This window comes from Janthinobacterium sp. PAMC25594 (genome assembly GCF_019443505.1).
GTDB lineage: Bacteria > Pseudomonadota > Gammaproteobacteria > Burkholderiales > Burkholderiaceae_D > Janthinobacterium.
This window is the reverse complement of record NZ_CP080377.1, coordinates 4,293,364-4,351,034: the sequence shown is the minus strand read 5'-3', so window position 1 is coordinate 4,351,034 and position 57,671 is coordinate 4,293,364. Positions and strand designations below refer to the sequence as shown.

The window sequence follows — 57,671 nt, the reverse complement described above, 5'->3', positions numbered from 1 at the left end:
CGCCAGCGCCCCATTATGCCGCCACCGCCGTGCGCTTGACGGCGCGCTCGTCGATGGGCAGGTTGATCAGCGCGGCCAGCAAGCCCAGGCCGATGGTGATCATCCACACGATGTGGTAACTGCCCTGGTGCTCGTACAGATAGCCGCCCAGCCACGCGCCCAGGAAACTGCCCACCTGGTGCGAGAAGAACACCATCCCGGCCAGCATCGACAGGTGCTTGACGCCGAAAATACCGGCGATGATGCCGTTCGTCAGCGGCACGGTCGACAGCCACAGCACGCCCATGCCGGCGGCAAACAGATACACGGACCACGCCGACAATGGCGCCAGCAGGAACACGGTGATGACCACGGCGCGCGTCACGTAGATGGCCGACAGCAGGTAGCGCTTGGCGATCTTGCCACCGAGTTTGCCCGCGTAGTAAGAGCCGACGATGTTGAACAGGCCGATCAGCGCCAGCGCCGTGACGGCGATGTTCGGATTCATCAGTCCCTGGTCCTTCAGGTAGGCCGGCAGATGCACGCCGATGAAGACCAGCTGGAAACCGCAGACAAAATACCCTGCCAGCAGCAGCCAGAACGAGCGGCTGGCGATGGCTTCGCTGAAGGCGGCGCCGACGCTTTGCTGCGGGCCGCCGGCGTGCGAGACGGGTGGCTCGCGCAAATAAAAAGCCATCGGGATCATGGCCAGCAGTACCAGTGCGGCCAGCACATAAAAGGCGTTTTGCCAGCCCACGGCGGAAATCAGCTGCTGCTCCACCGGCATCATCAGGAACTGGCCGAACGAGCCGGCCGCCGACGAGATGCCGAAGGCCCACGAGCGCTGCTCGGGCGGCGCGCTGCGGCCGATGATGCCGCTGATGGCGCCGAAGGCCGTGCAGGCCAGCGCCAGGCCGATGAAGATACCGGAACCGGCGATGAACAGGACGGGTTGCGTCACGAGCGCCATCCACACCAGGCCCGCCATGTAGCTGATGGCGCCGACGATGACGACGCGCATGGTGCCGAAACGGTCGGCCGCCATGCCGGCGAACGGACCGAAGACGCCCCACATCAGGTTTTGCATGGCCAGCGCCAGCGAATACGTTTCGCGCGTCCAGCCATTCGCTTGCGAGATCGGCTGCATCCAGAAGCCCAGCCCATGGCGCACGCCCATCGCCAGGGTCAGCACGACGCCGCTGGCGATGAGGACGGTTTTCAGGCTGGGACGGGAAGAGTGCAATGTCATGGGGTTCCTGTTCACGCCCGGTCGGCTTGGTAGACGAGGCCGATCTGGCCACGCATGGTGTCAAGGTTGTGCATCAGCGCCACGCTGTCCGCGTGCGGCATGACGGGACTTTCCAGCAGGCCGGCGCGGATGCAGCGCATCGCTTCGATGGCCTCGTGCGCGTAGCCATTGCCCAGGTGCGGCACGGCGACGACGCGGCGCGCGCCATCCATCGCTTCGACGATCAGGTGATCGGGCTTGTAAAAACGGTTGGGCAGGCGGATGCGTCCCAGGCTGCCGGAAATGGTCATTTCCGTGGGCGTCTGCGCGCGCAGGCTGCAGGCGCAGGACGAGGTGCCGCCACCCGCGTGCAGCAAGGAAAACACCACCTGCTCATCGACGCCGGTGGCACCCATTTCAGCGAGCGCCTGCACTTGCGATACGGGACCGAGGAAGAAGGCCGCCATCGACAGCGGATAGATGCCCACGTCGAGCAGCGCGCCGCCGCCCAGCTCAGGATTGAACATGCGGTGTTCGGGCGGGAAATTGGCGACAAAGCCGATATCGGCCTGCACTTGCCGCAGCACGCCGATTTCGCCGCTGGCGATGATGCGCCGCGCTTCCTGCACGGCGGGCAGGAAGCGGCTCCACATGGCTTCCATCAAAAACAGCTTTTTGTCGCGTGCCATATCGACCACGGCCTGCGCTTCGCGCGCGTTCATGGTGAACGGCTTTTCGCACACGACATGCTTGCCGGCGGCCAGGCACAGCAAGGCGTTTTCCGCATGCAGCGTGTGCGGCGTGGCGATGTAGATCACGTCCACGCCAGGATCGTCAGCCAGCGCCTGGTAGGAGCCGTGGCAGCGTTCGATGCCGAATTCGGCGCCAAAGGCCTGCGCGCCGGCGGCGCTGCGCGAAGCGACCGCCACCAGTTGCGCAGCGGGCGCGTCACGCAAGCCATGGGCCATCGCGCGGGCGATCTTGCCGGTACCGAGGATGCCCCAGCGGACGGTGTTTTCCATGCTATTGATCTCTTTCTGCGCCAGCTGCCTTGCGCTTGGGGCGGAACACCGCCGCGTCATTGTAAAAATCGTCGTCCTGGCCCTCGCACCAGCCGGGTAAACCCAGCACGGGTAGCGGTGTGAAATCGGCTGTCGTCAAGCCATCGCTGGCCAGGTCTTGCGCCACCCGCTCGTCGAGCCAGGCGCGGCGTGCCGCATCATCGAGTGCGAAGTAGGCGTCGCCGGCAAAAATCACGCGCGTGTGCGCCGTGATGGCCTTGCGCGGCGCCACCAGTTTTTCCATCAGCGCGTGGCCGAACAGCCAGACTTCGGCGTCGCCACCCGCGCCAAATTTCTCGCGTTGCGCAATGAACGCGCTGCGCCAGTCGTGCCCGCGCAGCGCCGTTTCCAGCGCGCGTCCGGCATCGCTGTCGCGCAGCACCAGCAAGGCGGAATTCTCATCGAAAATCGTCGCGCCGTCGCGCGCCGGACCGCGCGATTTGCCGACGCCGGACAGGGCGATCTGCGCCGCCTGCAGCGCGTTCAATTGCCGCTTGATACGTGGGAAAGTGAGCCACACGAGCGCGTTGAAAAAATCGTGCAGATTGTCGCGCGTGGGCACGCCGCCCGTCGCGCCGATGAACTCCTCGTAGGCCACGCCTTCGGGCAAGTCCGCTTGCGGCACGAAGGCCAGCGGCAAGCCGGTGGGATTGCGCAAGTCCAGCGCCCGCGCCCGGCCGTTCAGCGCGACGATTACCGTGTTGCGCTGCAGGTCCAGCTGCCGTCGTGCCGGCAGCACCGTGGCAAACCAGGGACGGGTCCAGTCTATCGATGGCAGCATGAACGCTTAGACCATTTTCCAGTTGATCTGCTCGCCCGCGTTGAGCGGAATCACATGGCTGTCGCCCAGTGGCAGCGAGGCTGGCAAGGTCCAGCTTTCGCGCTTCAAGGTGATGCTGTCCGTGTTGCGCGGCACGCCGTAGAAGGCCGGGCCATGGAAGCTGGCGAACGCTTCCAGTTTATCGAGCGCGCCAGCCCGTTCGAACGCTTCCGCATACATTTCCATCGCGTGCAGGGCCGTATAGCAACCGGCGCAGCCGCAAGCCATTTCCTTGGCGCCTTGCGCATGCGGCGCCGAATCGGTGCCGAGGAAGAAGCGCTCGTCGCCGCTGGCGGCCGCCGTCATCAGCGCCAGGCGGTGCTCTTCGCGCTTGAGGATGGGCAGGCAGTAGTAATGGGGACGGATGCCGCCCTTGAAAATCTCGTTGCGGTTGTACAGCAAATGATGCGCCGTGATGGTGGCGGCGATCGGGCCTTCCGCTTCGGCCACGTACTGCGCCGCATCCTTGGTGGTGATGTGCTCGAACACCACGGACAGGGCCGGGAAGGCGCTGCGCAGCGGGCGCATCACGCGCTCGATGAAGACGGCTTCGCGGTCGAAAATGTCGATCTCCGGGTCCGTCACTTCACCGTGCACAAGGAAGGGCATGCCCACTACCTGCATCACTTCGAGCACCTTGTAGCAATTCTTCAGATCCGTCACGCCCAGGTCGGAATTCGTCGTGGCGCCGGCCGGATACAGCTTCACAGCCTGCACGATGCCGCTGTCCTGCGCGCGGCGGATTTCGTCGGGCGAGGTGTTGTTCGTCAGGTACAGCACCATCAGCGGATCGAAGTTCACACCCTCCGGCACGGCGGCCAGGATGCGCTCGCGGTAGGCGCTGGCATCGGCCGTGGTGGTGACGGGCGGTTTCAGGTTCGGCATGACGATGGCGCGGCCGAACTGGCGCGCGCTGTGCGGCAGCACGCTGGCCATGACGGCGCCGTCGCGCAGGTGCAGATGCCAGTCATCCGGACGGGTGATGGTGATGGAGGATGGAACGGCGGCTGGGGTGTGATCGAGTGTGGACATGGCGGCTGCTCTCAGGCGGTCATTGCGAATAACGCCATTTTACCAGCCGCGGGACCGTCCCGCCGGGCGGGAGAGCCGGTGCATGCTGGCCGGGAGACGGCAAAACGGCCGGTATCACCCGGCCGTTTTTACTAAAAGAACGAAGAAAATCAGGACTTGGCCGGCGCCGCTTCCTGCTGCGCCACCCAGGCGCGCAGTTCGGCCAGCATCCGGTCCAGCGCGGCGCGGTCGTACACATGGCCACGGCTGACCACCAGGCGGATCCGGCGCGTGGCTTTGATGTCCTGCAGCGGGTTCGCGTCGAGCACCAGCAAATCGGCCGCCTTGCCGGCCGCCACGCTGCCGTAGCGGTCCAGCTTGCCAAGGAAGCGGGGGCCGTTGATGACGGCCGACTGCAAGGCTTGCTGCGGCGTCAGGCCGTACTGCACGTACAGGCCGATTTCATCGTGCAGGGCCTGGCCCGGATAGTCGAAGGAATTCAAAAAGCCCGCATCGGTGCCGGCGATGATGCTCACGCCCTGCTGCTGCAAAATCGGCAGCAGCTTGGCCGATTGCTCGAACTGCGCATGGCGCTGCGCGATCGCTTCCGGGCCATCCTTGGCGGCGCGCTGCACGCGCCAGTCGTAGGTGGCGCGCAAGCCCTTGCCGATGTATTGCAGGGCCGGATCGTGCGTGTGGTCTTCGCGGTCCAGGTAAGCCGTCACGCGCGAACCCCACAGGGTCGGCACGATGGCCGTGCCGCGCGCGGCCAGGTAGCTGAAGGCCTTGCGCGCCGTCGGTTCGTCGTAGCTTTGCACGCTGGCGTGCATGGCTTCCTTGCCCGTCATCGCGCCGGCGGCCACCTTGTCCGTCAGCTCCTGCTCGCGCGGCGTGGTGGCGCGCAGCAGGTACGATTGATGTTCGATCGTGCCCAGGCCCGCATCGGCCATCTGCTCCAGCGTCAGCTGCACGGGGATATGGCCCGAAGTGCGCATGCCCCGTTCGCGCGCCTGGCGCAGCGCTTCCAGGTACAGCTCCGGTTTCAGGGTGTTTTCCGTGATCTTCACGAAGTCGACCTGCTGCGCCTGCAGGCCGTCCAGCGCGCGCGTGACCTCCTGCGGCGTGCCCACTTCGATGGTGCCCTTCCACAGCGGCTTGAGGCCTTCGAGCTTGGCGCCAGAGGTAAAGATCGTCGGGCCTTGCAGCTGGCCCGCGTTGATCTGCCGGCGCCATGCCAGCACCGTGTCGGGCAAGTCGCCCGAGCAGTCGCGCACCGTGGTGATGCCGTGCGCCAGGTACAAGGGCAGCAGCTGCTTGTTCTCGTCGATCAGCTCGGGGCCGCCGCCGAAATGCACGTGCGTATCCCACAGGCCCGGCATCAGGTATTTGCCGGGCAGGCGGATGGTCCGCTTCGGCGCGTAGCGGCGCAGCTGCGCGTCATCGACGACGGCGACGATGCTGTCGCCCTTGAGCAGCACGGTCTTGCCCTTGACGACGCTACCGGCGGCAACGTCGATCACGGTGGCGTCGCGCAGGGCGATGTCGACGGCGATCCTGTCGGCCGCGTGGGCATGCGCGAGCAGGCCAAGCGCCAGCATGGCGCCGGCGATGTGTTTCATGTCAGGCATCCGTACTCAACTTCAAAAAATGAAAAATTAATGGATGATCTTGGCGAGGAAATCGCGCGCGCGGTCCGAGCGCGTGGTGTTGAAGAAGTCATCCTTGCTGCAATCCTCGATGATCTTGCCCTGGTCCATGAAGACGATGCGGTTGGCCACGCGCCTGGCAAAACCCATTTCATGGGTGACGACCATCATCGTCATGCCTTCCTGCGCCAGGCCCACCATCACGTCGAGCACCTCGTTGATCATTTCCGGATCGAGCGCCGACGTGGGCTCGTCGAACAGCATGGCGATCGGGTCCATCGACAGCGCGCGGGCGATCGCCACGCGCTGCTGCTGGCCGCCCGACAGCTGGCCCGGAAACTTGTCCTGCTGCGACAGCAGGCCCACGCGGTCCAGGTATTTCAAGCCCTTGGCATTGGCTTCGTCGGCGCTGCGACCGAGCACCTTGATCTGGCCGATGGTCAGGTTTTCGCGGATCGACAGATGCGGGAACAGCTCGAAATTCTGGAACACCATGCCGATGCGCGCGCGCAGTTTCGACAAATTCGTTTTCGGATCGTTGACGCTGATGCCGTCGACGATAATCTGCCCCTGCTGTATCGGTTCGAGGCCGTTGACGGTCTTGATCAGGGTCGACTTGCCGGAGCCGGAAGGGCCGCAAATGACCATCACGTCGCCCTTGGCGACCTCGGTGGTGCAATCGGTCAGTACCTGGAACTGGCCATACCATTTGCTGACGTTATTGAGTTCAATCATCTTGTTCTTTCTTTTACGGTTAGCGAATGATGGCGACGCGTTTCTGCAGGCGTTTTACCAGGAACGACAAGGCATAGCACAGCACGAAATACACGACGGCGACAAACACGTACATTTCCACCAGGCGGCCGTCGCGCTGCGCGATTTTCGAGGCGGCGCCGACGAAATCGGGGATCGACAACACGTACACGAGCGACACGTCCTGGAACAGCACGATGGTCTGCGTCAGCAGCACGGGGATCATGTTGCGGAAGGCCTGCGGCAGCACGATGCTGCCCATGGTCTGCGCGTAGTTCATGCCCAGCGCCTGGCCGGCCCATACCTGGCCGCGGGGAATCGACTGTATGCCGCTGCGCATGATCTCGCAATAGTAGGCCGCCTCGAACATGATGAAGGTGATCAGCGCGGAAGAAAATGCGCCCACTTTCACGGGTTCGTTCGCGCCGATGACCCAGGCGGCGATGTACGGTACCAGGAAGTAGAACCAGAAAATCACCAGCACCAGCGGGATCGAGCGTATCAGGTTGACGTAGCTCGATGCCACGCCCGAGATGAGGCGGTTGCTGGACAGGCGCATCAGCGCCAGCAGTGTGCCCAGCACGATGCCGCCCACCATGGCCAGCGCCGTCAGTTTCAGGGTGAAGACCATGCCGGTCTGGAACAGGTAAACCCACGAACGGGAGATGACATCGAAATCGAAGTTACCTAACATGTCAGTGTCCTCCCGTCTTGGCGCCGGCGACGATGAAGCCCGGGATGGCGACCTTTTTCTCGATCAGGTGCATCAGCACCACCACCAGCAGGTTGACGACGACGTAGATGATGGTGGCAGCCGAAAACGCCTCGAACACCTGGAAGGAAAACTCCTGGATGGCGCGCGCGCTGGCCGTCAGTTCGATCAGGCCGATCGTCAATGCCACGGAACTGTTCTTGATGATGTTCAAAAATTCGCTGGTCAGCGGCGGCATGATGACGCGCGCGGCCATCGGCAGCAAGATGAAACGGTAGGTTTGCGGCAGGGTCAGGCCCAGCGCCGTGCCGGCCAGTTTCTGCCCGCGCGGCAGCGCCTCGATGCCCGTCGTCACCTGCACGGCCACGCGCGAGGAGGTGAAAAAGCCCAGGCACAGCACGGCCGTGACGAACGGTGCGTTCGGCAGCGACTTGACCCAGGCGCCCAGGTCCGGTGGCAGCAATTCCGGCATGACGAAATACCACAGGAACATCTGCACCAGCAGCGGCACATTGCGGAACAATTCCACATACGCATTGGCCAGGCCCACCAGCCATTTGTTCGGCAGGGTACGGACGGTGCCGATCACCAGGCCCAGGATCAAGGCCATGATCCAGGCCGCACCGGCCGTGGCCAGGGTCCACACCAGGCCGGACCACAGGGTATCCATATACGTGCCCACGCCATCAGGGGACATCTCCCAGAAGATGCGCCAATTCCAGTTGTAATTCATGATCATCCTTCCATGCAGCTCAAGGAAAGCGGCCAGCCGCCTACCCCGCAAATGAAACCGGGAGGCTTGCGCCCCCCGATTTGTTACGCACTCTTGTTACTTCTTCCGTTTGTCCGATGTCTTCTGCGCTTCGGGCACGGCCGCATACGCGGCCGGGTCGCCCGAATCGGTCGGATTCGCAAACACGGCCTTCAATTGCGGCGGCATGGGGAATTTCAGGTTGATGTTTTTCGGAGGAATTGGCGAGGTAAACCATTTCGCATAAATGCGGTTGATGTCGTCGCTCTTGTACAGGCGGATCAGCGCATCGTCGACCACTTTCTTGAAGGCCGGGTCGCCCTTGCGCAGCATGATGCCGTACGGCTCGACCGACAGCGCTTCCTTGGTGATTTCGTAGTCGTTCGGGTTTTTCGAGTTGGCCACTTGCGACGCCAGCAGGATGTCGTCGTTGGCCTCGGCCACCGCGCGGCCCGTTTCCAGCATCAGGAACGACTCAGGATGATCCTTGCCGACGGCAATCGTCATGCCCAGGTTCTTTTCCTTGTTCAAAATCGTCATCTGCTTGATGGTCGACGTGCCGGCCGTGGCCACCAGGGTCTTGCCGCGCAAGTCTTCCAGCGTCTTGATGTTCGAGGTTTTTTTCGACAGCACGCGGTTGCCGATGACGAACATGGTGGGGGCGAACGCCACCTGCTGCTGGCGCTCCAGATTGTTCGTGGTCGAGCCGCATTCGAGGTCGATGGTGCCGTTGGCCATCAGCGGGATGCGGTTGGCCGACGTGACGGGGCTCATCACCACTTTCAGTTCGGTCAGGCCCAGGTGCTTTTGCAGGGCCGTGACGACTTTCATGCACAGGTCGATCGAATAACCCTGGTATTGCTGCTTGTCATCAAGATAGGAGAAGGGCACGGAGCCGTCGCGCACGCCGAGGGTGACGGAACCGGCTTTCTTGATCTTGGCCAAGGTGCCGGTCAATTCCTGAGCCTGGACTGGCGACATGCTGCTGATGACGCCGACGCTGAGCAGCGTGGCGATGATTTTGGTCAATTTCATAAATTCTCCTGGACGGACAAACCGGATACAAAGCCGGACGAAACAACTGTGGTGCAAACGCCACCAATAGCATTAATTTTATTTCATTTTCAGCGCCGAACCAGCCGTTTTCTGCGATTGCCGTCAAATAGGCGCTATACGCGCGCCGGAATCAGCGCGGCTGTAGCATTTTTCCTACTGATTGTCCGCCGCCGATTTATTTTGCCCGCGCCAGCCCCGCCAGCGCATCGTCCTCTTGCGCCTCATCGTCCCGATTCGCCTGCTGGCGTTGCCACATCTGCGCATACAAGCCGTCAAGCGCCAGCAATTGCGGATGCGTGCCCCGCTCGACGATGCGGCCATGGTCAAGCACCAGGATTTGCTGGGCGTCGGCCACCGTCGACAGGCGGTGCGCAATGACCAGGGTGGTGCGGTTTTTGGCGATTTCCTTCAGTTGCGACTGGATCGCCTGCTCGGCCTTGGAGTCGAGCGCCGATGTCGCTTCATCGAAAATCAGGATGGCCGGGTCCTTCAGCAAGGTGCGGGCAATCGCCACGCGCTGCTTTTCGCCGCCCGACAGTTTCAAGCCCCGCTCGCCCACCATGGAATTGTAGCCATCTGGCAAGCTTTCAATAAAATCATGGATCGATGCCGCTTTCGCGGCCGCCACGATGGCGTCCTTGCTGGCGCCCGGCTTGCCATAGGCGATGTTGTATTCGATGGTGTCGTTGAACAGCACCGTGTCCTGCGGCACGATGCCGATGGCCGCGCGCAGGGAATCCTGCGTGATATTGCGCAAGTCCTGGCCATCGATGGTGATGCCGCCGCCATCGACTTCGTAGAAGCGGAACAGCAAACGCGACAGGGTCGACTTGCCCGAGCCGCTGTGGCCCACCACGGCCGTCGTGGTGCCGGCGGGAATCTGGAAATCCACGTCGAACAGGATTTGCCGCTTGGCTTCATAGCTGAAATTCACATGCGCAAAGCGCACGGCCGCGCCCCGCGTGACGAGCGGCTTGGCGTCCGGCGTGTCGGCGATTTCGCGGTTTTCGTTCAGCAGGGAAAACAGGCGCTCCATGTCGGCCAGGCTTTGCTTGATTTCGCGGTAAATGACGCCCAGGAAATTGAGCGGAATATACAGCTGGATCATGAAGGCGTTCACCAGCACCAGGTCGCCCAGGGTCATGCTGCCGTTGATCACGCCCACCGTGGCGCGCCACAGGATCAGGGTGACGGCCGTGGCGATGATCAGCGACTGGCCCGTATTGAGCAGGGACAAGGAAGTCTGCGATTTGACGGCCGCCGATTCATAGCGCTGCAAGCCTTCGTCGTAGCGCTTCGCCTCATAATCCTCGTTGCCGAAATATTTCACGGTTTCATAGTTGATCAGCGAATCGATGGCCTTGGTATTCGCCTTCGAGTCGAGGTCATTCATGGTGCGGCGGAAATGCGTGCGCCAGTTCGTCACCAAGACGGTAAACGCGATGTAGGACACCAGCGCCACCGTCGTGATCACGCTGAACCAGATGTCGTAATGCAAAACCAGATAGCCGAGCACGAGGGTGATTTCCACCAAGGTCGGCAGGATATTGAACAAGGTATAGGAAATGAGCGAGCCGACACTGCGCGTGCCCCGTTCGATATCGCGCGTCATGCCGCCCGTCTGGCGGTTCAAATGAAAACGCAACGACAAGGCATGCAGGTGGCGGAACACTTGCAGCGCGATGGTGCGCACGGCCCGCTGCGTGACGCGCGCGAACAGGAATTCGCGCAGCTCGGTAAACAGGGTGGTCGACAGGCGCAGCAAGCCGTAGGCCACCAGCAAGCCGACCGGCAGCACCAGCAGCGCTTGCGGATGCGCCGCCGTGATCGTCATGGCGTCGACGAGTTTTTTCAGGATCAGGGGCACGCCCACGTTGGCCAGCTTGGCGCCCACCAGGCATAGCAGCGCCAGCAATACTCTCCATTTGTAGACCCATAGATACGGCAGCAAGGTCTTGATGGTGGCGAAATCGCTGTGGCTGGCGGAGGCTGGCGAGCGGGGCGGAGGGGGAGTCTGGGAACGGCGCATGGCGAAGGTCGGCTTTTTATGGTTCAATCGGGGCAATTGTAGCCTTTCATGAGAATAAAAGATGAGCACCTCCCCCGACCGTCCTGATAACTGCCTCGCCTCCGGCCTGCCCGCCGGAAAAATGCCGGAATTGCGCATGATGCCCGCGCCGTCCGACGCCAATGTGTACGGCGACGTGTTCGGCGGCTGGATCATGGCGCAAGTCGATATCGCCGGCTCCCTGCCGGCCACGCGGCGCGCCAACGGCCGTGTCGCCACCATCGCCGTCAATTCCTTCATCTTCAAAAATCCCGTCTTCGTCGGCGATCTGCTGTCCTTCTACGCCGAAATCGTCAAGGTGGGCAATACTTCGATCACCGTCAATGTCGAGGTGTATGCCGAGCGCAACCGCCTGCAGGCGTGCATCGTGAAAGTCACGGAAGCGACCCTGATCTACGTGGCGACGGACTCCGACCGCAAGCCGCGCAAGGTACCGCCGATCGAGACCTTATTGTCGTCTTGACTGTCGCAATAATTCCACACCATGGATAGCCAGCGCCGCATCTTTCTGCAGAGCGCTGCGCGCATCACGGCGCTGGCCGCCGCCGGCAGTGTGCTGTCCGGCTCCAGCGCGAGCGCCGCCACGCGCCTGAACGGCACCGGCTATCCGTTTGCGCTCGGCGTCGCTTCCGGCTCGCCCTTGCCGGACGCCGTCGTGCTGTGGACGCGCATTTGCTACGACCCGCTGCAGGCAGCCGCCACGCCCGCCATCGCCCTGAACGTGCGCTGGGAAGTGGCCGAAGACGAGGCTTTCCGGCGCATCACCGCCAAAGGGCAAGCCACGGCCATGCCAACCCTCGCGCACAGCGTGCATGTGGATGTGGGCGGCCTGGCGCCAGGACGCTGGTACTGGTACCGTTTTATCTTTGGCGACGCCGTCAGCCCCGTGGGCCGCACGCGCACGGCGCCCGAGCCCGGCTCCATGCCTGCCTCGCTGAAACTGGCAGTCGCCTCGTGCCAGCACTGGGAATTCGGCGCGTATGCGGCGCACCGGCACATCGCGGCGGCGGCGCCGGACCTGGTGGCCTTTCTCGGCGATTACATTTATGAATGGGGGCCATACCAGCTGCAACACCCGAGCCGGGCCATGCGCACGCACGAAAGCTTTACCCTGGACGACTACCGCGCCCGCTATGCGCAATACAAGAGCGACCAGGACTTGCAGGGCGCGCACCTGGCCGCGCCATGGATCGTCACCTGGGATGACCATGAAGTGGCCAACGATTACGGCAACGACCGCGACGAATTGCTCACGCCCACCTTTTTGCAGCGCCGCGCGGCCGCCTACCAGGCGTTTTATGAACACATGCCGCTACGCCTGCTGCCGCTGGGGCGACGCGGCTTTGTCGACATGCGCATCTACCAGCGCTATGACTGGGGCCGCCTGGCGCGCTTCCACGTGCTGGATGACCGGCAATACCGCGCATACCACGCCTGCGCCAAGCCGGGCCGCGGCGGCTCCAATTCCGTCACCACGCGCCACTGTCCCGACTTGCGCAAACCCGGCCGCACCATGCTGGGCGAGGAGCAGCAGCGCTGGCTGCAAACCGGTCTCGATGATTCTCCCGCGCGCTGGAACATTTTGGCCCAGCAAACCCTGATGGCGCAAGCTAGCCAGGTGCCCATCGTGCGGCCCGGCGACGAGCGCATCTGGACCGATGGCTGGGACGGTTATCCGATGGCGCGCCAGCACCTGCTCGACGCGCTGCGCAGCAGCCAGGCCAGCAACCCGCTGGTGCTGTCGGGCGACGTGCATACCTTTTATGCGACGGAACTGAGCCGCAACGCCATGCGCCCCACCGGCAAGGATAATCCCGTGCTGGCGACCGAGTTTTGCGGTACCTCCATCACGTCCAGCTCGCGCCCGCAGGCGCGCACCGAGCAGTATGTGGCGATGAACCCGCACATCCGCTACGGACGCAGCGACAAGCGCGGCTATATGTTGATGGAAATCACGCCAGAGAAAACGACGACCCTGTTCCAGGGCCTGGAGAATGTGCGCGATAGTGCATCCGGCATCACGACACTGGCCCGCTTTACCGTCCAGGACGGCAAGGCGGGCTTGCAGAGTTAAAGCCTAGGCAACCTTCTTTTCGTCGCGCAATTGACGGCGCAAGATCTTGCCGACGTTGGTTTTCGGCAATTCATCGCGGAACTCGATATATTTCGGTTTCTTGTAGGCCGTCAATTCATGCTTGCAATGCTCGCGGATCTGTTCCACCGTCAGGTTCGGATCCTTGCGCACGACAAACACTTTCACGGCTTCGCCCGCGTTGGCGTCCGGCACGCCGATGCACGCGCATTCGAGCACGCCCGGGCACGATGACACAACGTCTTCCACTTCATTCGGATACACGTTGAAGCCGGAGACGATAATCATGTCTTTCTTGCGGTCCACGATTTTTACATAGCCGCGCTCGTCCATGACGCCCACGTCGCCCGTCTTGAAGTAGCCGTCCGCCGTCATCGACTTGGCCGTCTCGTCCGGACGCTGCCAGTAGCCGGCCATCACTTGCGGGCCGCGCACGGCGATTTCGCCCGGTTCGCCCAGCGGCACTTCCACGCCGTCGTCGTTCAGGATCGCCACTTCCGTCGACGGGAAAGGCAAGCCGATGGTGCCGGTGAATTCCGTGATATCGACACGGTTGCCCGTCACCACGGGCGATGTTTCCGACATGCCATAGCCTTCGATCAGAGGGCAGCCCGTCAGTTTCAGCCAGCGTTCGGCTACGTTGCGCTGCAGGGCTATGCCGCCGCCATTGCACACCTTGTAGCAGGAGAAATCGAGCTTGGCAAAGTCGGCATTGTTCAGCAGCGCGTTATATAAAGTGTTGACGGCCGGGAAAACGACGATCTTGTGCTTGGACAATTCCTTGACGAAACCGGGAATGTCGCGCGGATTCGGAATCAGCACGCACATGCCGCCCAGGCGCATGCCCATCAGGGCGCTGACCGTCAGCGAATAGATGTGATACAGGGGCAAGGCGCACATGAAGCCCATCGAGGTGGCGCGCATTTCAGGCGTCATCACGGGCGACATCCACGCCTCGTTCTGCAGCACGTTGGCGATCACGTTACGGTGCAACAGCATCGCGCCCTTCGACACGCCCGTCGTGCCTCCCGTGTATTGCAGGAAGACGATATCGTCATGCCCCTGCTGCACGGGCTGCAAGGTCAGGCGCGCACCTTCGGCCAGCATCTTGTTGAAACTGATGGCGCCCGGCAAGGAAAACGCGGGCACCATTTTCTTGATCTTGCGCACGACGAAATTGACGATCGTGCCTTTTAAACCGCCCAGCAAATCGCCCATGGTGGCAACGATCACGTGCTTGACCTGGGTATGCGGCAACACCTGCTCCACCGTGGTGGCGAAGTTTTCCAGCACGATGATCGCTTCGCTGCCCGAGTCGATCAGCTGGTGCTGCAATTCACGCGGCGTGTACAGCGGGTTGACGTTCACCACCGTGTAGCCGGCGCGCAAAATCGCCGCCATGGCCACCGGATACTGCAGCACGTTCGGCAGCATGATCGCCACGCGCGCGCCCGTCTTCAGGCCCTTGCTTTGCAGCCAGGCGCCCATCTGCTGCGACAGCTGATCGAGCTCGCGGTAGGTGAGGAATTTATCCATGCACACGAAAGCATTGCGGTCCGCATATTTCTGGAACGACTCTTCCAACAAATGCGTCACGGAACGGTATTGCGTGCAATCAATCTCTGCGGGAACGCCGTCCGGGTACGACTTCAACCAAATCTTGTCCATCTCGCCTCATCTTTATCTGTAAAAGGGATGCGCCTCCTGGCGCATCCACATTGTTTATGCTGCTATCTTTTTTTCGTCACGCAGGGCGCGACGCAAAATCTTGCCGACGTTGGTCTTCGGCAGTTCATCGCGGAACTCGATGTATTTCGGCCGCTTGTAGCCCGTGAATTGTTCCTTGCAATACGCGGCCAGCACTGCCTGCGTCAGGTTCGGGTCCTTGCGCACGACAAACACTTTCACGGCTTCACCCGAATGCTCATCGGGCACGCCCACACAGGCGCACTCGAGCACGCCCGGATGGGCTGCGATAACGGCTTCGACTTCGTTCGGATACACGTTGAAGCCGGAGACGAGAATCATGTCTTTCTTGCGGTCGACGATCTTCACGTAGCCGCGTTCATCCATGATGCCCACGTCGCCCGATTTGAAGTAGCCATCCGGCGTCATGACCTTGGCCGTTTCATCGGGACGGTTCCAGTAGCCGCTCATCACTTGCGGACCACGGATGGCGATCTCGCCCGTCTGGCCCAGCGGCACTTCCTTGCCGTCATCGTCGAGAATCGCAATCTCGGTCGACGGAATCGGCAAGCCGATGGTGCCGGAAAACACCGTGCTGTCGGCGCGGTTGCAGGTGGCGACGGGCGACGTTTCCGACAAGCCATAGCCTTCGATGATGGACACGCCCGTCGCTTGCAGCCATTTGTCATTGACGGCTTGCTGCACCGCCATGCCGCCGCCATTGGCGATCTTCAAGCCCGAGAAATCGAGCCTGGCGAAATCGGGGTGGTTCACCAGCGCGTTATACAGCGTATTGACCGCCGGCAACAGGTTGAACTTGTACTTGCCCAGTTCCTTGATCAGGCCCGGGATATCGCGCGGATTGGGGATCAGGATATTCAGGGCGCCCACGCGCGTGCCCCACATGGCGCACGCCGTCAGGGCAAAGATATGGTACAGCGGCAAGGCGCAGACGATGATCAGCTGCTCGCGGCTGTTCGGATCGAGCGCCGCGCCCGACCACGCTTCGCTCTGCAGCACATTGGCGATCACATTGCGGTGGCTCAAGGTCGCACCTTTTGACACGCCCGTCGTGCCACCCGTGTATTGCAAGAAAGCAGCGTCGTGGATGCTCAGCTCGACGGGCGTGAGTTTCATGCGGCTGCCCAACGCCAGCGCCTGCTTGAAACGCATGGCGTTCGGCAAGGAATACGCGGGCACCATCTTCTTGACGTTGCGCACGACAAAATTGACGAGCATGCCCTTCAAACCACCGAGCATCTCGCCCATGCTGGCGACGACGATGTGCTTGATGGCCGTCTTGCTCAACACTTGTTCGAGTGTATGGGCGAAGTTTTCCAGCACGATGATCGCTTCGCTGCCCGAATCGTTGAGCTGGTGCTCGAGTTCGCGCGGCGTGTACAGCGGGTTGACGTTGACCACCGTGTAACCGGCGCGCAGCACGGCGGCAATGGCCACCGGATACTGCAGCACGTTCGGCATCATCAGGGCGACTCTGGCCCCCTTTTTCAAGCCACGGCTTTGCAGCCAGCCACCCAGCTGGCGCGAATAGGTGTCGAGTTCGGCATAGGTGAGAAATTTGTCCATGCAGACATAGGCATTGCGGTCCGCATATTTTTGAAACGCTTCTTCCAGCAAATGCACCAGCGAACGATATTGATCAGGATCGATGTCGGCGGGAACGCCGGGAGGATACGACTTCAGCCAAATTTTTTCCATCCTGTGCCTCTTGTCTCGAATAATCGTGGGGGAGCCGGCGCAGCCTGCCGGCGCGGATCATCGCTGCGGATTCTGTCGTCCTGCAGTCAGTTTGAGCATTCTGACGAGCAATTGCTCTATGCTACTAATGCGATGCTATCGGGCGCCGCGCTTCCATGCAAGCGCTTTCAACAGTATTCGAGCAGCAACTCTAGGGCCTTTTTATGCTGCATTGCAGCATGATAAATACACTGTTACCGAATCGCTTGCCTCGCCGTACGGGACAATCTTTACGGGTCAGGGGCTGGACAATTGTTCCAGCGCATGCCTGCGCTCAGGCTTCTTGATCTGGGCCATTGTGTGCACTGCAGCATAAAAAGCACGAAAGTTCTTTTTTTCTTCCAGCAATTTTTTGAAGGCAGGCAAAAATTCATTGTAGGTCGACACGGAAGCGAGGTGCGCATTGCTCAATGGCTGCTCGAACCAGCGGTCGTAACCGGCAAAACCACCCCAGTTTTGCTTGAGCACCTGATACGCGGCTTGCAATGCCGCAAATACCTGCGCCTTGCGCGCGCGCTTGTCCGCCTCGCTGGCGTCGCTCGCATACACGGCCTCCAGCTTCCCCCGGTATGTCAGCAGCAAGGCCAGGAAGTCCTGGCGCCGCCTCGCATACTGGGCGTATGACGCGCGCATGGCGTCATTGCCCTCGCGCGCCAGCCAGCGCTGCACGCCCGCCTCTTCCACAGCACCGGCAAACGATTCGTTGAAGGCCGAATCGCCGGGCACGTAGACCACCTGGTGCGCCAGTTCATGGAAGATCAGGCGCGCCAGTTCCGCATCGTTGTAATTGATAAAGGTCGACAGCAAGGGATCGTCGAACCAGCCCAAGGTGGAATACGCGGGCACGCCGCCCACCTGCACGTCGTAATGCTGCGCGCGCAACTCGTCGGCATACGCGAGCGCCTCTTCCTTGCTGTAATAGCCACGATAGCTGACACAGCCGGCGACGGGAAAACACCATTGCAGCGGCTGCAGCGACAGTTCCGGCGTGGCCACCACGTTCCACAACACGAACGGGCGCCGCAGGGCCGCGTAGTTCTTGTAGCTGCCATTGTCGGGCAAGTCCAGCTCGCTGACGGCAAAGCGGCGGATCTGCTGCGCCCTGGCCAGGCGTACTTTCAGGCGCGGTTCGGTGGCCGGGTCATCGAGCCAGTCGCCGATGGGCCGCGCGCCGGACCACAAGGCATATTGCCCCTGCGCCGCCTGCGTGTAGTAGCGCAGCTGCGTGCAGCCGCCCAGCGACAGGCACAGCATGCCGACAAGCAAGCGGGCTGGCCAGCGCAGCATGTCAGGCAACCTTTTCCACTTCGACCAGCGTATCGTAGAAGGTCGGCGCGCGGCCCATGTCCGTCAGGCGCTGGCTCGTCACTTCATTGGCGTTCTTGCCATCGCTGGCGAGTTTCTTCCACCACACGGACAAGCCCACCACCAGGCCTTTTCTCGCCTTGTCCGTCACCCTGGCCTTGGCCACAAAGCTGCCACGGTCATTGAAGATGCGCACCATGTCGCCGGCCGCGATGCCGCGCGCGGCGCCATCCTCGGGATGGATATCGAGGTGCGGCTCGCCCTCTGCCGCGCGCAGGCTTTTCACGTTGACAAAGGTGGAATTGAGGAAATTGCGCGCCGGCGGCGAAATCATGGCCAGCGGGTAGCGCGCCGCCAGCGCGGGATTGCTGGCCGGTGATTCGTGCGGTGCGATATACGTCGGCAAGGGATCGAGTCCCGCCTGCGCCATGGCTTCCGAATACAACTCGCACTTGCCCGATGGCGTGGGGAAACCGCCCTCGGCAAAGGGTGCCTCGGGCATGGCCAGCTTTTGCCAGCCCTTGCGTTTCAGCGATTCCCAGTCGAAATGCACGGCGCGCGCATCCGTCGCATCGAAGGCCTTGGCCGCCAGCGCATCGTCGCTTTCCTGGAAGCACGGATCATCAAAGCCCATGTATTGGGCCAGCAGGCGGAAGATTTCCGTATTCGCCTTCGCTTCGCCCAGCGGCGCCACGGCCGCATTGTTCGCCATCATGTACAAATGGCCGTAGGTGGAGTGCGCATCGACGTGCTCCAGCTGCGTGGTGGCGGGCAGCACGATGTCGGCGTAGTCGACGGTGTCCGTCTGGAAATGTTCGAGCACGACCGTAAACAAGTCTTCGCGGGCAAAGCCCTGCGCCACTTTCGAGGAATCGGGCGCCACCGCCAGCGGGTTCGAGTTGTAGACGATGACGGCTTCCACTTGCGGGCCGAACTCGGGCGAGTTGGTTTTCAGCAAATCGTCGCCGATGGTGCTCATGTTGATGGTGCGCGGCGTGCCTTTGAGCAAATCAGGGCGCTGCAGGGCCTTGCGGTTGACGGGAAAGGAACCCGAGCTCGACAGCTGCATGCCGCCCGCTGGATGGCGCCAGGCGCCCGTCAGGGCCGGTAGGCAGGCGATATTGCGCACCGCCATGCCGCCGCCATGCACGCGCTGCACGCCGTAGTTGGTACGGATGGCGGCGCCCTCGCCAGAACGGCACGCCCGGCCGTACAGGCGCGCCAAGTCCACCACTTCCGTGGCCGTGATGCCGCACACCTCGGCCACACGCTCGGGTGGCCACTCCAGGGCCCGCTGTTTGAGTTCCGCATAGCCCACGGTGTAGCGGTCGATATAGTCCTGGTCAACCAGGTTTTCCGTGATCAAGACATGCATCAAGCCCAGCGCGAGGGCTGCATCGGTACCCGGCAGCAAGGCGATATGCTGGTGGCATTTTTCGGCCGTCAGCGAGCGATACGGGTCGATGGCGATCAGGGTGGCGCCATTGCGCTTGGCTTCCTGGGCGCGCATCCAGAAGTGCAGGTTCGAGGCGATCGGGTTGCCACCCCAGATGATGATCAATTTCGCATTCTGGAACTGTTCCAGGTCCGTGCCGATGCTGGCACCCACCGTGTAGCGGTAGCCCGTGGCGCCGGCCGAGGCGCAGATGGTGCGGTCCAGCAGGGAGGCACCGAGCTGGTTGAAAAAGCGCGACGACATCGACTCGCCCTGCACCAGGCCCATGGTGCCGCAGTAGCTGTACGGCAAGATCGCCTGCGGATCGCGCGCGGCGATCGGTTTCAAGCGCGCCGCGATGGTCTGCAATGCTTCTTCCCAGCTGATGCGCTCGAACTTTCCCTCCCCCTTCTTGCCCACGCGGCGCAGCGGATGCAGCAGCCGGTCCGCATGGTAGGTGCGTTCCGTGAAGCGCGACACCTTGGTGCACAGCACGCCAGCCGTGGTCGGGTGGTCTGGATCGCCCTTGACGGCTGTTGCCACCCCATCGGTCACCGTGACCAAGAGGGCGCAGGTATCGGGGCAGTCGAGCGGGCAGGCGGCGCGCACTTGGGTGGTGGTCATGGTGCAATCCAAAAACGTTGGGGGAAGGCGATACTGTAAACCATTCCGCCCGCTTGCTGTTGGCGCCATGGCAAGCTGGTCCGTGCGCTGGATTTACCCTGCAAACAAGGGCTACAATGCACTATTAGCCGCGCCTGTTTTTGATCAAACAGCCGCGGTCCGGCACGCCATACATTGCCGCGTGCCAGCATCCACAGGAGAGTTCCATGAAACTAGTTGATCCGATCTTGGCGTTTCAATCCGAGCTGCAAGGTATCCGCCGCGACCTGCATGCGCACCCCGAGCTGTGCTACGAAGAACAGCGCACCTCGGACGTGGTCGCCGCCAAACTGACGCAATGGGGCATTCCCGTGGTACGCGGCCTGGGCCGCACTGGCGTGGTCGGCATCATTCAGCATGGCACCTCGACACGCGCCATCGGCTTGCGCGCCGACATGGATGCCTTGCCGATGCAGGAAATGAATACCTTCGAGCATGCTTCGCGCCACCCGGGCAAGATGCACGCCTGCGGCCACGACGGCCACACGGCCATGTTGCTCGGTGCCGCCCATTACCTGGCGCAACACCGCCATTTCGACGGCACCGTCTACCTGATCTTCCAGCCGGCCGAAGAGGGCGGCGCCGGCGCGCGCGAAATGATAGCAGACGGCTTGTTTAGCAAGTTTCCCATGGATGCCATTTACGGCATGCACAACTGGCCCGGCGCGGAAACGGGCACCCTGAGCGTGGTGGAAGGGCCGATGATGGCGTCGAGCAATGAATTCCACGTCACCGTCAAGGGCAAGGGCGCGCACGCGGCCCAGCCCCACAAAGGCATCGATCCCGTGATGGTGGCCGTGCAAATCGCGCAAAGCTGGCAAACCGTCATCACGCGCAACAAGAGTCCGCTCGACACGGCCGTGCTGTCGATTACGCAAATCCATGCCGGCAGCGCCACCAACGTGATTCCCGACGATGCCAGCCTGGTCGGCACCGTGCGCACCTTCACCACGCCCGTGCTGGACCTGATCGAAGAACGCATGCGCGACATCGCCGTGCACACGGCCGCCGCCTTTGGCGCCGAAGTCGAGTTCCACTTCAAGCGCAACTATCCGCCGCTGGTCAACCACGCGAAAGAAACGGCGTTTGCCATCGAGGTGATGAAAAGCGTGGTGGGGGCCGACAAGGTCAACGCGAATGTCGAACCGACCATGGGCGCGGAAGATTTTGCCTTTTTCTTGCAAGAAAAAGCCGGCTGCTACATCTTCATCGGCAATAGCGATGGCGAGCACCGCGATGGCGGTCACGGCCTGGGCCCGTGCGTCTTGCACAATGGCAGCTACGACTTCAACGACCATCTGCTGCCGATCGGCGCCAGTTTTTGGGTCAAGCTGGCCGAAGCGAGTCTGCCCGTCGCCTGAATCAGCTCAATTTGTTCGGAGCAGCGCCCAGGCGCTGGCCCGGATTCAACGCTTCCAGGGCCAGCAATGCTGCCGCATGGTCGGCCGTCGGGTACGTTTCGGCAATGGTTTCATAGCGCTGCGTCACCAGTTGCGTCACCGGCAAGGTAACGTGGGCAGCCTCGGCCGCCGCGAGGATATTGTGCATATCCTTGATCTGGCTCTTCACCTGGCCACCGGCAACAAAATTGCGCTCCAGCATGCGCTGGCCATGTACCTCCAAAATCTTGCTCTCAGCAAAACCGCCGCGGATGGCCGCGCGCACGGCAGCCGCATCCGCGCCAGCCGCCTGGGCCAGCAACAGCGCTTCGGCCACGATGGTCAAGGTGGCGCCGACGATCAGCTGATTGCACAGCTTGGCGACCTGGCCGCTGCCAGCCGGGCCTACCAGGGTCGGGCGACCCATTGCCGATAAAATCGCTTCAACCTGAGCATAATCGCCCACGCTGGCGCCGGCCATGATGGCCAGGGTACCCGCCTGCGCCCCGCCGACGCCGCCCGACACGGGCGCATCGATGAAGGCATGGCCTGCCGCGTGCAAAATGGCATGAAATTGCAGGGCTTCCGATTGCTTGGTGGAGCTCATGTCGATCCACAGCGCCCCTGCGGACAAGGCCGGCAGCGCCTCTTGCAGCACCTGTGCCACGATGGGACCGGCTTCCAGCATCGAGATGACGACGTCCGCGCCATTGACCGCCTCAGCTATGGAAACGGCCGGCTGCGCCCCTGCCGCACGCAGAACTTGGGCCTTGCTGTGCGTGCGATTCCAAATTGTGACAGAATATCCAGCGCGCAGCAGGCACCGGACCATCGGATCCCCCATCAGACCGATACCGAGAAATGCGATTTTTGTAGACAATATCAATTCAACCTCTGAAATCAAACAGGTGGCGGGAGTAGTGTGCAAAACTAGGTGCCTGCGCAAACAAGACAAGCCTATCGGCCAATTTTACGATGAAAGCCCCTATGTTCTTCAAGAAGAATCTCCTCAAATCCATCACCGCCGTTGCCGCCTTGGCCGCGATGCAATCGGTACTCGCTGCGGACGGCAAACTGATTGATTCCGCCTACGCCGAATACGCAAATGGCACCAGCACGCAAATGATACGTGTGGGTGCCACTTCGGACTGGGATAAAGCCTGGTTCAAATCCAACGGCACGCAATTGAGCGGTTACTGGGATGCCAGCTTTGGCGCATGGCGTGGCGATCGCTACCGCAATGTTCCCGGCGCAACTCAAAGTCTGGTTGATGTCGGTTTCACGCCGGTGTTCCGCTTTGAAAATATCAGCAAGAAAGGTTTGTATGCCGAAGGCGGCATTGGCGTGCACATGCTGTCGAAGCTGTATGACAATGACGACTACCGCCTGTCGACCCACTTCCAGTTCGGCGACCACGTCGGCATCGGCTATGTCTTCGACAATAACTGGGAAGTCGCTGCCAAGATCCAGCATTTCTCGAATGGTGGCTACAAAAAGCCGAATACAGGCGTCAACTTCCTGAACCTGAAAGTGGCGTACCATTTCTGATGGAGTGGCGCAGATGAAAAGGCAGCGCGTAGCGCTGCTTTTTTTACGCCTGTTTGCTTGGCAAGAGAAACCGCCAGACGAAAAAAAACCCGACCATTGCTGATCGGGTTTTTCTCTACTGCGAATAACAAGCCTGACGATAACCTACTTTCACACTGGTTGCAGCACTATCATCGGCGCAAAGTTGTTTCACGGTCCTGTTCGGGATGGGAAGGGGTGGGACCAACTTGCTATGGTCATCAGGCATAACTTGTACCGGCATTTGTCCTCAGTGGAGCGACAAAGCCTGAATCTGGAAGAAGCAAAGATTGGGTAATGAATAGTAGTATCAACAAACGCACAACGTTGTACCGTCTTATCCTCTGTACCTGCTAAGGTTATAGGGACAAGCCGTACGGGCAATTAGTACTGGTTAGCTTAATGCATTACTGCACTTCCACACCCAGCCTATCAACGTCCTGGTCTCGAACGACCCTTCAAAGAGCTCAAGGCTCTGGGAAATCTCATCTCAAGGCAAGTTTCCCGCTTAGATGCTTTCAGCGGTTATCTCTTCCGTATTTAGCTACCCGGCAATGCCACTGGCGTGACAACCGGTACACCAGAGATACGTCCACTCCGGTCCTCTCGTACTAGGAGCAGCCCCCTTCAAATTTCCAACGCCCACGGCAGATAGGGACCAAACTGTCTCACGACGTTTTAAACCCAGCTCACGTACCACTTTAAATGGCGAACAGCCATACCCTTGGGACCGGCTACAGCCCCAGGATGTGATGAGCCGACATCGAGGTGCCAAACTCCCCCGTCGATATGAACTCTTGGGAGGAATCAGCCTGTTATCCCCAGAGTACCTTTTATCCGTTGAGCGATGGCCCTTCCATACAGAACCACCGGATCACTATGTCCTACTTTCGTACCTGCTCGACTTGTCAGTCTCGCAGTTAAGCACGCTTATGCCATTGCACTATCAACACGATGTCCGACCGTATCTAGCGTACCTTCGAACTCCTCCGTTACACTTTAGGAGGAGACCGCCCCAGTCAAACTGCCTACCATGCACTGTCCCCGATCCGGATAACGGACCAAGGTTAGAACCTCAAACAAACCAGGGTGGTATTTCAAGGTTGGCTCCACGAGAACTAGCGTCCCCGCTTCAAAGCCTCCCACCTATCCTACACAGATTGGTTCAAAGTCCAATGCAAAGCTACAGTAAAGGTTCATGGGGTCTTTCCGTCTAGCCGCGGGTAGATTGCATCATCACAAACATTTCAACTTCGCTGAGTCTCGGGAGGAGACAGTGTGGCCATCGTTACGCCATTCGTGCAGGTCGGAACTTACCCGACAAGGAATTTCGCTACCTTAGGACCGTTATAGTTACGGCCGCCGTTTACTGGGACTTCAATCAAGAGCTTGCACCCCATCATTTAATCTTCCAGCACCGGGCAGGCGTCACACCCTATACGTCCACTTTCGTGTTTGCAGAGTGCTGTGTTTTTATTAAACAGTCGCAGCCACCAGTTTATTGCAACCCTTTCACCCTCATGGAGTAAACCAATCAAGCTACCGGGGCGTACCTTTTCCCGAAGTTACGGTACCAATTTGCCGAGTTCCTTCTCCCGAGTTCTCTCAAGCGCCTTAGAATACTCATCTCGCCCACCTGTGTCGGTTTGCGGTACGGTCTCGTATGACTGAAGCTTAGAGGCTTTTCTTGGAACCACTTCCGATTGCTTCATGAATAAATTCACTCGTCCCATCCCCTTGAATTCCGCGCCCGGATTTGCCTAAGCGCCTTCTATGAGACAGAAACCAACTATTCCAACAGTTGGACAACCTTCCGCGATCCGTCCCCCCATCGCATCATACGACGGTGCAGGAATATTAACCTGCTTCCCATCAGCTACGCATCTCTGCCTCGCCTTAGGGGCCGACTCACCCTGCTCCGATGAACGTTGAACAGGAAACCTTGGGCTTACGGCGTGGAGGCTTTTCACCCCCATTATCGCTACTCATGTCAGCATTCGCACTTCTGATACCTCCAGCATCCTTTACAAGACACCTTCGCAGGCTTACAGAACGCTCTCCTACCATATCTATCTGTGATAAATCACAGAACAATATCCGCAGCTTCGGTGACTGGCTTAGCCCCGTTACATCTTCCGCGCAGGACGACTCGATCAGTGAGCTATTACGCTTTCTTTAAATGATGGCTGCTTCTAAGCCAACATCCTGACTGTTTTAGCCTTCCCACTTCGTTTTCCACTTAGCCAATCTTTGGGACCTTAGCTGGCGGTCTGGGTTGTTTCCCTCTTGACGCCGGACGTTAGCACCCGACGTCTGTCTCCCAAGCTCGCACTCATCGGTATTCGGAGTTTGCAATGGTTTGGTAAGTCGCAATGACCCCCTAGCCATAACAGTGCTCTACCCCCGATGGTGATACTTGAGGCACTACCTAAATAGTTTTCGGAGAGAACCAGCTATTTCCAAGTTTGTTTAGCCTTTCACCCCTACCCACAGCTCATCCCCTAATTTTTCAACATTAGTGGGTTCGGACCTCCAGGGCGTGTTACCGCACCTTCATCCTGGCCATGAGTAGATCACTTGGTTTCGGGTCTACACCCAGCGACTGATCGCCCTATTCGGACTCGATTTCTCTACGGCTTCCCTATGCGGTTAACCTTGCCACTGAATGTAAGTCGCTGACCCATTATACAAAAGGTACGCAGTCACGGAACAAGTCCGCTCCTACTGTTTGTATGCACACGGTTTCAGGATCTATTTCACTCCCCTTCCGGGGTTCTTTTCGCCTTTCCCTCACGGTACTGGTTCACTATCGGTCGATTACGAGTATTTAGCCTTGGAGGATGGTCCCCCCATATTCAGACAGGATGTCACGTGTCCCGCCCTACTTGTCGTACGCTTAGTATCACCGGTCCAATTTCACATACGGGGCTATCACCCACTATGGCTCCCATTTCCAGGGGATTCTGTTATCGGTCCGACTATCACGTACAGGCTCTTCCCATTTCGCTCGCCGCTACTTTGGGAATCTCGGTTGATTTCTTTTCCTGCAGCTACTTAGATGTTTCAGTTCGCCGCGTTCGCCTTGCATACCTATGTATTCAGTATGCAATACCCTAAAAGGGTGGGTTGCCCCATTCGGAAATCTGCGGATCAAAGTGTGTTTGCTCACTCCCCGCAGCTTATCGCAAGCTACTACGTCCTTCATCGCCTGTAATCGCCAAGGCATCCACCATGTGCACTTATTCGCTTGTCCCTATAACGTTAGCCTCTGATTACCTAAATAATCAAAGAGCGCTACAAGGATAAGAAAGTACAACGTTGTTGCTTGTTTGTTGATACATACAATCATTACCCATCGATTTGCTTTTTACGGCAAACCGATCAATAAATAATCTTTACTTCTTCCAGATTGTTAAAGAACATACAGCACTTGATCTCGAAAAGACCAAACCTAAATCCCGGCGCCATGTGCGCTGATTTACGTTTGAACTTTTGGTGGAGGATGACGGGATCGAACCGACGACCCCCTGCTTGCAAAGCAGGTGCTCTCCCAGCTGAGCTAATCCCCCTAGGGTATTTCCAGACTACAGAAACTGGTAGGGCTGGTTGGACTCGAACCAACGACCCCCGCGTTATCAACACGGTGCTCTAACCAGCTGAGCTACAGCCCCAAATGCTGTTCTTTATATTAACAGCCGATAAGTGTGAACATTTGATGCGTGAATCATTACTGATTCGTGCAAACTCTAGAAAGGAGGTGATCCAGCCGCACCTTCCGATACGGCTACCTTGTTACGACTTCACCCCAGTCACGAATCCTACCGTGGTAAGCGCCCTCCTTACGGTTAAGCTACCTACTTCTGGTAAAACCCGCTCCCATGGTGTGACGGGCGGTGTGTACAAGACCCGGGAACGTATTCACCGCGACATGCTGATCCGCGATTACTAGCGATTCCAACTTCATGCAGTCGAGTTGCAGACTACAATCCGGACTACGATACACTTTCTGCGATTAGCTCCCCCTCGCGGGTTGGCGGCGCTCTGTATGTACCATTGTATGACGTGTGAAGCCCTACCCATAAGGGCCATGAGGACTTGACGTCATCCCCACCTTCCTCCGGTTTGTCACCGGCAGTCTCATTAGAGTGCCCTTTCGTAGCAACTAATGACAAGGGTTGCGCTCGTTGCGGGACTTAACCCAACATCTCACGACACGAGCTGACGACAGCCATGCAGCACCTGTGTACTGGTTCTCTTTCGAGCACTCCCTGATCTCTCAAGGATTCCAGCCATGTCAAGGGTAGGTAAGGTTTTTCGCGTTGCATCGAATTAATCCACATCATCCACCGCTTGTGCGGGTCCCCGTCAATTCCTTTGAGTTTTAATCTTGCGACCGTACTCCCCAGGCGGTCTACTTCACGCGTTAGCTGCGTTACCAAGTCAATTAAGACCCGACAACTAGTAGACATCGTTTAGGGCGTGGACTACCAGGGTATCTAATCCTGTTTGCTCCCCACGCTTTCGTGCATGAGCGTCAATCTTGACCCAGGGGGCTGCCTTCGCCATCGGTGTTCCTCCACATATCTACGCATTTCACTGCTACACGTGGAATTCTACCCCCCTCTGCCAGATTCTAGCCTTGCAGTCTCCAATGCAATTCCCAGGTTGAGCCCGGGGATTTCACATCAGACTTACAAAACCGCCTGCGCACGCTTTACGCCCAGTAATTCCGATTAACGCTTGCACCCTACGTATTACCGCGGCTGCTGGCACGTAGTTAGCCGGTGCTTATTCTTCAGGTACCGTCATTAGCAAGAGATATTAGCTCTCACCGTTTCTTCCCTGACAAAAGAGCTTTACAACCCGAAGGCCTTCTTCACTCACGCGGCATTGCTGGATCAGGCTTTCGCCCATTGTCCAAAATTCCCCACTGCTGCCTCCCGTAGGAGTCTGGACCGTGTCTCAGTTCCAGTGTGGCTGGTCGTCCTCTCAGACCAGCTACTGATCGATGCCTTGGTAGGCTTTTACCCTACCAACTAGCTAATCAGATATCGGCCGCTCCACGAGCATGAGGTCTTGCGATCCCCCACTTTCATCCTTAGATCGTATGCGGTATTAGCGTAACTTTCGCTACGTTATCCCCCACTCTAGGGTACGTTCCGATATATTACTCACCCGTTCGCCACTCGCCACCAGAGCAAGCTCCGTGCTGCCGTTCGACTTGCATGTGTAAGGCATGCCGCCAGCGTTCAATCTGAGCCAGGATCAAACTCTTCAGTTTAATCTCTGTTACTTTGCCATTTTATTGGCACCGTCTTGCGACGGGTCGCTCACTCAAAAAACTGACAGGCTACTTCCGAAGAAGTATCCTATTTCATTATTTCTTGTGAACATTTGATATTTTAAGTTAGACGCCAATCCGAAGATTGACGCTGCACTTACATCAAATGCCCACACTTATCGACTGTTAATTGTTAAAGAACGGTATTCGGTACTGCTTTCGCGCTATCGACAAAGCGTTGTGTTTGTCAGCTGCGAAGAAGAAAGAGTATGAAGCATTTCACTACATCCGTCAACTCCTTCTTTTACTACTCATCGCCGTTTCCGGTGATCTTCAAGTGCCGCATTTGACTGCGTCTCATTGATTGGGGAGGCGAACTATAGCAAAGCCGTCCACGGGCGGCAAGCTTTATTTCAGCAATTCGGCAACCGCCATGCCCACCTCGGTCGTACTGGCGCCCCCGCCCATGTCAGGCGTGCGCGGACCATGCTCGAGCACCTGCTCGATGGCGCGCAAAATCGCGTCATGTGCGGCCGTGTACCGGGCGTCGCCATTACCGAGAAAGTCCAGCATCATGGCGCCCGACCAGATCATGCCTATCGGGTTGGCGATATTCTGGCCATCGATATCGGGGGCGGAACCGTGCACTGGCTCAAATACTGACGGGAAAGTGCGCTCCGGATTGATATTCGCCGATGGCGCGATGGCAATCGTTCCCGTGCAGGCGGGACCCAGATCGGACAGGATGTCGCCAAACAGGTTCGACGCCACCACTACGTCGAAGCGCTCAGGGTTCAATACAAAGCGCGCCGCCAGGATGTCGATGTGGTATTTGTCCCAGTGCACATCGGGGAACGCTGGCGCCATCGCTTCGACCCGCTCATCCCAGAATGGCATGCTGATCGCAATGCCATTCGATTTGGTCGCCGAGGTCAGGTGTTTTTTAGGCCGGCTTTGCGCCAGCTCAAACGCATACTTGAGGATACGGTCGACGCCCTTGCGCGTAAAGACCGACTCCTGCAGCACCGTTTCGCGCTCCGTCCCCTCGAACATGCGCCCGCCCACGGACGAATATTCCCCTTCCGTATTTTCACGCACCACATAAAAGTCGATATCACCCGGCTTCTTGTTCGCCAGCGGACACGGCACGCCCGGCATCAGCCGCACAGGACGCAGGTTGACGTATTCGTCGAACTCGCGCCGAAATTTGAGTAACGACCCCCACAGCGAGATATGGTCAGGCACCTTGTCCGGCCAACCCACGGCGCCAAAATAGATGGCGTCGAAATCCTTGAGCTGGGCAAACCAGTCCGAGGGCATCATCTGGCCATGCTCCAGGTAATAGTCGCAATTCGCCCACTCCATGGTCGTGAACTGCAAGTCGATATTGAAGCGGCGCGCGGCGGCCTCGACAACACGCAGCCCTTCCGGCATGACTTCATTGCCTATGCCGTCGCCGGCGATGACTGCGATTCTGTGTGCGGGCATGAGCGTCTCCTGTCGATAGATGGATGCCTTGATGATACTGGCACAGCATCAGAATACAATCAGGGAATCCACAATCCCAGTATCCACATTTCGTGCTCAATTGATGAAAAATACGCCGCTGCTGGAAGACTTGCGCCTGTTTTTCAGGTCGCCCATAAATCCAGTTTCACCGCCACGGCGCTGGAACTGGGCATGCCCAAGGCGATCGTGAGCAAGCGCATCGGCATGCTGGAAGCGGCAATGGGCGCTGGATGGCCACGGTATCATCTTGCGCTCGGCATGGGCTGTGGAAAGCAGCCTGGCGCAAGGCAAGCTGCTGCGCATTTTGCCCGCGTATCAACAGGCGGCCGATGCGTGGGCGGTGACCACCTCGCGGCTGTCGAACTCGGCCAAGGTCGGGGACTGCGTGCAATTTCTGCAGCAGTGGCTGCAGGCCCATGCCTGACAGGCTGATGCACTACACCAGGCGCGCCACATCCGGATACAGACGCGCCAGGGTATCGGAAGTAATGGACGACATGACGGGCAGGACGCGCTCGGCGGCTTGCTCAGGCGACTTTTCCCGGCGCACATCTTTCCACAACTCAAGTAAAGCAGCGTCATGGCGGGCGACCGCTTGCTCGACCTCATCTTGCCAGAAGGCCGGCGCCTCGCTTTCCACAAAGTTGCCTCGGCCGCGGCCAAAGTGCGCCACCGCCAAGTAACGCAGCACACCCGCTACCACCAGGGTACGCAGGAAGGCATCCGTAAATTGCATGGTGGGCTCGTTACGGTCCGTGCCGGAATTAAAACCCCAGGCTGCGCCCGCGAACGTCAGTGCTCCGACCACGCCGCCAAGCAAGGCGCCCGTGCCCAGGGTCAGGCCGCCGGAAATCAGGTCGGCCGACAAGCCCGTCGCCGCACCGGAAATCATGGCGCCCAATAACCCCGCCTGCGCCTTGTCGATCGGCGCGCGCACGGCGAAATTTTCCCGTATCCGGCTATTGATCTTATGCGCATCGGTAGGATCGAGTTTGTGCAAGATCAACAGTTCACGCGTCGTTTCGCCGCTGTGCGTATTGAGCCGCGCTACCAGATTGGCCATGGCCTTTTCCTGGCGTTGCTGCTCTGCATTCTTGCCGATACCCACGACCTGCAAGGCCGATTTCAGCAAGCCCTTGGAGACGGGTTCGATGGCTTCGCGATCCTGCCCAGCCATGGCCAGCTGCGTGGCCAGCAAATGCATGGCCTGCTGGAAACGTGCCGTATTCTGCGTTTGCCAGGCAGCAAACAGACGCGCATAGCCGGCTTGCTGCGACTGTGGCAACAACTTGCCCACGGCTTCGTAAAACACGCGTTCATGCACCCAGCAGCGAGCAAAGGCATCGAGCGCCAGTACGTCGCGCACGATGGGATATTGCTGTAAATGCTCACGCCAGCGCGCCTGCTCGCCGTGTTCCTCATTGCCCGGACGCGGCGGCCCCATCTGATTGAGCAAGACCACCACCGGTTTGCCCAGCCATTCGAGAATTTTCATTTCCGCCGGCAAGTAACCCGCATCCCTGGGGTTTTCCGAAGAATTCACCAGGTATAGCACCACGTCGGCCGTGTCCTTGGCCGTGCGCAGCGCTTGCTGGCTGAGCCAGAACGGGCGGTCGCGATAACGGTCCAGCACTTCGCGCAGGAACCAGCCGATGGGATTGCCCGACTGCCCGAGACGCTTGAGCAGGCGCACGGAGTCGCCAAAGCCGGGCGTGTCCCACAATTGCAAGGCATCGCCCTGCGGAGTCGCCAGCAAGGTGTGCGATTCCGCAAACACCGTCACGTGGGCGGCGTCGCGCACTTCGCCGACATCCACGCCCACCAGGGTGCGCGCCAACGTCGTCTTGCCATTATTCGTGTGCGAAATCAGCGCAAACTGAATCTGCACCGCATCATCCTGGACATCTTTATTCACATTCACACTCATGCTGCTGCCGATACTTTCAAGCCGACACCGGCGTCGAGCGGGTGCAAGGCGGGATTGAGCAAATTGACCAGGGTGGCCGTGGTTTGATGGAACTGGCAGAACTGTTGCCATAAGGCAACTCTCTCCACCAGACGCGCGCCGTTATCCGCCTGCTCGCCCGCGCGCTCCAGGTAGCTGGACTCATCGATCAGGACGGCGATGCCGCGTGTAGACGATTGCACCAGGTAATCGAGGAAGGCGCCGTGATTTTCCTTTTCCGGCGTCGCCGTCAGGTTGAACAGCACGGCCGTGATATTAACTTGCGGATCATTCAAGTCGGTGCCGCGCAAGACCTCCTGCGGCTCGTCGCCATACGACGTCGATGGACGCAGCATCATGCGCCCCTGCTCGCCAAACAACATGATGGACAGCTGGCCCAGGCCCTTGTGGCGCGCCTCATCGACAGTAAAGCTGTACGGCAAGACGCGCAGCATGCCACCCGTGGCCACACCGATGCTTTCATTGAGCTTGCGGAAATACGGTTGATCGAGATCCAGCGGAAAGTGCTTGGCCAGGCGCGCGGCGCGCCAATTGTTGACCAAGGCCAGGATCAGGCGGGGGACGACGACCAGCAGGAAAATCGTTGCCGCATACAAATGCACCCAGCGCGCGCCGCCTTCCACGGTCGTCGTTTGCGGGAAACGTAGCGCTTCGATTTCCGCCAGCGAAAAACCTTGTAAATGAAACAGGGCAATCGCCGGCGCAAACAGGGTCGACAGCAGACTGTGCACCTGGCCGGCATTCAGGAACGTACTCTCCCAGCCGGCCGCGTATTGCGACAGGAAACCGCGCGCATACAGCGAGGCGACGGCACCGATAGCAAACATGGCGGCGCTCAGGTGGATGGTACGGCTCAGGCGCGCGGCCGTCAGCTTCGCGCTCAGGTGCGCCCATTCCCCCATGAAACTGAGCAAGCCCGAGGACAGAGCGTGCGGCAGCTTGCGCGGCAAGGCCAGGCGGCCCACGCTCAGGTGACGCACCAGTCCGGCTTTTGGCCAGCCCAGGGAGTGCGAGGGGATGCATAGCCAGATCAGCAAGCCCAGGTAGACCAGCACATTCCAGGCGATGATTAGCAGCAAGGGCGCCGACAGCAGGTCGACGCGGTGCGGATCCGTGATGCGGTCGAGCCCGGCACCCAGCAGCAGGGCCAGCAATGGCAAGGTCAGCGCCAGGGTTTTCATGCCGTTGCGACGCTTCGCAAACGCAGCGAAGGCGGGGGTGCGCTCGGTGATACGCTTGAGGATCAGCTCGGAGCGCTGCTGCAGGAAATCGTCACCTGTCACTTCGGCCTGCTTGCCCGAGGCTTGCCACTGCGCAAGCTCACGCGCACTGCGGCTGGCATACATGCGGTCATCCTCACTGAGGACTTCTTTTTTCTGATCGGCCGTTTCGATAGCACGGACCAATACCACTTCTCTCGCAATCTGCTCGTTCATGGTGCTCCTGTTTTTGTATGAAACGACAACTAGACAGGCAGATTGTGACGTACTTTTGTGTTTCAGGCCAACGCGTCCTCGGCCCGGAACAAATGATGCAGCAGATAGATCAGGAAAACAGCGATCCAGGCAGACCACAAGGTGTGCGTGAAAAATTGCGTACCTTGCAACTGCTGCTGCCAGCCTGCCGCCAAACCGCACAGCAGCATGATGCCTGCCAGCAGAAGCGCCATGCGTGCCCGTGCTGGCAAGCAAAACAATGGCAAGGCCAGCATCCACCAGGCAGTGTTTGCCTGGGTCGCCGGCAGGCAAGCCAAGGCAGACGCACTGGCGGGCAATGTTTCCAGCATGCGCGCATACGGTTCCAGTCCCCCATAGCGCAGCAAATCCGTAGGACAGGGCACATCGCTGAAGGAAGAGAGCAAATAGATGCTTGGCGGCACCAAGACGGCCGACAGGGCCACGACGCGCAAGGCACTGCGGCGTGACGCAAGCCAGGCCAGCGGACGCAAGGCATCCCAGATGGCCAGACCGATCACGGCGGCGCCAAGCAAGGTCATGCCAAACAGAAAACTGCCCGCCAACGCGCTGTCAGCGCCGGCAAATTGCCCACGCTTCCCATCAAACATACTGTCGGCGATCATGAGGTCGAGGTTGCTGTAATTGCCGACCCAGAGGATCAGCATGGCTGACAGCATCAGGACGCTATCAATGCCTTTGGGAGTTTTGACGAGTTTAAGCTTGGCCAGCATGGGTGCACACATTACTTGATGAGATGAAAGGGAGAGGCCGCACAGGACTGCAGCCATGGAAGTCATCGTACAGTGTCAATATGAAGAGAACATGACGCTGCCCACCGTGCACGGCACGGACGAGGCAAAACGAGCTTCCGGCCTCACCTTACAAGTGCCGACATGAATTACGCGTCAACAGGGCGTTAAGTTTTCGTTAATTACACGCAAAAAGCCGGCTTAGATGAAATCAATCCGCAGCACGCTGCCGCCAGCGGGGCGGGCACTGAATCCCAGTTCCGCGCCCAGATACAGGCAGATGCGTTGAACCAGGCCCAACCCCAGACCTGTGCCGGATGAGCCGCTCAAATTGGCCGGTATGGGTTGATGCAGCAGGCGCGCGCGGGCCGCGTCGGGCAAGCCCGGCCCCGTATCCTCGACGATCAGCGCGCGTCCGGCCAGGCGCACGATCACTTCTCCTTGCAAGGTGTACTGGCAGGCATTGCGCACCAGGTTGCCAATGGCGGCGGCCAGCAATTCACGCGGGGCGTTGACCAGAAAGTCTTCGCCATCCGCAAACACAAGGGTAAGCGGTTTGCCTGCCGTATATGATTGACAGCGCAAGCACTCCTGGCGAGCCAGTTCCGCCACGGAGAGTGGCGCGCACTGCAGCAATTCCGGCGCGCGCGCCAGACGCAGCAGCACCGTCACGGAGTCGCTCGCTTCGTGCGCAGCCCGGTAGATACGTTCGGAGGCGGAGCGCACCAGCGGTGCATCGCCGCCTTGTTCCATCAGGATTTCCGCCGCCCCCGTGATCACGGTCAGCGGCGTGCGCAACTCATGACTGACATCGCCCGTAAAAAAACGTTCGCGGTCAAGAACTTCGGTCAACTCCGCCGTACGTTCGGCAAAAGCGCGTGCCAATATCCCCAATTCATCGGCACTGTCCTGCAGTGGCAACGCCGCCTGTCCGGCCTTGACGGCCTGCGTCAGCGACATGATCGGCGTGATCAAGCGATTCGCGATGAAGGCGCCCAGCAGCGAAGCGCAAATCAAAAAACCGATAAAAGCGAGGGCAAACATGCTGTACACCACCAGCTCGATCTTTTCATACTCGGTGGCATGATCGATGACGACGAATTCGCCATGCACATCGCTGCCGACCAGCACGTGCAAATCGACACCATCGACGGTTTTCTCGTGCATGCCGGGCGCCAGGCCACGCAAGGGAAAAGGCGTATCCTCGGCGTGATGAAAGCTCAGGCCGGCCGGCATCTCGACAGACAGGCCGGTTGCATGTCTCGGTGAAGCCCAGGCGGCCACTTCTTTCAGGCGCTCGTCGACCAGGCGCACTTCGATGCCCTCGACGGCGATGGCGGCAATAATGGCAAAAAAGATGCTCGCCACCACTGCAAACAGCAGGTAGGCAACGATGATGCGCCGCTTCAGCGATTTAAACGGGCGCATCGCTACTCAATAATTTATAGCCGATGCCGGGAATGGTGCGCAGCATGGGAAAGGCATACGGTTTGTCGAGCACTTGCCGCAGCGCATGGATGTGCGTGCGCAGGGCATCGCTGTCGGGCCGGTCGTCGCCCCAGACCGCATGCTCGAGCAGCTCGCGCGACACCAGCTTGGGCGCTTCGCTCATCAGGCATTTCAGGATGATGTAACCGGTCCTGGTCAAGGTCAGGGTCTGGCCCGCGCGTCGGACTTCGAATTTTTCCGTATCGAAACGCAGCTCACCCACGGCCAGCACGGCGGCGGCCGTCGTTTGCCCGCGCGCGCGGCGCAGCAGGGCTTTCAGGCGGATTTCCAGTTCCAGCAGCGAGAATGGCTTGACCAGGTAATCATCGGCGCCACTGTCAAAACCGGCGACCTTGTCTTGCAGCGTATCGCGCGCCGTCAGCATCAGTACTGGCGTGCTATTGCGCAATTCGCTGCGCAGTTTCTGACACAGTTCCAGTCCCGTCAGGCCGGGCAGCATGACATCGAGCACGATCACATCGTATTCATGCTGGGCCAGCAAGGCCAGGCCGGCATAGCCATTCATGGCCGAATCGAGCACATGCCCCTTCGGTTCCAGATAGGCGTAGAGATTGGCGAGAATGTCGGGGTTATCTTCAATGATCAGAATGCGCATACCGCCATTGTAGGTCGGATCAGGCCGCAGGCCGTCATCCGACACCACCACCAGCGCCCAACCGCCAGACGAAAAAAAACCCGACCATTGCTGATCGGGTTTTTCTCTACTGCGAATAACAAGCCTGACGATAACCTACTTTCACACTGGTTGCAGCACTATCATCGGCGCAAAGTTGTTTCACGGTCCTGTTCGGGATGGGAAGGGGTGGGACCAACTTGCTATGGTCATCAGGCATAACTTGTACCGGCATTTGTCCTCAGTGGAGCGACAAAGCCTGAATCTGGAAGAAGCAAAGATTGGGTAATGAATAGTAGTATCAACAAACGCACAACGTTGTACCGTCTTATCCTCTGTACCTGCTAAGGTTATAGGGACAAGCCGTACGGGCAATTAGTACTGGTTAGCTTAATGCATTACTGCACTTCCACACCCAGCCTATCAACGTCCTGGTCTCGAACGACCCTTCAAAGAGCTCAAGGCTCTGGGAAATCTCATCTCAAGGCAAGTTTCCCGCTTAGATGCTTTCAGCGGTTATCTCTTCCGTATTTAGCTACCCGGCAATGCCACTGGCGTGACAACCGGTACACCAGAGATACGTCCACTCCGGTCCTCTCGTACTAGGAGCAGCCCCCTTCAAATTTCCAACGCCCACGGCAGATAGGGACCAAACTGTCTCACGACGTTTTAAACCCAGCTCACGTACCACTTTAAATGGCGAACAGCCATACCCTTGGGACCGGCTACAGCCCCAGGATGTGATGAGCCGACATCGAGGTGCCAAACTCCCCCGTCGATATGAACTCTTGGGAGGAATCAGCCTGTTATCCCCAGAGTACCTTTTATCCGTTGAGCGATGGCCCTTCCATACAGAACCACCGGATCACTATGTCCTACTTTCGTACCTGCTCGACTTGTCAGTCTCGCAGTTAAGCACGCTTATGCCATTGCACTATCAACACGATGTCCGACCGTATCTAGCGTACCTTCGAACTCCTCCGTTACACTTTAGGAGGAGACCGCCCCAGTCAAACTGCCTACCATGCACTGTCCCCGATCCGGATAACGGACCAAGGTTAGAACCTCAAACAAACCAGGGTGGTATTTCAAGGTTGGCTCCACGAGAACTAGCGTCCCCGCTTCAAAGCCTCCCACCTATCCTACACAGATTGGTTCAAAGTCCAATGCAAAGCTACAGTAAAGGTTCATGGGGTCTTTCCGTCTAGCCGCGGGTAGATTGCATCATCACAAACATTTCAACTTCGCTGAGTCTCGGGAGGAGACAGTGTGGCCATCGTTACGCCATTCGTGCAGGTCGGAACTTACCCGACAAGGAATTTCGCTACCTTAGGACCGTTATAGTTACGGCCGCCGTTTACTGGGACTTCAATCAAGAGCTTGCACCCCATCATTTAATCTTCCAGCACCGGGCAGGCGTCACACCCTATACGTCCACTTTCGTGTTTGCAGAGTGCTGTGTTTTTATTAAACAGTCGCAGCCACCAGTTTATTGCAACCCTTTCACCCTCATGGAGTAAACCAATCAAGCTACCGGGGCGTACCTTTTCCCGAAGTTACGGTACCAATTTGCCGAGTTCCTTCTCCCGAGTTCTCTCAAGCGCCTTAGAATACTCATCTCGCCCACCTGTGTCGGTTTGCGGTACGGTCTCGTATGACTGAAGCTTAGAGGCTTTTCTTGGAACCACTTCCGATTGCTTCATGAATAAATTCACTCGTCCCATCCCCTTGAATTCCGCGCCCGGATTTGCCTAAGCGCCTTCTATGAGACAGAAACCAACTATTCCAACAGTTGGACAACCTTCCGCGATCCGTCCCCCCATCGCATCATACGACGGTGCAGGAATATTAACCTGCTTCCCATCAGCTACGCATCTCTGCCTCGCCTTAGGGGCCGACTCACCCTGCTCCGATGAACGTTGAACAGGAAACCTTGGGCTTACGGCGTGGAGGCTTTTCACCCCCATTATCGCTACTCATGTCAGCATTCGCACTTCTGATACCTCCAGCATCCTTTACAAGACACCTTCGCAGGCTTACAGAACGCTCTCCTACCATATCTATCTGTGATAAATCACAGAACAATATCCGCAGCTTCGGTGACTGGCTTAGCCCCGTTACATCTTCCGCGCAGGACGACTCGATCAGTGAGCTATTACGCTTTCTTTAAATGATGGCTGCTTCTAAGCCAACATCCTGACTGTTTTAGCCTTCCCACTTCGTTTTCCACTTAGCCAATCTTTGGGACCTTAGCTGGCGGTCTGGGTTGTTTCCCTCTTGACGCCGGACGTTAGCACCCGACGTCTGTCTCCCAAGCTCGCACTCATCGGTATTCGGAGTTTGCAATGGTTTGGTAAGTCGCAATGACCCCCTAGCCATAACAGTGCTCTACCCCCGATGGTGATACTTGAGGCACTACCTAAATAGTTTTCGGAGAGAACCAGCTATTTCCAAGTTTGTTTAGCCTTTCACCCCTACCCACAGCTCATCCCCTAATTTTTCAACATTAGTGGGTTCGGACCTCCAGGGCGTGTTACCGCACCTTCATCCTGGCCATGAGTAGATCACTTGGTTTCGGGTCTACACCCAGCGACTGATCGCCCTATTCGGACTCGATTTCTCTACGGCTTCCCTATGCGGTTAACCTTGCCACTGAATGTAAGTCGCTGACCCATTATACAAAAGGTACGCAGTCACGGAACAAGTCCGCTCCTACTGTTTGTATGCACACGGTTTCAGGATCTATTTCACTCCCCTTCCGGGGTTCTTTTCGCCTTTCCCTCACGGTACTGGTTCACTATCGGTCGATTACGAGTATTTAGCCTTGGAGGATGGTCCCCCCATATTCAGACAGGATGTCACGTGTCCCGCCCTACTTGTCGTACGCTTAGTATCACCGGTCCAATTTCACATACGGGGCTATCACCCACTATGGCTCCCATTTCCAGGGGATTCTGTTATCGGTCCGACTATCACGTACAGGCTCTTCCCATTTCGCTCGCCGCTACTTTGGGAATCTCGGTTGATTTCTTTTCCTGCAGCTACTTAGATGTTTCAGTTCGCCGCGTTCGCCTTGCATACCTATGTATTCAGTATGCAATACCCTAAAAGGGTGGGTTGCCCCATTCGGAAATCTGCGGATCAAAGTGTGTTTGCTCACTCCCCGCAGCTTATCGCAAGCTACTACGTCCTTCATCGCCTGTAATCGCCAAGGCATCCACCATGTGCACTTATTCGCTTGTCCCTATAACGTTAGCCTCTGATTACCTAAATAATCAAAGAGCGCTACAAGGATAAGAAAGTACAACGTTGTTGCTTGTTTGTTGATACATACAATCATTACCCATCGATTTGCTTTTTACGGCAAACCGATCAATAAATAATCTTTACTTCTTCCAGATTGTTAAAGAACATACAGCACTTGATCTCGAAAAGACCAAACCTAAATCCCGGCGCCATGTGCGCTGATTTACGTTTGAACTTTTGGTGGAGGATGACGGGATCGAACCGACGACCCCCTGCTTGCAAAGCAGGTGCTCTCCCAGCTGAGCTAATCCCCCTAGGGTATTTCCAGACTACAGAAACTGGTAGGGCTGGTTGGACTCGAACCAACGACCCCCGCGTTATCAACACGGTGCTCTAACCAGCTGAGCTACAGCCCCAAATGCTGTTCTTTATATTAACAGCCGATAAGTGTGAACATTTGATGCGTGAATCATTACTGATTCGTGCAAACTCTAGAAAGGAGGTGATCCAGCCGCACCTTCCGATACGGCTACCTTGTTACGACTTCACCCCAGTCACGAATCCTACCGTGGTAAGCGCCCTCCTTACGGTTAAGCTACCTACTTCTGGTAAAACCCGCTCCCATGGTGTGACGGGCGGTGTGTACAAGACCCGGGAACGTATTCACCGCGACATGCTGATCCGCGATTACTAGCGATTCCAACTTCATGCAGTCGAGTTGCAGACTACAATCCGGACTACGATACACTTTCTGCGATTAGCTCCCCCTCGCGGGTTGGCGGCGCTCTGTATGTACCATTGTATGACGTGTGAAGCCCTACCCATAAGGGCCATGAGGACTTGACGTCATCCCCACCTTCCTCCGGTTTGTCACCGGCAGTCTCATTAGAGTGCCCTTTCGTAGCAACTAATGACAAGGGTTGCGCTCGTTGCGGGACTTAACCCAACATCTCACGACACGAGCTGACGACAGCCATGCAGCACCTGTGTACTGGTTCTCTTTCGAGCACTCCCTGATCTCTCAAGGATTCCAGCCATGTCAAGGGTAGGTAAGGTTTTTCGCGTTGCATCGAATTAATCCACATCATCCACCGCTTGTGCGGGTCCCCGTCAATTCCTTTGAGTTTTAATCTTGCGACCGTACTCCCCAGGCGGTCTACTTCACGCGTTAGCTGCGTTACCAAGTCAATTAAGACCCGACAACTAGTAGACATCGTTTAGGGCGTGGACTACCAGGGTATCTAATCCTGTTTGCTCCCCACGCTTTCGTGCATGAGCGTCAATCTTGACCCAGGGGGCTGCCTTCGCCATCGGTGTTCCTCCACATATCTACGCATTTCACTGCTACACGTGGAATTCTACCCCCCTCTGCCAGATTCTAGCCTTGCAGTCTCCAATGCAATTCCCAGGTTGAGCCCGGGGATTTCACATCAGACTTACAAAACCGCCTGCGCACGCTTTACGCCCAGTAATTCCGATTAACGCTTGCACCCTACGTATTACCGCGGCTGCTGGCACGTAGTTAGCCGGTGCTTATTCTTCAGGTACCGTCATTAGCAAAAGATATTAGCTTTCACCGTTTCTTCCCTGACAAAAGAGCTTTACAACCCGAAGGCCTTCTTCACTCACGCGGCATTGCTGGATCAGGCTTTCGCCCATTGTCCAAAATTCCCCACTGCTGCCTCCCGTAGGAGTCTGGACCGTGTCTCAGTTCCAGTGTGGCTGGTCGTCCTCTCAGACCAGCTACTGATCGATGCCTTGGTAGGCTTTTACCCTACCAACTAGCTAATCAGATATCGGCCGCTCCACGAGCATGAGGTCTTGCGATCCCCCACTTTCATCCTTAGATCGTATGCGGTATTAGCGTAACTTTCGCTACGTTATCCCCCACTCTAGGGTACGTTCCGATATATTACTCACCCGTTCGCCACTCGCCACCAGAGCAAGCTCCGTGCTGCCGTTCGACTTGCATGTGTAAGGCATGCCGCCAGCGTTCAATCTGAGCCAGGATCAAACTCTTCAGTTTAATCTCTGTTACTTTGCCATTTTATTGGCACCGTCTTGCGACGGGTCGCTCACTCAAAAAACTGACAGGCTACTTCCGAAGAAGTATCCTATTTCATTATTTCTTGTGAGCATTTGATATTTTAAGTTAGACGCCAATCCGAAGATTGACGCTGCACTTACATCAAATGCCCACACTTATCGACTGTTAATTGTTAAAGAACGGTATTCGGTGCTACTTTCGCGCTATCGACAAAGCGTTGTGTTTGTCAGCTGCCAAGAAGGAAGAGTATGAAGCTTTTTCAGCATTTCGTCAACCTTCTTTTTTACCCACTTCACTCAGCATTTGCATGCATCGTTCAGCGAGGGGGCGAATTATAGCCAAGGTGCGGCGGCTCCGCAAGAGCCATTTTCGGCCATTTATGGCAGGACGAACGATTTCACCAAGGTCAGCTCGCCGGCGGCCCGCATCGGAACCTGGAAGCTCTGCAGCTTTTCACGCGGCGTGCCTTCGTTGGTGATGATCGATAAGCGGGCGACGGTCAGCATGGCGGTGTTCTCGCCGCTGCCGTAGTAATTCACATAAACGTGATAGTTGCCCTTCAGGGGCGCGGCACTGGAAAAGATTTCCGGGCCATAGCCAGTGGTCACGTCCACATCCAGCGCGCCGCCATCTTTCAAGACGCGATTACCGTACCAGGCGTGGCCACCGTCCGGCGTGACCACATGCAGATCGAGGTCGGTGCCGGCGCTGTCCCAGGACAGCACGATGCGCAAGCGCGCCTGGGTCTTGCCCTGATAGCTATCGACAAACTGGGTGCGCGCGCGGCTCTTGCCATCGGGCGAGCGCACTTCCACGCTGTTCGAGCCGCTGCCGAAGCCATACGGTCGCCCATAGCTGCCGTCCTCGCCCACTTCCATCGGCATCGCCACGCCGTTGACCACCAGGGTGGCGGGCTTGCCCTTGATAGCGCCTGCGATACGCCCCCGTATCTGCGCCGTCTCGGCCTGGCCCGGCTGCAGGTTGACCGACGCGGCGGGGTAGTTGACCGCCTGCGTGTATTCCTCAGTCGCACCGGCCGAATTGCGCCAACCGCTCCTGGGAGCGTCGATGGTGACCTGGGCCTGCGCCCAAATTGGCAATAACATCAGGGGAATCGAGCAACGGATATAAAAAATCACAGGGCCTCCAGGTTAAGGTCGACGAGCCGGCGAGCCAGCCGCTCGACATATTCTTCATCCTGGCCGCGCGGATGACGGCGCAGGCCAAGGTGCAAGTATTCATGGGCCAAGGTGATGCGGTCTTCGCGCGTGGCAAGCGGGCGCATGAAGATGCGGTTGCGCGACTGTTCCGAATACGGCGCGCCGCTGGACAGGGCACAGACCAGCGGCGCTTGCGGCGGCGCTTCGTAACCGGCCTCGCGCAGCAGCACGCGCTGCCAGCGCGGCACGGAGCGCGCCAGCCAATCCTCGTTCTGCGCCAGGCGCCGACAACGCGCGCCGGTATTGCCAAAGGTGCTCAGCGCGCCGCCGGGATAGGCCGTCGCCAGCAATTCATCATAGTGCTTGCCTTGTCTGGCCTGGCGCACCGCCTCGCTCCACGCCATCGTGCCCTCGGACGACAAGGTGCTGTGATAACGCACGGTGACGCCATCGACGATCAGCTGATCGGTCCAGCGCGCAATGGCCAGCGCCGCCGGCGTGGCAGGGCTGGGACTGACGCGCTGGGTCGCGCTGCTGTCGGCGATCTGCTGGCAGCCCGCCACGGTCACCGCGTTCTGCTGCAAATACGTGCGCGCGGCGATCGCCAGCGCCTTGGCCGCTTCCGGCTCATCAGTACTCGCTTCGCGATCGAGCACGCGCGCCACATATTCATTGACGCCGAAGCGGCCGCGCAATTGCGGGCGGCCGCCCTTCTCCTGTAACAGCATCAGCTCACCGCTGCTGCGCAAGGCGAGATTCTGGCCATTTTCGAATTGCACATGGTAGCGCCCATTCAGCGGCCCGGCCATGGCCACGCCACGTTCGCCGCGCACGGCGCGGATCGGATAGCGCTTGAAGTAATCGACCACCACGCAGCCGCCATCGTCGGCCGCGCCGACTTTCGGCAAGCTGGCGGCCAGCCTGGGCGCCCACTGCTCAAAGACATTGCTGCTGCCGCCCGCGCCGCCAAACCAGATCGGCGTGCCGTCGGCCAGCCAGCCGGCCGCGCCGCCGATACGTTCGTCGGCCCGGCGCTGCTCGTGCCAGGAATACGTCTTCACGCGCAACTGGCTGCCGAACCAGCGCGCCGTACCTGCCCCTCGACCATCGAGCACCACGCGCAACAGCGCCGCTTCCGCATCCATCCGGCTGGCAGCCGGTATGCTGTCGAGCGCGCGCAGCAGGCTATCCAGCCGTACCAGGCGCCCCGGCGCCAGCTGGGCGGGGTCCGCCAGCCAGGCAAAGTCCCCTGCGGGCACCGCGCCCAGGCGACCTGTCCAGTACTGGCGCCATGCAGCCGGCGCGATCATCAGGCGCTTGGGCGAGAAAAATGGGCCGCAGGACTGCGCCAGCGCCGCATCGTGGCCGATGCTCTGGCCCGCATCGCAGCAATATACTTCGTCCGGATCGCGGCCGCCGCAGCGGTAATCGGGCATCGCCACCTTGTTATCGCTGGCGTATACATAGACGAACAGCTTCCACAAGCTGGCCAGCGGCACTTGCCGCGCACCGTCAAACGGCAGCGGCGCCGTGCCGCCCTGACGCAGCTGGCGCACCTCCATCTTGCCGTCGCGCCACCAGGCCACATCCAATGAAGCCGACCAGGCAGGCATGGCCAGCAGCGTGGCAAGCATCAATGCTGGACGTGCAAAGCCCATCACTCGACCTTCAGCGTGCGCGTGGTCTTGCCGCCGCCCTCGAGGGCTTTCTGCTCCGGCTGGTACATGCGGTAAAAGCGCGCCGGCGGCAGCACGTAACTGCCCTTTTGCGCGAAGCGCAGCAAATGGCGCACCGTCACGTCGCCGGCCAAAGGCTCGATCGGCACAGCATAGCCGTCACGGCGCTCCGTGTGGCGTGCGCGTTCCAGCGCGGCCGGCTTGTCGCCCGCCATGACCATGCCCCAGGTGGTCGATTCGACCACGGCACCGGGCGGCAGCGCCACTTCCAGCAAGCCAAAACGGTGCTTCGCGCCCGGTGCCGCTTTCAAGGTGACTTCATCGAGGTACAGCGCGTCCGTGCTGAGCGCCTCACCCGGCTTGACCAGCTCCGTCGTGTAGCCGCCCTTCCCTTGCTTCATGCGCAGGATGCGTCGTTCGACGGCGACCGGCAAGGTCTGCGTTTCTGCCGCGTGACTGTCGTACTGCAGCACGGCCACCGTGCCCGCAGGCGCGGGCGCAGCGAGACGCAGTTTGTCAGGCAAGCCCCTGGCGTCAAGCCAGCGCCAGAGCGGCTGGCCGCTGCGGCTTTCGCGTTTTTGCCAGGCGCCGTCCAGCGTGACGGCCGGCCCCTTGCCGAACGATGCGCCGCCCAGCTTCTTTTGCACCCACATCAACGTCATCGCACGGTCCAGGGTCGGCATTTCGGCGCGCACGCCGGCCAGCACCGCGTCGGCCTGCGATGGCGGTACTTCGCCGGCCAGCATCAGCAAGGCCTGCGCCACCGGCGCCTTCGATTCGCGCAAGACTTGCCAGGCGCTGGCCACTTGCAGCTGCAGCCCATGCGGCAAGGCGATGCCGTTCTGGCTGGCGACCAGCGCCACCAGGCCCAGCGCCATCGCTTGCGCTTCGCGGTCAGAGGCGCCGCCCAGCAGCAGGCTGCCGCTGTCGCCCGCCTGGCGCGGCTTGCCGCCCAGGACGGCAATGGCGCTGTCGTCCACCAGGCCCGCTGCCAGCGTCTGCGTGGGCAGGCCCATCTCACGCGCCATCCACAGCACCAGCGCGCGGTCGCCCACCGCATCCTTCAAGCCATGTTCGCTGTAGACGGCCAGCAGCTTGTTCCAGTGCTCGGGCGGCAGCTCGATGTGCAGCGCGCGCGCCGCGTACCAGTCGGCGTAATAGGCGTACGCCGTCATCAAGGCATTGCCGGCCGTGGCGTTGCCCCACCAGCCAAAGACGGCGTTCGGACCGGCCATCGACACCAGCCGCAAACGCTGCTCGGTCAGGGTCGCCTGCAAACGTTCATACGGCGCGCCGGCGTCCGGGCCCAGGCTTTGGGTGGCCAGCGCCAGCGGAATCAGCCGGCTGGCCGTCTGCTCCACGCAGCCATATGGATAGTCGATCAGGTCGTCGGCAATGCGCGCGAACTGGCTGGCCGCGCCTTGCGCGAACGCCACGCGGATATTGCGCGCGTCCGCCGGCAGCTTGAGTGCAATATCAGCAGTGGCGCCATCGAGCGGCAGCACCAGCGAGCGCGGGCTGCTCCAGGCGGCGGGCAAGGTTTGCATGGTCGCCTCTAACGCGTCGACCAGCTTGCCATTTTGTTTCAGCTCCAGGCGCAGCGGCCCGCTGCCTGCAGCGAGCGGAAATTCGACGTAGTTGACGCCCGGCTTGGCCGAGAGTTTTTCCGTCTTCAGCTGCGCCCCGCCCGAGAGGACGACGTCGAGCGCCTGCTCCTTGCCCGTCTGGTTGAACACGGCCACCGAAGCGCGCGGCGCATCGCCGGCACGCATCCAGTCGGGCGCCGTCCACTTGGCATAGTAATTCTTGTCCGACCGCAGATAGGCGGTGCGCTGGCCCACACGCCCTTGCTCATCCATCGCGCGGCCCGTGATCCTCCAGCGGGTCAGCGCGTCGGGCATGGTGAAGCTCACGCGTGCGTTGCCATTCACATCGGTCTTCAGCGATGGCGCCCAGTAGGCGGTATCGATATTGTCGCGGCGCGGACGTTCGAGCACCTTGACGCCGCGCTCGTTGTAGTTGTGGCGCGCGGGCGCACCGGCAGTGCGCCCCTGCGCCATGTCGTAGCTGATGAAGGACAGGCTGGCCGTCGTGCGCACGTTGTTGCGGCGCGGGTGATAGAAGAAGTCGCCGATCTCGGGCGCGATTTCCGGCTGCAGCACATAGATCATTTCATCGACCACGCCCAGCGCCAGCAGGGTGCTCAGGGGCTTGCCGTCCAACGTCGCCTTGACGTCCAGCGTGACCTTCTCGCCCGGCTGGTAGACTTCCTTGTCGCTCTTGAATTGCAGCGCGATGCGCGGCTCGATCACTTGCAGGCCGGCGTTCTCGAAGACGAAGTCGCCATTGCGCGTGTACGCCACCGAGAACGTCATGTTCGGGCCATGCTCTTCTTTTACCGGGATGCGCACTCTCCACTGCCGCGGCGCCACGCGCTGCGCCTGGTACCAGTCAGCGGCACCGGCCATCAGGCCATGGTGTTCCACCTTGTCGCGCTCGAGCGTCAACAGCGCCTGGTCGACCTTGTCGGAAAAGGTGATCAGCGCCTCGGCCGTGTCGCCCGGGCGATAGCGGGCGCGGTCCAGCACGATCTCGATGCTGCCCGGCGTCGTTTGCACGCCGTCACCCGACACCCAGTGGCTGGCGGCGGCCAGCAGGTTGCCGCGTTCATCGCGCAGCGCCAGCTGATACGAACCCGATGCAGGGAAAGTCACGTCCCAGCCCTTGGCGCTGGGATCGAACGCGCCCTCGGTCTTGCTCTGTTTTTCCAGCTGCACCATCTCCCAGCGCACGGGCTTGGCCGCACCCTGGCCGTCGGCCAGCAAGTCGAAATGCACGTTTTGTCCCGGATCGGAAAACTGGCGCGTGGCCTTCAACTGGTAGCTGCTGCTCGAGCGTTCTATCATCAGCTCGCGCGTCGCCTTGACGCGGTAGGCCGCGCCATCGGTCGCCAGCACGGTCAAGATGTAGCGCGAGGGATCGGCGGCAGGCGGCAAGGTGAAGTCCACATTGCCGCTGCCGTCGCTCGTCACTTCCTCGGTCTTCAGGGCCACCGGGAACAGGCCGCTGTAACGCAGCTCGCCCTCGACCATGGTGTTTTGCTGGCCGCGCAGCGACAAGGTCATCTTCGCATTTTTCACGGGTTTGCCATCGGGGTAGCGCAGCGCGATGCTGCCCTTGACCGCCTCGCCCGTCTTGAATTCCGGCTTCGCTGGCTGGACGTTGATTTCAAAGTGCGGCTTGACGTATTCGGCCACGCGGAAGGCCGCGCCATACGCGCCATCCTTGTAATTGAAGCGCAGTTCATAGCCGCCGGCGGTGGCTTCCGTGGGCAGGCGGAAGCGCGTGTCGGCGCCCGTGTCACCGGACAGCTGCAGCGTTTGCGTCAAGAGCGGCGTGCCGTTCGGATTGAGCACGGTCAGGCTGACCGGTGCTGCGCTTGCTGCCTGCGAGTTGCGCGCGGAGGTAAATTCGCGGCCCAGGAACTTGACGTTGACTTCATCGCCGGGCCGGTACAGAGGCCGGTCGGTCACGGCATAAATCTTGGTGTTATAGATTTCACTGTCATAGTAAAAATTCTCGGACACGAACACGCCGCCGGCGCGGTCCTGGCCCAGCACATACGTGTGTTCGGGGCTGCCGCGTTCGAGCGAGGCGACGCCGTCAGCGCCAGTCACAGCCGACTGCAGCACGCCGGTGCCGTCGGTCCACGCCACGCTGGCGCCGGCCACGGCGGCGCTGTTGTCGCGCCGCGCCGTCCAGACCAGCATCTGGCCTGACGATACCTTGGTCACCGCCACCGTATCCGACACGAACACCAGGGTGGTGGCGCGGTGCTCACCGATGATCGCTTCGACCAGGTACAAGCCCGGCTTGCGTTTGCCCAGCGGGATCATCACATTGCCGGCGCCGGCGACGATGAAGTCGCTGCTCGATCCATCGAGCTTGACGCCTTTCGGCGGCGCGATGGCCTTGGCCTGCCAGATCGGATAGCGGAAGCTGTCGACCAGTTCCATGCCCTTGATCGGTTTGTACTGCGGATGGTTGGCGAACACGGTCGGCTTGCGGATCGCATCGTTCGTCGCCAGTTGCGGCTGTTCTTTCGTAACCGCGCGGCGCGCCTCGCCGGAAAACAGCTTGCGCCAGGCCAGGCGCGACTGCTTCCACCAGCTATCCCACAGAAAGCTCAAGGTGTTGGCCAGGCCCTCGCCCTGATAATTGCCCTCGACCTGGATGCGGTGCAGATTGCGCTGCTTTTTCAGGAATTCCATCGGTTCGGGCACGCGGTAGACGACGATGTCGGCGCCCGAATACGCTTCCAGGTTCATGCGTCCCATGTCGCGGCCCGGCACTTCCAGGCGCACGCGCGCTTCGTCAAGACTGCCGTAGCTGGCGTCCGACAGCAGGAAGAAGGGTTCGCCCTTGAAGGTGCTGTAGTTGCTCGGTTCGCGCTGCTGCGCCGAGGCGCCGCCAATGAGCAGCAACGCCAGCAGGCCGGCAAAGAGCAGCTTCATGAGAAAAATCGGCTTCATGATAAAAACGCCAGCCGGAACACCCCGGCGAAATTGGGATTGTTGACCACAGGTTGCCACCGCGTGTCCTTCCAGCTCGTGAGTTCTTTGATATCGACGGTCCGCAGACCATTGTCGTCGGGGGTGACGGTGCCGGTGTGGTAGGCGATGCGCGCCCCCATCCAGACCATCAGATGCTGTTCGTCGCCCTGGTCGAAAAACAGCAGGTCGCCGGGCAGCGCCTGGCTGATTTCGCGGGCGACGAAGCGGCTGTTGTGCTGCACCAGCGCCAGCGCCGTGACGAAGTGGCCGATGCTGCCGCCAGTTTGCACCCAGCGGTTGCGCAAGGCCGCCTGGTCCGCGCTCAGTTCAAGCTCGGGCGGCAATCGCCGGTCGCTGGCGATGCCATTCGCATGCAGCCACTTCGCGTCATGCACGGTGAGCGCTTCGTTGACGGCAAAGCGCACCAGGCCGGCGCAATCGCGATGCGTCCAGCGCGGCGACGGGCCCCGTTCGATCTGCGCGTTGACGATGCGCAGCATCCAGGCCTGGAAGGCGCGGCTCTGGGCTTGCGACAGCAGCACTTGCGGCTCGGCGGCCGCGCGCAGGGCCCAGGCCTTGGGTGAGGCAACAGCGGCGACACACACCGCCAGCGCAGCGCGCCGCCCATGCGACACCGTCATCGCACCGTCTCCTGCCATTCCAGCGTTTCCCACGACGTGCCGCTGGCTGGCTGCCGCTTGAGCACCATGCGCAGCGGCGGATATTTTTTCAAGGCGTCCAGGCGCGGCACCAGGTGCTCGTTGGCGGCTGCGCGCAAGACCGGTTCGTTATTGGCCGGCAGGGTATCGAAGGCTTCCAGCTGGATCAGCCGGGCCAGCGAGGCCGGCGCGATCAGGCCGATGGTGCGCGCGCCATCGGGCAGCAAATCGCTGGCCGCCGGCGCCTGCTTGCGGCGCACGGCAAGCACCTGGTCCACCAGCTTGCCGTCGGCCGAGAAGACAACGGTATTGCCGGCCACGGCCAGGGCCGGCGTGGACTGGCCGAGGGCCGTGGCGACGCTGCGTTCCCAGCGAATGGCGCCATCCTTGCCGGTGGTCTTGCGCACGGGGTCCTTGCCGCCGATGGCCGCCTCGAACAGGCTGCCATATACAGCGTCGTCGCCAGCCTGCGCACTGCGCGTGGCCACAAAAACCGGCGTATGCAGCCGCGAAGTGCCGTACCAGCACGCGGCGGCGGGGCCTTGCAAGTGCCCGGCCAGCGACACCACCGGTGCGGATGCCTTGTCGCCCAGGCGCTTGAGCACGGGCTGCAGCGCGGCCCAGTCCACCGGCACGCTGAAGCAGGCGCTCGGGTTATGCGGCAGCACGGGCCACAGGGCGCTGCTGTCATAGGCACCGTTTTTCAGTTTATCGGCATTGAGCAGCACCTTCGATTGCCAGGCGCCCTGTTGAAAATCGAAACGCAGCGCTTCGAGCGCGCCAAAGAAGGGCTGGTAGCCGAACGACAGGAAGTCCGCCTTGACGGCGATGCTGTGCCCCTCGGGCGCGGCTGGATCGAGATGGAATTGCGCATGAAAGACGTTTTGTTTCGCCGGCTCCGGCGCCAGCAGGCTGGCCACCGTTTTCTCGGCCGTGCCATCGCCATGCTTGCCGTCGCCGCCGCCATACAGCATGCCGGGATGGGACAGGATGACCAGGCGCTGGCCGTGCGCGGCAAACAGCAAGGTGCGCTGCCAGGCATAATTGAGCGCATACACGGGCACCTGGCCGCCATCGACGCGCAAGCTGCCGGCCACGCGCATTTGCGTATCCTTCAAGGCGATCTTGCCCGCTTCTTCCAGCAGGCGCGTCAACTGGCTGCGCGACACGGCGATGGCGAAATGCTTGAGCGAGCCGTCGGCGTCGCGCCACAAGGCCACTTCCGCCGGCTGGTCCAGCACCATGCGCAGCAGCTGGTCGCCCCAGCCCAGTTCATGTTCGTAGGCGATGCGGCGCAGGCTGCCCTTGAGGCCCAGCCGGTCTTCGCTCTGCTCGTAATAGAACAGGAAATCCTCGCGCAGCACGTCGCGCGCCAGCGGCACCGTCAACAGGTCGCGTGGCAAGGCCGACAGGCTTTTCGTGCGGATCAGCGCATCGGGCCGCGACAAATCGAGCTTCAGGCCGTTAACCGGCCCCAGCATGCCCCAGCCGAAGACCCGGTAAGCGACCAGCGCGGCCGCCACCAGCGCCACCCCGGCCAGCACCCCGACCAGGACTTTCTTATTGAGTACTTTTTTCGCCAGCACCTTGTATCCCTTTTTACCAGCCGTAGCATTGACAAGTTAGTAATTATTGACAAATGGTAACATGGCATTTGTGGCCGCAGCGCACAGCTGACGCGACAGCGTAAAATAGCGGTTTCGCCGTTTCCATCGCTCCCATGACCATCCTGCTCTCCACCCTGAACGCCCGCTACACCCACGCCTCGCTGGGATTGCGCTATCTGCTGGCCAATATGGGGCCGTTGCAAGCGCAGACGCGGTTGCAGGAATTCGTCATTGGCACCAAGACCACGGAACTGGTCGAGCGCATCCTCGTCAACAAGCCGCGCATCATCGGTTTCGGCGTATACATATGGAACGTCGAGGAAACGACGAAACTGGTGGCCATGCTCAAGCGCGTGGCGCCCGAGGTCATCATCGTGCTGGGCGGGCCGGAAGTGTCGCATGAGGCGGGCGAGCAAGAGATCGTCAAGCTGGCCGACTACCTGATCACGGGCTGGGGCGACGTCACCTTCCCCAAGCTGTGCGGCGAGATCCTCAACGGGCCGAAACCGCTGATGAAGATCCATGCCGGCGTGCAAGCGCCGCTGGCGGAACTGCAACTGCCCTACTCCTTGTATACAGACGACGATATCCGCCACCGCACGATTTACGTGGAAGCGTCGCGCGGCTGCCCGTTCAAGTGCGAATTCTGCCTGTCGGCGCTGGACAAGACGGCCTGGCCCTTCGCCCTGGAGAACTTCCTGGCCGAGATGGAGTCCTTGCATGCGCGTGGCGCGCGCCTGTTCAAGTTCGTCGACCGCACGTTTAATCTGAACATCAAGACCAGTTTGAAGATCATGCAGTTCTTTCTGGACAAGATCGAAGCCAACCCGGACGATCCCATCTACGCCCACTTCGAGCTGGTGCCCGACCACTTGCCCGACGCCTTGAAAGAAGGCATCAGCAAGTTCCCGCCCGGCGCGCTGCAGTTCGAGATCGGCATCCAGAGCTTCAATCCGGACGTGCAAGCGCTGGTCAGCCGCAAGCAGGACAATCAAAAGGCGGCCGACAACATCCGCTGGCTGTGCGAAGAATCGAACGCCCACCTGCACGTGGACTTGATCGCCGGCTTGCCGGGCGAGGATGAAGCGAGCTTCGCGGCCGGCTTCAACAAGCTGGTGGCCTTGAAACCGCATGAAATCCAGTTCGGCATATTAAAGCGGCTGCGCGGCACGCCCATCATCCGCCACACGGAAAACTATGGCATGGTGTTCGACCCGCACCCGCCGTACACCATCCTGGCGAACAAACAGCTCGATTTCATGAGCATGCAGCGCCTGGTGCGCTTCGCCCGCTACTGGGACCTGGTCGCCAACTCGGGCCGCTTCGCCAATACGGTGCAATGGATGCTGGGCGAGTCGCCGTTTGAAAACTTCATGGACTTTTCGAACTGGCTGTATGCCCATACGGACGCCACCCACCGCATCGCCATGGAGCGCCTGGCCAAGCTGGTGGCACAATGGCTGCAGACGCGCGGCATGAGCGCGCTTGAGGCCAATGCCCTCGTTGCCAGCGACTATGCGGGCGGCGCGCAGGCGGCAAACCACGCCAAAACCAGCGACCAGCCGAAGGCGCACCTGGAGGCGGCAATACCGCAGCGACAGGCGCGCCATCTGGCCTCCTGAAAGCGTGACGATTGAACATCGGTGGCGGTCTGCGCCATTCTCCCTTAAACTGGCAAGATGCCGACTGTACAATCGCCGAAACTGACCCTCTCCCAGACCAGCTCCCAACAGGGAGCCCTTGTCACTGCCAGCGGCACCTGGCAGGTGCACGCGCTGGCGCATGACAATGCCATCAAGGCCATCGACGCCCAGCTCAAGCCCTTGCAGGGCGATGCGAATGCGCAATGGGACCTGTCGGCCATCGACAGCATGGACCATATCGGCGCCCAGCTGTTCTGGAATGCCTGGGGCAAGCAGCGCCCCGCGCAGCTGACCCTGGCGCCATCGCAGGAAGAGTTTTTCCGGCGCATCGAAGAGACGGGCCCCCTGCAAACGCCTCCCTCGCGCGCCAACCGCCTCACGCCCGTGATGAAGCTGGGCATGACCATCCTGCTGTTTTTCGAACATTTGAAGGGCTTTATTGCTCTGGTCGGCCAGGTGACGCAGGATATCGGCCGCTTCGCGCGCCACCCGATGCGCGGACCATGGCGTGAGATTTCCGCCAATATCTTCCATGCGGGCTTCCAGGCGCTGGGCATCACGGCCCTGGTCGGCTTTCTGATCGGCGTCGTGCTGTCTTACCTTTCCGCGCAGCAACTGCGCGCCTTTGGCGGCGACATCTACCTGGTCAACCTGCTGGGCATGAGCGTCATCCGCGAACTGGGGCCGCTCCTGGCGGCCATCCTGGTGGCCGGCCGCTCCGGCTCGTCCATCACGGCCCAGTTGGGCGTCATGCGCGTCACAGAAGAGCTCGATGCCATGCTGGTGATGGGCATTTCGCACGGTTTCCGCCTGATCATGCCGAAAGTGCTGGCCCTGGCCATTTCCATGCCCCTGCTCGTCATCTGGACGGATACGGCCGCGCTGATCGGCGGCATGGTGGCGGCCAAGGTGGAACTGAATCTGTCGGCGCGCTACTTCATCCAGAAGCTGCCGGACGCCGTACCACTGGCCAACTACATGATCGGCCTGGGCAAGGGCGTGATTTTCGGCATGCTGATCGCCCTCGTCTCCTGCCACTTCGGCCTGCGCATCAAGGCCAACACGGAAAGCCTCGGGCACGGCACCACCACCGCCGTCGTCACGGCCATCACCGTGGTGATCCTGGCCGACGCCGTATTCGCCATCGTCTTCAATGGAGTGGGCTACTGATGGCGAACGACACCGATATCGCCTGCAAGGCGAGCGAGGGCCAGGACGGCCAGTTCAACCTGCATGGCAACGCGCCCGTGGTGGAAATCACCAACCTGTGGACCAAGTTCGGCCGCACCGTCGTGCACCAGGACTTGAACCTGGAAATCGAACGGGGCGAAATCCTGTCCATCGTGGGCGGCTCCGGCACGGGCAAGACGGTGCTGCTGCGCCAGATGCTGGGCCTGGAACATCCGGCGCGGGGTTGCGTCAAAGTCTTTGGCGAAGATATCAACAAGGCAAGTTCCGACCAGTTGCAGCAATTGCGCAACCATTGGGGCATGCTGTTCCAGCAAGGCGCCCTGTATTCGGCCCTGACCGTGTTCGACAACGTGGCGCAACCGATGCGCGAATTGCGCGTGCTGCCCGAGGCGCTGGTGCACGACGCGGTATTATTGAAGATGAACATGGTGGGCCTGGGCCCGGAACATGCGCTGAAAATGCCGTCGGACTTGTCTGGTGGCATGATCAAGCGCGTGGCCTTGGCGCGCGCCCTGGCGCTGGAACCGAAGCTGCTGTTCCTCGACGAACCGACGGCGGGCCTGGACCCGGATCTGTCGGAAAGTTTTGTCTCTTTGATCCAGTCGCTGCACCGCGAACTGGGCTTGACGGTGGTGATGGTCACGCATGACCTCGACACCCTGTTTGCCCTGTCCACGCGCATCGCCGTGCTGGCGGAAAAACACGTGATCGCCATCGGCCCCACGCGCGAGGTGATCGAAGTGGACCACCCGTTCATCAAGCAATTTTTCCTTGGCGACCGCGGCAAGCGCGCGCTGGCCGTCCTCGATGAAAAACAGGCGGCAGCAAGCAATGCGGCACAGCCAGGCGCTGACGCCGGCACAGACAAGAAAGCGGAGAAGTAATGGAAAACAGATCGCATGCCCTGATGACGGGATTTTTTACACTCACCTTGCTGGTGGCCGCCGTCCTGTTCGGCGTCTGGTTCAACCGCGACCGCGTGGAACGGGTGCCATACCTGCTCGCCACCACCCTGTCCGTGCCGGGCCTCAACCCGCAGGCGACCGTGCGCTACCGGGGCCTGGAAGTGGGCAAGGTCGACGCCATCGACTTCGACACGCAAAAGGCGGGGCAAATCCTCGTGCACATCAGCGTGGCGCCGGACACGCCCGTCACGAATACCACCTTTGCCACCCTCGGCTACCAGGGCGTGACGGGCATCGCCTACATCCAGCTCGACGACGAGCATGTGGGTTCGACACTGCTGGGCACCAGCAAGGACAAGCCTTCCATGATTCCCCTGCGCGCCGGCTTGCTGGACCAGCTGGAAAAACGGGGCAAGCGCATCCTCGACCAGGCCGAGCAGATCACCAACAAGGTCAACAACCTGCTCAGCCCCGACAACCAGGCCGCCATGCTGGGCGCTTTCAATGAAGTGGGCAAGGCGGCCAAGGCCTTCGGCGCCATTCCGCAGCAGCTGGAACCGACCCTGACGCAATTGCCGCAACTGACGGAACAAACGCGGCAAACCCTGACGGCCGTCAGTACAGCCAGCAAGAACGTGTCGGACCTGACGGCCACCTGGAAAAAGCTCGGTAACGACATCCAGGCGCCTGGCGGCGTGCTCGACAAGGTCAATGGCACGGTCGAGCGGGTCGGTAACTCGGTGGAAACGGTGGCGAATGGCGTGTCGCTGGAAGTCTTGCCGCAGGTAATCGAGCTGAGCGGCGAGGCGCGCTCCTCGATGCGCGCCCTGAAAACCACCATGAGCACGCTCAATGAACAGCCGCAGAGCATCTTGTTCGGCGCCCCAGACATCCCGCCCGGCCCGGGCGAGCCCGGTTTTTCGGCACCGGGCAAATAAGGAGAACACCGCATGCCTATCCCACGCCATCTCAGCGTACTCATCCTGGCCAGCGCCTTCGTGCTGGGCGGCTGCGCCAGCCGCGGCCCCGTGCCCACGTTTTACGATTTCGGCCCGACCGCGCCGCTGGCGGCCGCACCCGCGGCGGCGCCAGCCGTGCCCGTGCTGGTGATCGCCGACGCCAACGGCCCTTCGTGGCTGGACAGCCAGCGCATGTATTACCGGCTGCTGTACGCCGATGCGCAGCAATCGCGGCCGTACGCCTACAACCGCTGGAACACGCCGCCGCTGCAACTATTAAGCCAGCGCCTGAAGACGCGCGTGGCGCAGAGCGGCGTGAAAGTGCTGTCGACCACGGACGCGGCCGCCGGCATGCCCCTGCTGCGCATCGATGTCGATGATTTTTCGCAAGCGTTTGACACGCAGACGCACAGCAGCGGCCACGTGTCGCTGCGCGCCTCGCTATTTCGCGGCCACCGCCTGATCGACCAGAAAACCTTCAGCCGCAGCGCTCCGGCCGGCAGCGCCGACGCGCAAGGGGGCGCGCAGGCGCTGGCGGCGGCATCGGATGCCATCGCCGCCGACCTGCTCACCTGGCTGGGCACGCTGAATATCCCGAAAGAATGACCGACCCCGCAACCCCCGCCAGCCCGGCGGCGCCGCTGCCGCCCGTCCGTTCCTCGCCCGTGTCGCGCGCGACCCTGCTCGCCTACGTCTTCCTGATCGTGTACGCGAGCTGGTTCCCGTTCACGGGCTGGCACAGCAATGGTTTGTCGCCGCTGACTTTCCTGGAAAACACGCGCATGCCCCGTTACTGGACGGGCTTTGACGTGAGCATCAACGTTGTCGGCTACATTCCGCTCGGTGCGCTGATCGTGTATTCGCTGTTTCCAAGGATTACTGGTTTCTTTGCCGTCGTGATCGCCAGCCTGTGCGGTATGTTGATTTCCGGCAGCATGGAAGCCGTGCAAACCTATCTGCCCAGCCGCGTGTCGTCGAATCTCGACTTTTATACGAATTCGGCCGGCTGCTTCATCGGTTCCCTCATCGGCGCCTTGACGGCGCGCAAGCTGCTCGACCAGAGCCATTTGCTGCGCCTGCGCCAGCGCTGGTTTGCCCAACATGCCAGCCAGGGCCTGGTGCTGGTGGCGCTGTGGCCGCTGGCGCAAATCTATCCGCAAGGCTATCTGTTCGGTCTGGGACAATTGCTGCCCATCCTGTCGGACTGGGCCTCCAGCCTGATGGGCATGGACATCGACCTGGCGTCCTACCTGCGTCCCGATGTGATATTGACGGTTGAGCAATATTGGCTATCGGAAACCATCATCACGGCTTGCGGCATGACGGGCGCCGTGCTCACTTTGCTATGCCTGCTGCGCCGCGCCGCACCGCGTGCCGCGCTGATGCTGATCCTCATCGCCGCCGCATTGATCGTGCGTTCGATGGCCAGCGCGCTGCTGTTTTCGCCCGAAAACGCCTTCGTCTGGATCACGCCGGGCGCCCAAGGCGGCTTTTTGATCGGCCTGATCATGCTGGGCGGCCTGGCCTTCGCGCCCCATGTGGCGCAGCGCCGCATCGCGGCCGCCACCTTACTGCTGAGCCTGGTGATGGTGAACACGACGCCGATCAACCCGTACTTCATGTCCACCTTGCAAGGCTGGGTACAAGGCAAGTTCCTGAACTTCAATGGCGCGGCGCAATTCCTCGCCTTGCTGTGGCCCTTCATGGCCCTGTGGTTCCTGTGCCTGCCCTCGCACCGTTTGAACCGGCAGGATGACGTGCAGCGCCAGCGTCGCGAAGACCACCCATAAGCGTTATCATGGCGCATTGATGAATCAGCAGGAGCATAGTATGAGCGACGCACCGTATTTTGAACGCCACGTTTTTTTCTGCATGAACAAACGTGAAGACGGCCGCAACAGTTGCGGCGACCATGGCGCGGAAGCGGCGCAAAAGCATTGCAAGCGCCGCATCAAGGAACTCGACATGAATG

The 57,671-nt window shown here is 60.1% G+C and carries 39 protein-coding genes, 4 tRNA genes and 6 rRNA genes (2 of these 49 only partly in view); 12 read left to right on the top strand and 37 right to left on the bottom strand.

The annotated features are described in order from the left end of the window. From KY494_RS29830 to KY494_RS19435, 11 genes are all read right to left on the bottom strand, one after another. On the bottom strand, nt 1–14 hold the 5' portion of the coding sequence (locus KY494_RS29830) for a hypothetical protein (protein WP_258194334.1). Its footprint begins 112 nt before the window's first position; 14 of the gene's 126 nt are visible here — the first part of the coding sequence; its start codon is at nt 12–14; its stop codon lies beyond the left edge, outside the window. Continuing rightward, on the bottom strand, nt 14–1,228 hold the full coding sequence (locus KY494_RS19480; protein WP_219887905.1) for an MFS transporter: 1,215 nt from the start codon (nt 1,226–1,228) through the stop codon (nt 14–16). The genes KY494_RS29830 and KY494_RS19480 overlap by 1 nt, the downstream gene beginning before the upstream one ends. 11 nt (nt 1,229–1,239) lie before the next feature. Beyond that, on the bottom strand, nt 1,240–2,229 hold the full coding sequence (locus KY494_RS19475; RefSeq protein WP_219887904.1) for a Gfo/Idh/MocA family protein: 990 nt from the start codon (nt 2,227–2,229) through the stop codon (nt 1,240–1,242). 1 nt (nt 2,230) lies between these two features. Beyond that, nucleotides 2,231–3,049, bottom strand: a complete 819-nt coding sequence (locus KY494_RS19470) for a DUF3025 domain-containing protein (RefSeq protein ID WP_219887903.1) — start codon at nt 3,047–3,049, stop codon at nt 2,231–2,233. 6 nt (nt 3,050–3,055) lie between these two features. Then, on the bottom strand, nt 3,056–4,120 hold the full coding sequence (gene pyrC, locus KY494_RS19465) for a dihydroorotase (protein ID WP_219887902.1): 1,065 nt from the start codon (nt 4,118–4,120) through the stop codon (nt 3,056–3,058). A gap of 149 nt (nt 4,121–4,269) precedes the next feature. After that, nucleotides 4,270–5,718, bottom strand: a complete 1,449-nt coding sequence (locus tag KY494_RS19460) for an amidohydrolase family protein (RefSeq protein ID WP_258194333.1) — start codon at nt 5,716–5,718, stop codon at nt 4,270–4,272. Nucleotides 5,719–5,754: 36 nt separating this feature from the next. Beyond that, complete coding sequence (locus KY494_RS19455; protein WP_099761846.1) at nt 5,755–6,480, bottom strand: amino acid ABC transporter ATP-binding protein; 726 nt, start codon at nt 6,478–6,480, stop codon at nt 5,755–5,757. Nucleotides 6,481–6,499: 19 nt separating this feature from the next. Continuing rightward, nucleotides 6,500–7,192, bottom strand: coding sequence for an amino acid ABC transporter permease (locus tag KY494_RS19450; RefSeq protein ID WP_219132403.1), 693 nt, complete (start codon nt 7,190–7,192; stop codon nt 6,500–6,502). A 1-nt stretch (nt 7,193) separates the two neighbouring features. Continuing rightward, a complete protein-coding gene (locus KY494_RS19445; RefSeq protein WP_219132402.1) occupies nt 7,194–7,943 on the bottom strand; it encodes an amino acid ABC transporter permease in 750 nt (249 codons plus the stop codon). 96 nt (nt 7,944–8,039) lie between these two features. Further along, entirely contained in the window at nt 8,040–8,996 is a 957-nt protein-coding gene (locus KY494_RS19440; protein WP_219132401.1) for an amino acid ABC transporter substrate-binding protein, read from the bottom strand. 196 nt (nt 8,997–9,192) lie between these two features. Next, the gene (locus tag KY494_RS19435) at nt 9,193–11,046 is read right to left on the bottom strand and encodes an ABC transporter ATP-binding protein/permease (protein ID WP_219887900.1); all 1,854 of its coding nucleotides are present in this window, start codon (nt 11,044–11,046) and stop codon (nt 9,193–9,195) included. Between the two features lie 136 nt (nt 11,047–11,182). Between KY494_RS19435 and KY494_RS19430 the strand changes: the two genes are divergently transcribed. Both KY494_RS19430 and KY494_RS19425 read left to right on the top strand, forming a co-directional pair. Next, the gene (locus KY494_RS19430; RefSeq protein ID WP_257571963.1) at nt 11,183–11,548 is read left to right on the top strand and encodes an acyl-CoA thioesterase; all 366 of its coding nucleotides are present in this window, start codon (nt 11,183–11,185) and stop codon (nt 11,546–11,548) included. A gap of 21 nt (nt 11,549–11,569) precedes the next feature. After that, nucleotides 11,570–13,159, top strand: coding sequence for an alkaline phosphatase (locus KY494_RS19425; RefSeq protein ID WP_219887899.1), 1,590 nt, complete (start codon nt 11,570–11,572; stop codon nt 13,157–13,159). Nucleotides 13,160–13,162: 3 nt separating this feature from the next. Here the strand turns inward: KY494_RS19425 and KY494_RS19420 are convergent, their stop codons facing one another. The 4 genes from KY494_RS19420 to KY494_RS19405 form a co-directional block, all read right to left on the bottom strand. Then, a complete protein-coding gene (locus KY494_RS19420; RefSeq protein WP_219887898.1) occupies nt 13,163–14,845 on the bottom strand; it encodes a long-chain-fatty-acid--CoA ligase in 1,683 nt (560 codons plus the stop codon). Between the two features lie 54 nt (nt 14,846–14,899). Beyond that, entirely contained in the window at nt 14,900–16,582 is a 1,683-nt protein-coding gene (locus KY494_RS19415; protein ID WP_219132394.1) for a long-chain fatty acid--CoA ligase, read from the bottom strand. A 276-nt stretch (nt 16,583–16,858) separates the two neighbouring features. Then, nucleotides 16,859–17,908, bottom strand: coding sequence for an aminopeptidase (locus KY494_RS19410; protein ID WP_258194331.1), 1,050 nt, complete (start codon nt 17,906–17,908; stop codon nt 16,859–16,861). A gap of 1 nt (nt 17,909) precedes the next feature. Next, nucleotides 17,910–19,985, bottom strand: a complete 2,076-nt coding sequence (locus KY494_RS19405) for a molybdopterin-dependent oxidoreductase (protein WP_219887897.1) — start codon at nt 19,983–19,985, stop codon at nt 17,910–17,912. A 206-nt stretch (nt 19,986–20,191) separates the two neighbouring features. On the opposite strand from KY494_RS19405, the gene KY494_RS19400 reads away from it, so the two are divergent. Then, nucleotides 20,192–21,385: a M20 aminoacylase family protein gene (locus tag KY494_RS19400; protein WP_219887896.1), complete on the top strand. Its 1,194-nt coding sequence runs from the start codon at nt 20,192–20,194 to the stop codon at nt 21,383–21,385. Nucleotide 21,386: 1 nt separating this feature from the next. On the opposite strand, the gene KY494_RS19395 is transcribed toward KY494_RS19400, so the two are convergent. Next, nucleotides 21,387–22,235, bottom strand: coding sequence for an NAD(P)-dependent oxidoreductase (locus KY494_RS19395; protein ID WP_258194953.1), 849 nt, complete (start codon nt 22,233–22,235; stop codon nt 21,387–21,389). Nucleotides 22,236–22,378: 143 nt separating this feature from the next. Here KY494_RS19395 and KY494_RS19390 point away from each other — a divergent pair, with 143 nt between their 5' ends. Continuing rightward, nucleotides 22,379–22,951 carry an acyloxyacyl hydrolase gene (locus KY494_RS19390; RefSeq protein WP_257571909.1) on the top strand — a complete coding sequence of 191 codons (573 nt, stop codon included), beginning with the start codon at nt 22,379–22,381 and terminating at the stop codon, nt 22,949–22,951. A 131-nt stretch (nt 22,952–23,082) separates the two neighbouring features. Here the strand turns inward: KY494_RS19390 and rrf (KY494_RS19385) are convergent. From rrf (KY494_RS19385) to KY494_RS19360, 6 genes are all read right to left on the bottom strand, one after another. After that, nucleotides 23,083–23,195, bottom strand: a 5S ribosomal RNA gene (rrf, locus tag KY494_RS19385). A 137-nt stretch (nt 23,196–23,332) separates the two neighbouring features. Beyond that, nucleotides 23,333–26,222, bottom strand: a 23S ribosomal RNA gene (locus tag KY494_RS19380). 240 nt (nt 26,223–26,462) lie between these two features. Beyond that, a tRNA-Ala gene (locus KY494_RS19375) sits at nt 26,463–26,538 on the bottom strand. 25 nt (nt 26,539–26,563) lie between these two features. Continuing rightward, a tRNA-Ile gene (locus KY494_RS19370) sits at nt 26,564–26,640 on the bottom strand. Between the two features lie 79 nt (nt 26,641–26,719). Next, nucleotides 26,720–28,250, bottom strand: a 16S ribosomal RNA gene (locus tag KY494_RS19365). Together the 16S, 23S and 5S rRNA genes with 2 tRNA genes alongside form the textbook arrangement of a ribosomal RNA operon. 408 nt (nt 28,251–28,658) lie before the next feature. Then, the gene (locus KY494_RS19360; protein ID WP_219887895.1) at nt 28,659–29,738 is read right to left on the bottom strand and encodes a tartrate dehydrogenase; all 1,080 of its coding nucleotides are present in this window, start codon (nt 29,736–29,738) and stop codon (nt 28,659–28,661) included. Nucleotides 29,739–30,006: 268 nt separating this feature from the next. Here KY494_RS19360 and KY494_RS19355 point away from each other — a divergent pair, with 268 nt between their 5' ends. Then, complete coding sequence (locus tag KY494_RS19355; protein WP_219887894.1) at nt 30,007–30,183, top strand: hypothetical protein; 177 nt, start codon at nt 30,007–30,009, stop codon at nt 30,181–30,183. A 12-nt stretch (nt 30,184–30,195) separates the two neighbouring features. Here KY494_RS19355 and KY494_RS19350 read toward each other — a convergent pair whose 3' ends face one another. The 15 genes from KY494_RS19350 to KY494_RS19280 all read right to left on the bottom strand — a co-directional run bounded on the left by KY494_RS19350 (nt 30,196) and on the right by KY494_RS19280 (nt 50,980). Beyond that, nucleotides 30,196–31,686 (bottom strand): DUF3482 domain-containing protein, encoded by a 1,491-nt coding sequence (locus tag KY494_RS19350; protein ID WP_219887893.1) that lies wholly within the window; start codon nt 31,684–31,686, stop codon nt 30,196–30,198. Continuing rightward, the gene (locus KY494_RS19345; RefSeq protein ID WP_219887892.1) at nt 31,683–33,161 is read right to left on the bottom strand and encodes a DUF2868 domain-containing protein; all 1,479 of its coding nucleotides are present in this window, start codon (nt 33,159–33,161) and stop codon (nt 31,683–31,685) included. The genes KY494_RS19350 and KY494_RS19345 overlap by 4 nt, the downstream gene beginning before the upstream one ends. 62 nt (nt 33,162–33,223) lie before the next feature. After that, a complete protein-coding gene (locus tag KY494_RS19340) occupies nt 33,224–33,913 on the bottom strand; it encodes an acid phosphatase (RefSeq protein WP_219887891.1) in 690 nt (229 codons plus the stop codon). A gap of 219 nt (nt 33,914–34,132) precedes the next feature. After that, nucleotides 34,133–35,359: a HAMP domain-containing sensor histidine kinase gene (locus tag KY494_RS19335; RefSeq protein WP_219887890.1), complete on the bottom strand. Its 1,227-nt coding sequence runs from the start codon at nt 35,357–35,359 to the stop codon at nt 34,133–34,135. Then, on the bottom strand, nt 35,346–36,035 hold the full coding sequence (locus KY494_RS19330; protein WP_219137189.1) for a response regulator transcription factor: 690 nt from the start codon (nt 36,033–36,035) through the stop codon (nt 35,346–35,348). The genes KY494_RS19335 and KY494_RS19330 overlap by 14 nt, the downstream gene beginning before the upstream one ends. 122 nt (nt 36,036–36,157) lie before the next feature. Further along, nucleotides 36,158–36,270: ribosomal RNA gene (rrf, locus tag KY494_RS19325) — 5S ribosomal RNA — on the bottom strand. 137 nt (nt 36,271–36,407) lie between these two features. Beyond that, nucleotides 36,408–39,297, bottom strand: a 23S ribosomal RNA gene (locus tag KY494_RS19320). Between the two features lie 240 nt (nt 39,298–39,537). Next, a tRNA-Ala gene (locus tag KY494_RS19315) sits at nt 39,538–39,613 on the bottom strand. Nucleotides 39,614–39,638: 25 nt separating this feature from the next. After that, nucleotides 39,639–39,715: transfer RNA gene (locus tag KY494_RS19310), tRNA-Ile, on the bottom strand. A 79-nt stretch (nt 39,716–39,794) separates the two neighbouring features. Then, a 16S ribosomal RNA gene (locus KY494_RS19305) occupies nt 39,795–41,325 on the bottom strand. 398 nt (nt 41,326–41,723) lie between these two features. After that, on the bottom strand, nt 41,724–42,452 hold the full coding sequence (locus KY494_RS19300) for a DUF2135 domain-containing protein (RefSeq protein WP_219135764.1): 729 nt from the start codon (nt 42,450–42,452) through the stop codon (nt 41,724–41,726). 29 nt (nt 42,453–42,481) lie between these two features. Continuing rightward, nucleotides 42,482–44,140: a DUF2300 domain-containing protein gene (locus KY494_RS19295; RefSeq protein WP_219887889.1), complete on the bottom strand. Its 1,659-nt coding sequence runs from the start codon at nt 44,138–44,140 to the stop codon at nt 42,482–42,484. A gap of 23 nt (nt 44,141–44,163) precedes the next feature. Further along, nucleotides 44,164–48,714, bottom strand: a complete 4,551-nt coding sequence (locus KY494_RS19290; RefSeq protein WP_219887888.1) for an alpha-2-macroglobulin — start codon at nt 48,712–48,714, stop codon at nt 44,164–44,166. Beyond that, on the bottom strand, nt 48,711–49,376 hold the full coding sequence (locus tag KY494_RS19285; protein WP_258194330.1) for a DUF1175 family protein: 666 nt from the start codon (nt 49,374–49,376) through the stop codon (nt 48,711–48,713). The genes KY494_RS19290 and KY494_RS19285 overlap by 4 nt, the downstream gene beginning before the upstream one ends. Next, on the bottom strand, nt 49,373–50,980 hold the full coding sequence (locus KY494_RS19280; RefSeq protein ID WP_219887886.1) for a DUF2138 family protein: 1,608 nt from the start codon (nt 50,978–50,980) through the stop codon (nt 49,373–49,375). The genes KY494_RS19285 and KY494_RS19280 overlap by 4 nt, the downstream gene beginning before the upstream one ends. Nucleotides 50,981–51,114: 134 nt before the next feature. Between KY494_RS19280 and KY494_RS19275 the strand changes: the two genes are divergently transcribed. The 7 genes in view from KY494_RS19275 to KY494_RS19245 are tightly spaced (at most 57 nt apart) and all read left to right on the top strand, a layout consistent with a single transcriptional unit that may run on beyond the window. Then, nucleotides 51,115–52,623, top strand: a complete 1,509-nt coding sequence (locus KY494_RS19275; protein ID WP_219887885.1) for a B12-binding domain-containing radical SAM protein — start codon at nt 51,115–51,117, stop codon at nt 52,621–52,623. Nucleotides 52,624–52,680: 57 nt separating this feature from the next. Beyond that, nucleotides 52,681–53,814: an ABC transporter permease gene (locus tag KY494_RS19270; RefSeq protein ID WP_219887884.1), complete on the top strand. Its 1,134-nt coding sequence runs from the start codon at nt 52,681–52,683 to the stop codon at nt 53,812–53,814. After that, nucleotides 53,814–54,719 carry an ABC transporter ATP-binding protein gene (locus KY494_RS19265; RefSeq protein ID WP_219135771.1) on the top strand — a complete coding sequence of 302 codons (906 nt, stop codon included), beginning with the start codon at nt 53,814–53,816 and terminating at the stop codon, nt 54,717–54,719. Before KY494_RS19270 ends, KY494_RS19265 begins: the two co-directional genes overlap by 1 nt. Further along, entirely contained in the window at nt 54,719–55,678 is a 960-nt protein-coding gene (locus tag KY494_RS19260) for an MlaD family protein (protein ID WP_219887883.1), read from the top strand. Before KY494_RS19265 ends, KY494_RS19260 begins: the two co-directional genes overlap by 1 nt. Before the next feature lie 12 nt (nt 55,679–55,690). Continuing rightward, nucleotides 55,691–56,305, top strand: coding sequence for an ABC-type transport auxiliary lipoprotein family protein (locus tag KY494_RS19255; RefSeq protein WP_219887882.1), 615 nt, complete (start codon nt 55,691–55,693; stop codon nt 56,303–56,305). After that, entirely contained in the window at nt 56,302–57,489 is a 1,188-nt protein-coding gene (locus KY494_RS19250) for a VanZ family protein (protein ID WP_219887881.1), read from the top strand. The genes KY494_RS19255 and KY494_RS19250 overlap by 4 nt, the downstream gene beginning before the upstream one ends. Nucleotides 57,490–57,529: 40 nt before the next feature. Further along, on the top strand, nt 57,530–57,671 hold the 5' portion of the coding sequence (locus KY494_RS19245; protein ID WP_034781335.1) for a ferredoxin. 176 nt of this gene lie beyond the right edge of the window; only the first 142 of its 318 coding nucleotides appear in the window; its start codon is at nt 57,530–57,532; the stop codon falls past the right edge of the window.

What these genes read in the sequence shown, in the direction of transcription:
- KY494_RS19480 (WP_219887905.1), bottom strand. Translation starts at nt 1,228, where the DNA reads ATGACATTGCACTCTTCCCGTCCCAGCCTGAAAACCGTCCTCATCGCC.
- KY494_RS19475 (WP_219887904.1), bottom strand. Translation starts at nt 2,229, where the DNA reads ATGGAAAACACCGTCCGCTGGGGCATCCTCGGTACCGGCAAGATCGCC.
- KY494_RS19470 (WP_219887903.1), bottom strand. Translation starts at nt 3,049, where the DNA reads ATGCTGCCATCGATAGACTGGACCCGTCCCTGGTTTGCCACGGTGCTG.
- pyrC (WP_219887902.1), bottom strand. Translation starts at nt 4,120, where the DNA reads ATGTCCACACTCGATCACACCCCAGCCGCCGTTCCATCCTCCATCACC.
- KY494_RS19460 (WP_258194333.1), bottom strand. Translation starts at nt 5,718, where the DNA reads ATGAAACACATCGCCGGCGCCATGCTGGCGCTTGGCCTGCTCGCGCAT.
- KY494_RS19455 (WP_099761846.1), bottom strand. Translation starts at nt 6,480, where the DNA reads ATGATTGAACTCAATAACGTCAGCAAATGGTATGGCCAGTTCCAGGTA.
- KY494_RS19450 (WP_219132403.1), bottom strand. Translation starts at nt 7,192, where the DNA reads ATGTTAGGTAACTTCGATTTCGATGTCATCTCCCGTTCGTGGGTTTAC.
- KY494_RS19445 (WP_219132402.1), bottom strand. Translation starts at nt 7,943, where the DNA reads ATGAATTACAACTGGAATTGGCGCATCTTCTGGGAGATGTCCCCTGAT.
- KY494_RS19440 (WP_219132401.1), bottom strand. Translation starts at nt 8,996, where the DNA reads ATGAAATTGACCAAAATCATCGCCACGCTGCTCAGCGTCGGCGTCATC.
- KY494_RS19435 (WP_219887900.1), bottom strand. Translation starts at nt 11,046, where the DNA reads ATGCGCCGTTCCCAGACTCCCCCTCCGCCCCGCTCGCCAGCCTCCGCC.
- KY494_RS19430 (WP_257571963.1), top strand. Translation starts at nt 11,183, where the DNA reads ATGATGCCCGCGCCGTCCGACGCCAATGTGTACGGCGACGTGTTCGGC.
- KY494_RS19425 (WP_219887899.1), top strand. Translation starts at nt 11,570, where the DNA reads ATGGATAGCCAGCGCCGCATCTTTCTGCAGAGCGCTGCGCGCATCACG.
- KY494_RS19420 (WP_219887898.1), bottom strand. Translation starts at nt 14,845, where the DNA reads ATGGACAAGATTTGGTTGAAGTCGTACCCGGACGGCGTTCCCGCAGAG.
- KY494_RS19415 (WP_219132394.1), bottom strand. Translation starts at nt 16,582, where the DNA reads ATGGAAAAAATTTGGCTGAAGTCGTATCCTCCCGGCGTTCCCGCCGAC.
- KY494_RS19410 (WP_258194331.1), bottom strand. Translation starts at nt 17,908, where the DNA reads ATGCTGCGCTGGCCAGCCCGCTTGCTTGTCGGCATGCTGTGCCTGTCG.
- KY494_RS19405 (WP_219887897.1), bottom strand. Translation starts at nt 19,985, where the DNA reads ATGACCACCACCCAAGTGCGCGCCGCCTGCCCGCTCGACTGCCCCGAT.
- KY494_RS19400 (WP_219887896.1), top strand. Translation starts at nt 20,192, where the DNA reads ATGAAACTAGTTGATCCGATCTTGGCGTTTCAATCCGAGCTGCAAGGT.
- KY494_RS19395 (WP_258194953.1), bottom strand. Translation starts at nt 22,235, where the DNA reads ATGGTCCGGTGCCTGCTGCGCGCTGGATATTCTGTCACAATTTGGAAT.
- KY494_RS19390 (WP_257571909.1), top strand. Translation starts at nt 22,379, where the DNA reads ATGAAAGCCCCTATGTTCTTCAAGAAGAATCTCCTCAAATCCATCACC.
- KY494_RS19360 (WP_219887895.1), bottom strand. Translation starts at nt 29,738, where the DNA reads ATGCCCGCACACAGAATCGCAGTCATCGCCGGCGACGGCATAGGCAAT.
- KY494_RS19350 (WP_219887893.1), bottom strand. Translation starts at nt 31,686, where the DNA reads ATGAGTGTGAATGTGAATAAAGATGTCCAGGATGATGCGGTGCAGATT.
- KY494_RS19345 (WP_219887892.1), bottom strand. Translation starts at nt 33,161, where the DNA reads ATGAACGAGCAGATTGCGAGAGAAGTGGTATTGGTCCGTGCTATCGAA.
- KY494_RS19340 (WP_219887891.1), bottom strand. Translation starts at nt 33,913, where the DNA reads ATGCTGGCCAAGCTTAAACTCGTCAAAACTCCCAAAGGCATTGATAGC.
- KY494_RS19335 (WP_219887890.1), bottom strand. Translation starts at nt 35,359, where the DNA reads ATGCGCCCGTTTAAATCGCTGAAGCGGCGCATCATCGTTGCCTACCTG.
- KY494_RS19330 (WP_219137189.1), bottom strand. Translation starts at nt 36,035, where the DNA reads ATGCGCATTCTGATCATTGAAGATAACCCCGACATTCTCGCCAATCTC.
- KY494_RS19300 (WP_219135764.1), bottom strand. Translation starts at nt 42,452, where the DNA reads ATGTTATTGCCAATTTGGGCGCAGGCCCAGGTCACCATCGACGCTCCC.
- KY494_RS19295 (WP_219887889.1), bottom strand. Translation starts at nt 44,140, where the DNA reads ATGCTTGCCACGCTGCTGGCCATGCCTGCCTGGTCGGCTTCATTGGAT.
- KY494_RS19290 (WP_219887888.1), bottom strand. Translation starts at nt 48,714, where the DNA reads ATGAAGCCGATTTTTCTCATGAAGCTGCTCTTTGCCGGCCTGCTGGCG.
- KY494_RS19285 (WP_258194330.1), bottom strand. Translation starts at nt 49,376, where the DNA reads ATGACGGTGTCGCATGGGCGGCGCGCTGCGCTGGCGGTGTGTGTCGCC.
- KY494_RS19275 (WP_219887885.1), top strand. Translation starts at nt 51,115, where the DNA reads ATGACCATCCTGCTCTCCACCCTGAACGCCCGCTACACCCACGCCTCG.
- KY494_RS19270 (WP_219887884.1), top strand. Translation starts at nt 52,681, where the DNA reads ATGCCGACTGTACAATCGCCGAAACTGACCCTCTCCCAGACCAGCTCC.
- KY494_RS19265 (WP_219135771.1), top strand. Translation starts at nt 53,814, where the DNA reads ATGGCGAACGACACCGATATCGCCTGCAAGGCGAGCGAGGGCCAGGAC.
- KY494_RS19260 (WP_219887883.1), top strand. Translation starts at nt 54,719, where the DNA reads ATGGAAAACAGATCGCATGCCCTGATGACGGGATTTTTTACACTCACC.
- KY494_RS19255 (WP_219887882.1), top strand. Translation starts at nt 55,691, where the DNA reads ATGCCTATCCCACGCCATCTCAGCGTACTCATCCTGGCCAGCGCCTTC.
- KY494_RS19250 (WP_219887881.1), top strand. Translation starts at nt 56,302, where the DNA reads ATGACCGACCCCGCAACCCCCGCCAGCCCGGCGGCGCCGCTGCCGCCC.